Annotated in this window: 54 protein-coding genes (2 of these 54 cut by a window edge); 15 read left to right on the top strand and 39 right to left on the bottom strand. The window is 65.0% G+C overall.

Annotation, left to right across the window (positions count from 1 at the left end; translation table 11 throughout):
- The 14 genes from ACZ1JW_RS11655 to ccmA form a co-directional block, all read right to left on the bottom strand.
- Positions 1-443, bottom strand: partial view of an FtsW/RodA/SpoVE family cell cycle protein gene (locus ACZ1JW_RS11655; protein ID WP_465142771.1) — the start only. It extends 751 nt beyond the left edge of the window; only the first 443 of its 1194 coding nucleotides appear in the window; it begins with the start codon at positions 441-443; the stop codon falls past the left edge of the window.
- A 38-nt stretch (positions 444-481) separates the two neighbouring features.
- Positions 482-1813 carry a UDP-N-acetylmuramoyl-L-alanine--D-glutamate ligase gene (gene murD, locus ACZ1JW_RS11650; RefSeq protein ID WP_465140670.1) on the bottom strand — a complete coding sequence of 444 codons (1332 nt, stop codon included), beginning with the start codon at positions 1811-1813 and terminating at the stop codon, positions 482-484.
- Positions 1810-2874, bottom strand: coding sequence for a phospho-N-acetylmuramoyl-pentapeptide-transferase (gene mraY, locus ACZ1JW_RS11645; RefSeq protein ID WP_465140669.1), 1065 nt, complete (start codon positions 2872-2874; stop codon positions 1810-1812). Before mraY ends, murD begins: the two co-directional genes overlap by 4 nt.
- The gene (locus ACZ1JW_RS11640) at positions 2875-4344 is read right to left on the bottom strand and encodes a UDP-N-acetylmuramoyl-tripeptide--D-alanyl-D-alanine ligase (protein WP_465123391.1); all 1470 of its coding nucleotides are present in this window, start codon (positions 4342-4344) and stop codon (positions 2875-2877) included.
- Positions 4341-5789 (bottom strand): UDP-N-acetylmuramoyl-L-alanyl-D-glutamate--2,6-diaminopimelate ligase, encoded by a 1449-nt coding sequence (locus ACZ1JW_RS11635; RefSeq protein ID WP_465140668.1) that lies wholly within the window; start codon positions 5787-5789, stop codon positions 4341-4343. Before ACZ1JW_RS11635 ends, ACZ1JW_RS11640 begins: the two co-directional genes overlap by 4 nt.
- Positions 5786-7531, bottom strand: coding sequence for a peptidoglycan D,D-transpeptidase FtsI family protein (locus ACZ1JW_RS11630; protein WP_465123393.1), 1746 nt, complete (start codon positions 7529-7531; stop codon positions 5786-5788). Before ACZ1JW_RS11630 ends, ACZ1JW_RS11635 begins: the two co-directional genes overlap by 4 nt.
- Entirely contained in the window at positions 7528-8310 is a 783-nt protein-coding gene (locus ACZ1JW_RS11625; RefSeq protein WP_465123394.1) for a hypothetical protein, read from the bottom strand. The genes ACZ1JW_RS11630 and ACZ1JW_RS11625 overlap by 4 nt, the downstream gene beginning before the upstream one ends.
- Positions 8307-9293 (bottom strand): 16S rRNA (cytosine(1402)-N(4))-methyltransferase RsmH, encoded by a 987-nt coding sequence (gene rsmH / locus ACZ1JW_RS11620; RefSeq protein ID WP_465140667.1) that lies wholly within the window; start codon positions 9291-9293, stop codon positions 8307-8309. Before rsmH ends, ACZ1JW_RS11625 begins: the two co-directional genes overlap by 4 nt.
- A complete protein-coding gene (locus ACZ1JW_RS11615; protein ID WP_465140666.1) occupies positions 9290-9787 on the bottom strand; it encodes a division/cell wall cluster transcriptional repressor MraZ in 498 nt (165 codons plus the stop codon). The genes rsmH and ACZ1JW_RS11615 overlap by 4 nt, the downstream gene beginning before the upstream one ends.
- A 326-nt stretch (positions 9788-10113) precedes the next feature.
- Positions 10114-10833: a Gldg family protein gene (locus ACZ1JW_RS11610; RefSeq protein WP_465140665.1), complete on the bottom strand. Its 720-nt coding sequence runs from the start codon at positions 10831-10833 to the stop codon at positions 10114-10116.
- Positions 10834-10839: 6 nt separating this feature from the next.
- Entirely contained in the window at positions 10840-11214 is a 375-nt protein-coding gene (locus ACZ1JW_RS11605) for a hypothetical protein (RefSeq protein ID WP_465140664.1), read from the bottom strand.
- Between the two features lie 14 nt (positions 11215-11228).
- Entirely contained in the window at positions 11229-12227 is a 999-nt protein-coding gene (locus ACZ1JW_RS11600; protein ID WP_465123399.1) for a cysteine synthase A, read from the bottom strand.
- A gap of 64 nt (positions 12228-12291) precedes the next feature.
- Positions 12292-12954 (bottom strand): heme exporter protein CcmB, encoded by a 663-nt coding sequence (gene ccmB / locus ACZ1JW_RS11595; protein ID WP_144906678.1) that lies wholly within the window; start codon positions 12952-12954, stop codon positions 12292-12294.
- The gene (gene ccmA, locus ACZ1JW_RS11590) at positions 12951-13526 is read right to left on the bottom strand and encodes a heme ABC exporter ATP-binding protein CcmA (protein ID WP_465140663.1); all 576 of its coding nucleotides are present in this window, start codon (positions 13524-13526) and stop codon (positions 12951-12953) included. Before ccmA ends, ccmB begins: the two co-directional genes overlap by 4 nt.
- A 57-nt stretch (positions 13527-13583) precedes the next feature.
- Between ccmA and ACZ1JW_RS11585 the strand changes: the two genes are divergently transcribed.
- Positions 13584-13874 (top strand): 4a-hydroxytetrahydrobiopterin dehydratase, encoded by a 291-nt coding sequence (locus ACZ1JW_RS11585; protein ID WP_465140662.1) that lies wholly within the window; start codon positions 13584-13586, stop codon positions 13872-13874.
- Positions 13875-13969: 95 nt separating this feature from the next.
- Here the strand turns inward: ACZ1JW_RS11585 and ACZ1JW_RS11580 are convergent, their stop codons facing one another.
- Together ACZ1JW_RS11580 and ACZ1JW_RS11575 are read right to left on the bottom strand one after the other, a co-directional pair.
- A complete protein-coding gene (locus ACZ1JW_RS11580; protein WP_465140661.1) occupies positions 13970-14773 on the bottom strand; it encodes an SDR family oxidoreductase in 804 nt (267 codons plus the stop codon).
- Positions 14774-14809: 36 nt separating this feature from the next.
- Positions 14810-15427, bottom strand: a complete 618-nt coding sequence (locus tag ACZ1JW_RS11575) for a DNA-3-methyladenine glycosylase family protein (protein WP_465140660.1) — start codon at positions 15425-15427, stop codon at positions 14810-14812.
- 137 nt (positions 15428-15564) lie between these two features.
- Here ACZ1JW_RS11575 and ACZ1JW_RS11570 point away from each other — a divergent pair, with 137 nt between their 5' ends.
- Complete coding sequence (locus ACZ1JW_RS11570; protein ID WP_465123404.1) at positions 15565-15882, top strand: 2Fe-2S iron-sulfur cluster-binding protein; 318 nt, start codon at positions 15565-15567, stop codon at positions 15880-15882.
- 667 nt (positions 15883-16549) lie between these two features.
- Positions 16550-19537 carry a TonB-dependent receptor domain-containing protein gene (locus ACZ1JW_RS11565; protein ID WP_465142770.1) on the top strand — a complete coding sequence of 996 codons (2988 nt, stop codon included), beginning with the start codon at positions 16550-16552 and terminating at the stop codon, positions 19535-19537.
- A 227-nt stretch (positions 19538-19764) separates the two neighbouring features.
- On the opposite strand, the gene argC is transcribed toward ACZ1JW_RS11565, so the two are convergent.
- From argC to ACZ1JW_RS11550, 3 genes are all read right to left on the bottom strand, one after another.
- Positions 19765-20694: an N-acetyl-gamma-glutamyl-phosphate reductase gene (gene argC, locus ACZ1JW_RS11560; protein ID WP_465123405.1), complete on the bottom strand. Its 930-nt coding sequence runs from the start codon at positions 20692-20694 to the stop codon at positions 19765-19767.
- Entirely contained in the window at positions 20691-21029 is a 339-nt protein-coding gene (locus tag ACZ1JW_RS11555) for an SH3 domain-containing protein (protein WP_465140659.1), read from the bottom strand. The genes argC and ACZ1JW_RS11555 overlap by 4 nt, the downstream gene beginning before the upstream one ends.
- An 86-nt stretch (positions 21030-21115) precedes the next feature.
- A complete protein-coding gene (locus tag ACZ1JW_RS11550; RefSeq protein WP_465140658.1) occupies positions 21116-22498 on the bottom strand; it encodes a leucyl aminopeptidase family protein in 1383 nt (460 codons plus the stop codon).
- A 128-nt stretch (positions 22499-22626) separates the two neighbouring features.
- On the opposite strand from ACZ1JW_RS11550, the gene map reads away from it, so the two are divergent.
- Entirely contained in the window at positions 22627-23457 is an 831-nt protein-coding gene (gene map / locus ACZ1JW_RS11545; RefSeq protein WP_465140657.1) for a type I methionyl aminopeptidase, read from the top strand.
- Positions 23458-23468: 11 nt separating this feature from the next.
- Here the strand turns inward: map and ACZ1JW_RS11540 are convergent, their stop codons facing one another.
- Positions 23469-23663, bottom strand: a complete 195-nt coding sequence (locus ACZ1JW_RS11540; RefSeq protein ID WP_465140656.1) for a hypothetical protein — start codon at positions 23661-23663, stop codon at positions 23469-23471.
- 189 nt (positions 23664-23852) lie between these two features.
- On the opposite strand from ACZ1JW_RS11540, the gene ACZ1JW_RS11535 reads away from it, so the two are divergent.
- The 3 genes from ACZ1JW_RS11535 to ACZ1JW_RS11525 all read left to right on the top strand — a co-directional run bounded on the left by ACZ1JW_RS11535 (position 23853) and on the right by ACZ1JW_RS11525 (position 26461).
- Positions 23853-24191, top strand: coding sequence for a P-II family nitrogen regulator (locus tag ACZ1JW_RS11535; RefSeq protein WP_144906707.1), 339 nt, complete (start codon positions 23853-23855; stop codon positions 24189-24191).
- A 160-nt stretch (positions 24192-24351) separates the two neighbouring features.
- On the top strand, positions 24352-25761 hold the full coding sequence (glnA, locus tag ACZ1JW_RS11530) for a type I glutamate--ammonia ligase (protein WP_465140655.1): 1410 nt from the start codon (positions 24352-24354) through the stop codon (positions 25759-25761).
- A gap of 205 nt (positions 25762-25966) precedes the next feature.
- Entirely contained in the window at positions 25967-26461 is a 495-nt protein-coding gene (locus ACZ1JW_RS11525) for a CHAP domain-containing protein (RefSeq protein WP_465140654.1), read from the top strand.
- Positions 26462-26475: 14 nt separating this feature from the next.
- Here ACZ1JW_RS11525 and ACZ1JW_RS11520 read toward each other — a convergent pair whose 3' ends face one another.
- Positions 26476-28737: a putative bifunctional diguanylate cyclase/phosphodiesterase gene (locus tag ACZ1JW_RS11520; protein WP_465140653.1), complete on the bottom strand. Its 2262-nt coding sequence runs from the start codon at positions 28735-28737 to the stop codon at positions 26476-26478.
- A gap of 154 nt (positions 28738-28891) precedes the next feature.
- On the opposite strand from ACZ1JW_RS11520, the gene ACZ1JW_RS11515 reads away from it, so the two are divergent.
- Together ACZ1JW_RS11515 and ACZ1JW_RS11510 are read left to right on the top strand one after the other, a co-directional pair.
- The gene (locus tag ACZ1JW_RS11515) at positions 28892-29038 is read left to right on the top strand and encodes a lmo0937 family membrane protein (RefSeq protein WP_465123412.1); all 147 of its coding nucleotides are present in this window, start codon (positions 28892-28894) and stop codon (positions 29036-29038) included.
- A gap of 141 nt (positions 29039-29179) precedes the next feature.
- Positions 29180-30604, top strand: coding sequence for an aldehyde dehydrogenase family protein (locus tag ACZ1JW_RS11510; protein ID WP_465140652.1), 1425 nt, complete (start codon positions 29180-29182; stop codon positions 30602-30604).
- 133 nt (positions 30605-30737) lie between these two features.
- Here the strand turns inward: ACZ1JW_RS11510 and ACZ1JW_RS11505 are convergent, their stop codons facing one another.
- The 5 genes from ACZ1JW_RS11505 to ACZ1JW_RS11485 all read right to left on the bottom strand — a co-directional run bounded on the left by ACZ1JW_RS11505 (position 30738) and on the right by ACZ1JW_RS11485 (position 39901).
- Complete coding sequence (locus tag ACZ1JW_RS11505; RefSeq protein WP_465140651.1) at positions 30738-34931, bottom strand: translocation/assembly module TamB domain-containing protein; 4194 nt, start codon at positions 34929-34931, stop codon at positions 30738-30740.
- Complete coding sequence (locus tag ACZ1JW_RS11500) at positions 34931-37219, bottom strand: autotransporter assembly complex protein TamA (protein WP_465140650.1); 2289 nt, start codon at positions 37217-37219, stop codon at positions 34931-34933. Before ACZ1JW_RS11500 ends, ACZ1JW_RS11505 begins: the two co-directional genes overlap by 1 nt.
- Complete coding sequence (locus ACZ1JW_RS11495) at positions 37134-38000, bottom strand: arginyltransferase (protein ID WP_465140649.1); 867 nt, start codon at positions 37998-38000, stop codon at positions 37134-37136. Before ACZ1JW_RS11495 ends, ACZ1JW_RS11500 begins: the two co-directional genes overlap by 86 nt.
- A gap of 226 nt (positions 38001-38226) precedes the next feature.
- On the bottom strand, positions 38227-39477 hold the full coding sequence (locus ACZ1JW_RS11490) for a threonine ammonia-lyase (RefSeq protein ID WP_465140648.1): 1251 nt from the start codon (positions 39475-39477) through the stop codon (positions 38227-38229).
- A gap of 37 nt (positions 39478-39514) precedes the next feature.
- On the bottom strand, positions 39515-39901 hold the full coding sequence (locus ACZ1JW_RS11485; protein ID WP_465123418.1) for a VanZ family protein: 387 nt from the start codon (positions 39899-39901) through the stop codon (positions 39515-39517).
- 123 nt (positions 39902-40024) lie between these two features.
- Between ACZ1JW_RS11485 and ACZ1JW_RS11480 the strand changes: the two genes are divergently transcribed.
- Positions 40025-40945, top strand: coding sequence for an NAD(P)-dependent oxidoreductase (locus ACZ1JW_RS11480; RefSeq protein ID WP_465140647.1), 921 nt, complete (start codon positions 40025-40027; stop codon positions 40943-40945).
- Complete coding sequence (locus tag ACZ1JW_RS11475) at positions 40942-42630, top strand: amidohydrolase (RefSeq protein WP_465140646.1); 1689 nt, start codon at positions 40942-40944, stop codon at positions 42628-42630. The genes ACZ1JW_RS11480 and ACZ1JW_RS11475 overlap by 4 nt, the downstream gene beginning before the upstream one ends.
- A gap of 150 nt (positions 42631-42780) precedes the next feature.
- Here ACZ1JW_RS11475 and tatC read toward each other — a convergent pair whose 3' ends face one another.
- The 9 genes from tatC to ACZ1JW_RS11430 all read right to left on the bottom strand — a co-directional run bounded on the left by tatC (position 42781) and on the right by ACZ1JW_RS11430 (position 50287).
- Positions 42781-43593, bottom strand: coding sequence for a twin-arginine translocase subunit TatC (tatC, locus tag ACZ1JW_RS11470; protein WP_465140645.1), 813 nt, complete (start codon positions 43591-43593; stop codon positions 42781-42783).
- Positions 43590-43988 (bottom strand): Sec-independent protein translocase protein TatB, encoded by a 399-nt coding sequence (gene tatB / locus ACZ1JW_RS11465; RefSeq protein WP_465140644.1) that lies wholly within the window; start codon positions 43986-43988, stop codon positions 43590-43592. The genes tatC and tatB overlap by 4 nt, the downstream gene beginning before the upstream one ends.
- 27 nt (positions 43989-44015) lie before the next feature.
- Positions 44016-44252: a twin-arginine translocase TatA/TatE family subunit gene (locus tag ACZ1JW_RS11460; protein WP_465140643.1), complete on the bottom strand. Its 237-nt coding sequence runs from the start codon at positions 44250-44252 to the stop codon at positions 44016-44018.
- Between the two features lie 66 nt (positions 44253-44318).
- Positions 44319-44930 (bottom strand): SMC-Scp complex subunit ScpB, encoded by a 612-nt coding sequence (gene scpB, locus ACZ1JW_RS11455; protein ID WP_465140642.1) that lies wholly within the window; start codon positions 44928-44930, stop codon positions 44319-44321.
- The gene (locus ACZ1JW_RS11450) at positions 44927-45724 is read right to left on the bottom strand and encodes a segregation and condensation protein A (RefSeq protein ID WP_465123425.1); all 798 of its coding nucleotides are present in this window, start codon (positions 45722-45724) and stop codon (positions 44927-44929) included. The genes scpB and ACZ1JW_RS11450 overlap by 4 nt, the downstream gene beginning before the upstream one ends.
- Positions 45724-46740 carry a beta-N-acetylhexosaminidase gene (gene nagZ / locus ACZ1JW_RS11445; RefSeq protein WP_465140641.1) on the bottom strand — a complete coding sequence of 339 codons (1017 nt, stop codon included), beginning with the start codon at positions 46738-46740 and terminating at the stop codon, positions 45724-45726. Before nagZ ends, ACZ1JW_RS11450 begins: the two co-directional genes overlap by 1 nt.
- 229 nt (positions 46741-46969) lie before the next feature.
- Positions 46970-47722 (bottom strand): SPOR domain-containing protein, encoded by a 753-nt coding sequence (locus ACZ1JW_RS11440; RefSeq protein ID WP_465140640.1) that lies wholly within the window; start codon positions 47720-47722, stop codon positions 46970-46972.
- 22 nt (positions 47723-47744) lie between these two features.
- Entirely contained in the window at positions 47745-49493 is a 1749-nt protein-coding gene (gene argS / locus ACZ1JW_RS11435; RefSeq protein ID WP_465140639.1) for an arginine--tRNA ligase, read from the bottom strand.
- 131 nt (positions 49494-49624) lie between these two features.
- Positions 49625-50287, bottom strand: a complete 663-nt coding sequence (locus ACZ1JW_RS11430) for a hypothetical protein (protein WP_465140638.1) — start codon at positions 50285-50287, stop codon at positions 49625-49627.
- Positions 50288-50411: 124 nt separating this feature from the next.
- Between ACZ1JW_RS11430 and ispH the strand changes: the two genes are divergently transcribed.
- Genes ispH through rnhA form a run of 3 tightly spaced genes read left to right on the top strand, consistent with a single transcriptional unit; the run spans position 50412 to position 52792 of the window.
- On the top strand, positions 50412-51380 hold the full coding sequence (gene ispH, locus ACZ1JW_RS11425) for a 4-hydroxy-3-methylbut-2-enyl diphosphate reductase (protein ID WP_465123430.1): 969 nt from the start codon (positions 50412-50414) through the stop codon (positions 51378-51380).
- A gap of 12 nt (positions 51381-51392) precedes the next feature.
- Positions 51393-52364 (top strand): homoserine kinase, encoded by a 972-nt coding sequence (thrB, locus tag ACZ1JW_RS11420; protein ID WP_465140637.1) that lies wholly within the window; start codon positions 51393-51395, stop codon positions 52362-52364.
- The gene (gene rnhA / locus ACZ1JW_RS11415; RefSeq protein ID WP_465123432.1) at positions 52361-52792 is read left to right on the top strand and encodes a ribonuclease HI; all 432 of its coding nucleotides are present in this window, start codon (positions 52361-52363) and stop codon (positions 52790-52792) included. Before thrB ends, rnhA begins: the two co-directional genes overlap by 4 nt.
- 195 nt (positions 52793-52987) lie before the next feature.
- Here the strand turns inward: rnhA and ACZ1JW_RS11410 are convergent, their stop codons facing one another.
- The 4 genes from ACZ1JW_RS11410 to ACZ1JW_RS11395 form a co-directional block, all read right to left on the bottom strand.
- The gene (locus tag ACZ1JW_RS11410) at positions 52988-53407 is read right to left on the bottom strand and encodes a hypothetical protein (protein ID WP_465140636.1); all 420 of its coding nucleotides are present in this window, start codon (positions 53405-53407) and stop codon (positions 52988-52990) included.
- Positions 53408-53634: 227 nt separating this feature from the next.
- Entirely contained in the window at positions 53635-53817 is a 183-nt protein-coding gene (locus tag ACZ1JW_RS11405) for a YegP family protein (protein WP_465140635.1), read from the bottom strand.
- Positions 53818-53854: 37 nt separating this feature from the next.
- Positions 53855-54910 carry an NAD(P)/FAD-dependent oxidoreductase gene (locus ACZ1JW_RS11400; RefSeq protein ID WP_465142769.1) on the bottom strand — a complete coding sequence of 352 codons (1056 nt, stop codon included), beginning with the start codon at positions 54908-54910 and terminating at the stop codon, positions 53855-53857.
- Between the two features lie 44 nt (positions 54911-54954).
- The gene (locus tag ACZ1JW_RS11395; RefSeq protein WP_465140634.1) at positions 54955-55944 is read right to left on the bottom strand and encodes an alpha/beta hydrolase; all 990 of its coding nucleotides are present in this window, start codon (positions 55942-55944) and stop codon (positions 54955-54957) included.
- Between the two features lie 82 nt (positions 55945-56026).
- Here ACZ1JW_RS11395 and ACZ1JW_RS11390 point away from each other — a divergent pair, with 82 nt between their 5' ends.
- Positions 56027-56139, top strand: the beginning of a protein-coding gene (locus tag ACZ1JW_RS11390; RefSeq protein ID WP_465123437.1) for an A24 family peptidase. It continues 376 nt past the right edge of the window; the window shows 113 of its 489 coding nt (coding positions 1-113); its start codon is at positions 56027-56029; its stop codon lies off the right edge, out of view.

The raw sequence follows: 56139 nt of genomic DNA, 5'->3' as shown, positions 1-56139 counted from the left end.
ATGGCAAAGCCCGGCTTGAGGAATTCGGAAGGTTGCAGGCTGAAACCGATCCACAACCAGCGCTTGGCGCCCTTCACCTCGCTCCCGACCAGCGGCACCAGTACCAGCGCCACGACCATCGCCGCAGCCAGCACGATCGCTCCTCGCCGCGCAGCCTCCTTGGGCAGGACCGATGCGAAGAACATCGCGACCAGCCCCACCGCAACCCAGCGCAGGTGAATCCAGAAGAAGTATAGATCGCCCAGAGACTTGCTGCTGGTGGAAAGGCGATGCGCCGAAGCAGGCGACGCTGCAGCCACTGCAATGCAACCGATGGTCACCAGCGACAGGATCAGCGTCAGCAGCACGCGGTCGATCTCGCGCCACCAGATCAGCAGTTCGCTGCGACGGCTGCGGCGGAAGCGCGCGCCATGGCCGACCACGCGAACGCCGCCATCGGGCATCGTGGTGGTGACCAGACGAGTGGGGGTCGGCGTCGTGCTCATGCGCCGGCATCCGGGGGACACGGGGCATCGGCATCCGCAATCAGCGCCTCAACGATCTGGCGGAAGCTGTCGCCCCTCGCCTCGAAATCGCGGAACTGGTCGAAGCTGGCGCAGGCTGGCGAGAGCATCACCACATCACCGGGTTGCGCTGCCTCCATCGCCTGGCGCACCGCATCGCACATCATCTCGCTGCGGGTGACGGGCATGATCGGATCGAGAATGTCGGCAAACATCGGCCCGGCCTCGCCGATTGTATAGGCGGCGACCACGTGATCGAAATAGGGCGCACACTCGTCGAGATTGTCGCTCTTGGGCAGACCGCCGAGGATCCAGTGGATGCGAGGATACGCCCCCAGCGCAGGCGCGGTCGAGGCCGGATTGGTCGCCTTGCTGTCGTTGACGAACAGCACGCCGCCCGCCTCCGCCACGCGCTCCATCCGGTGCGGCAGGCCGACGAAGCTGGCCAGCGCGGGACGCCACACGTCTTCGCCGATGCCAAGCTGGCGCGCAATCTCCACGGCGATTGCCGCGTTCTGAAGGTTGTGCGGCCCTTGCAGCGAAGGCCATGCGGCCTGTCCTTCAAGCGCATCAGGCTGAACCACATGCACGAAACCCGCGTCATGCGTCGCGGACGACTCACGCGCAATCTTCAGTGTATGTTCGTCACCGCAGCCGAACACGGCGTGATGCTGCGCCGACTGCATCTGGAACAGCCGCGCCTTGGCGGCGGCATACCCGGCAAAGCCGTCGTACCGATCCAGATGGTCTGGACTCAGATTGATCAGCGCCGCCACGTCGCAATCGAGGCTCTGCGTCAGGTCGATCTGGTAGCTCGAAAGCTCCAGCACATAGACGCCGCCTTCCGGCAGTGGCTCTTGCCCAAGCACCGGCAGGCCAATGTTCCCGCCAAGCCGCGCTTCGAGGCCCGCCGCCTTGCAGATATGGTGGACCAGCATCGTCGTGGTCGACTTGCCATTGGTCCCCGTAATGCCAACGACACGATGCTGCGGAAGGTCTGCGCGGGCCTGTGCAAACAGTTCGATGTCGCCAATCACCGGCACGCCGAACCAGGCGGCATGCGCAGCAATTGGATGGCGGTTCAACGGCACGCCGGGGCTGACGACGACGCCTGCAAACCCGGTCAGGTCTAACGCAAGCGGATCTGCGATGGTGCAACGACCTTCGTAAGCCGCACGCGGTTCCTCGCGGCTGTCCCATACGGTAACCTCCGCCCCGCCCGCCAGCAGCGCCTCGACGCTCGCCTGCCCCGAACGGGCGAGGCCGAGCACCGCGAAGCGCTTGCCGGAAAAGGCGGGCGAGACGATCATCGCACCTTCAGCGTGGCAAGGCCGATCAGCGCGAGCACGATCGACACGATCCAGAAGCGGATCACGACGGTCGATTCCTTCCAGCCGAGCTGTTCGAAGTGGTGGTGGATCGGCGCCATGCGGAACACGCGCTTGCCCGTCCGCTTGTAGACCGAAACCTGCACGATCACCGACACAGCTTCCATCACGAACAGACCACCCACGATGGCCAGCACGATCTCGTGATGCGCTGCAACCGCGATCACGCCCAATGCACCGCCAAGGGCAAGGCTGCCGGTATCGCCCATGAACACGGCCGCAGGCGGCGCGTTGAACCACAGGAAGGCGAGCCCCGCCCCCATCATCGCCGCACAGAAGATCGCCAGTTCACCTGCGCCCTTCACGTGCGGAATGCCGAGGTAGCTGGAATAGTCCACGCGGCCCGCCAGATAGGCGATGATCGCAAAAGTCCCCGCTGCAATGATCACCGGCATGATCGCCAGGCCGTCGAGCCCGTCCGTCAGGTTCACCGCATTGCCCGCACCTACGATCACGAAGATCGCGAACAGGTAATAGAACGGCCCCAGCGGAATATAGAGGTTGCTGAACACCGGCACGTAGAGGTGCGTCTCGCCAACAGCCAGCCACGCAGCCACGGCAGCGACCACGAACTCGCCGGCAAGGCGCACCTTGGCTGGCACGCCCTTGTGCGCATACTTGGTGACCTTGTCGTAGTCATCGAGGAAGCCGATCAGGCCGAAGCCCAGCGTGACCACCACGCACGACCAGACCAGACGGCTCGACACGTCCATCCAGAGCAGCAACGACAGCGTCAATGCGGTGACGATCATCAGCCCGCCCATGGTCGGCGTGCCACGCTTGGCGAGGTGCGATTGCGGGCCGTCCTCGCGGATCGGCTGGCCCTTGCCCTGGCGTACGCGCAGCATGTTGATGAAGCGCGGGCCGATGATCAGGCCGATCAGCAGCGCGGTCAGCAGCGTCGCCCCGGCGCGGAACGTCTGGTAGCGGATGAGGTTGCTGAATCCCTCGAAGTGCAGCCACTCGGCCAGCTGGTAGAGCATTCACCGTTCCCTGGTGGTGAGCGAACGCACGATCGCGCCAAGTCCCACCGAATTCGACCCCTTGACGAGGATGGCATCACCCCCGCGCACGCCATCGGCAGCCAGGCATTCCGCCGCTTCCGAAGCCGTCTGCACATGCGTCACATCGACCTGACCGGCAAGCGAGGACGCGCCGTTTTTCCCCAGCACGTCGGCCAGTGGCGCCATTTCGGCTCCAACCAGCACCAGCCTGTCGACCTTGCCCTCGGCAACGGGACCGGCCAGTTCGGCGTGATAGCGCGCCTCGCCCTCGCCCAGTTCCTTCATCGCGCCAAGGATGGCGACGCGGCGCGCGGCAGGGGTTGCGCCAAGCTGGCGCAGCGTCACCGCCATCGAGGCCGGGTTGGCGTTGTAGCTCTCATCGATCAGCAGCGCCTTGCCCGAACCGTCGCCGCCAGTGGCAGCGATTTCGTGGCGAGCACCCCGTCCGGCAAGGCCTTCCAGCTCGGCCAGCGCCAGCCCCGCCGCGCCCAGATCGCCGCCGATGGCTTCTACCGCCGCCATGATCGCCAGCGAGTTGGCCACCCAGTGCTCGCCCGGCTGCGAAATGGTGTAGCACACCTTGCGCCCGCCGAGGTCAGCCGTCACCAGCGTTCCCCCACCGGCCGCCGCCACCGCATCGAGCAGGCGCACGTTCGCTTCGGCATGGCGGCCAAAGCTGACCACCCGTTCCGCGTGCTGCACCGCCTTGGCGCGGAGGCGTTCGTAATGGCGATTGTCGTGCGGGATGATCGCGACGCCGCCGTGCTCGAGGCCTTCGAAGATCTCCGCCTTGGCGTCGGCAATCGCCTCCTCACCCGAGAAGTGGCCGATATGCGCTGGCGCGATGGTGGTCACGATCGCCACATGGGGGCGCACCAATTGCGTCAGCGCCGAAAGCTCGCCAGCGTGGTTCATGCCCATCTCGAACACGCCGAAGCTGGTGCGCGCGGGCATCCGCGCAAGGCTGAGCGGTACGCCGACATGGTTGTTGTAGCTCTTGACCGAACGATGGGCACGGCCCCTGCTGGCGCGGTCCAATGCAGCGTAGAGCGCTTCCTTGACCCCGGTCTTGCCAGCTGAGCCGGTGACTCCGATGATGCCCGCGTCTACCCGATTTCGCGCGGCCTTTCCCAGATCCTCAAGCGCATTTGACGTGTTCGGCACGAGGATGTGCGATCCAAAGCAGCCATGCTCCACCACAGTGCCCGCCGCTCCGCGCCCGAACGCGCCCTCGAGGTAGCGATGGCCATCCGAAGCCTCACCCTTGAGCGCGAAGAACAGATCGCCCTCCACCACCTCGCGGCTGTCGATCTCGACGCCGGACACTGCAAACTGTCCGCTCGCCCTGCCGCCCGTAGCCCGCGCGATTTCCTCGCTTGTCCAAAGCGCAAGACCCGCCGCATCCGACGGGTCCTCGGGCCATGAAATCAGAGCGGGATGGGCGGTCATGTCGTGCACTCCCTTGCGACCTGTACGTCATCGAACGGCAAGACGCGCACGGCATCGCCCCTGCCCACGATCTGTCCCTGTTCGTGCCCCTTCCCCGCAACAAGGACGATATCGTCGCGCCCTGCCTCGGCAATCGCCGCAGCGATCGCGGCGCGGCGATCCCCGATCTCGCGCGCCTTGCCGTCGCAGCCTGCCATGACGGCCGCGCGGATCTCCGCAGGGTCTTCGCCACGAGGATTGTCATCCGTGACAATTACCAGGTCAGAGCCTGCACAAGCCGCGCGGCCCATTTCCGGGCGCTTGCCGCCATCGCGGTCACCGCCTGCGCCGAACACCGTGATCAACCGGCCCTCGGTGTGGGGCCGCAGTGCTGCAATCGCGGCTTCGATGGCATCAGGCGTATGCGCATAGTCGACATAGACCGGCGCCCCTGACCGATTGATCGCAGCGCGCTCCAGACGCCCGCGCACCGGCTGCAATCGGCCAAGAGCATCGAACACCTTGTCGGCATCGGTTCCCGAAGCAATAGCCAGCCCTGCCGAAACCAGCGCATTTGCCGCCTGATACGCCCCGATCAACGGCAGGTTTACCTTGCGCGCCTTGCCTTCGAATTCGATCTCCAGCGTCTGCCCCAATTGCGTGGGCGTACGGGCGAGCAGGCGGACTTCCGTCCCCTGCTCGCCCACACCGAGCAGCCGCAGACCCCGTCGGCGGACGTGCTCTACCGCCCGTTCAGACCATTCGTCGTCCATCCAGACGACGGCCGTGCCGCTCTCTTCCACGACATGGTCGAACAGGCGCATCTTGGCCGCGAAATAGTCCTCCATCGACGCATGGTAATCGAGATGGTCGCGGCTGAGGTTAGTGAAGGCTCCGGCAACGACGCGCAGGCCTTCGTTGCGGTACTGCGAGAGTCCGTGACTCGATGCCTCGTAGGCAACATGGCTCACGCCTTCGCGGGCAAGGCCGGTCATGTTCGAGAGGAATGTGACGATGTCGGGCGTGGTGAGGCCAGTCGAGACACTTTCGTCCGCTGTTGTGACGCCCAGCGTGCCGATCGAAGCCGCAGAGTATCCGGCCATCCGCCAGATCTGCCGCGTCATCTCCACGGTCGAGGTCTTGCCGTTGGTCCCGGTAACGGCAACGACCGTTTCGGGCACCGGCTGGAAGAAGTGCGCGGCGAGTGCGGCAAAAGCGCGGCGCGGCTCCTCGTCGGCGACATGGACTGCGCCTTCGACCTTTGCCTCCGGCCGGGCCACGACCGCGACGGCTCCGGCCTTCACCGCATCGGCAATGAAATCCTCGCCGTTGAAGCGCGTGCCGGGAAACGCGCCGAACACCGTGCCTGGCGCCACCTTGCGATGGTCGATGGCAAAGCCGGTGACGCTGGCATCGCCGTTCTCGACCGCGAAGCCCGCCGCATCAAGGATCGGCCCGAGCTTCATTCACCTTCTCCGTTGCCGACGAGCGGCGAAAGATCCGAAATGTCGATGTCGCGCGTGTCGTCAGGCACCACGCCAAGGAACGGTCCGATTCGCGGCACTACGCGACCTACGATTGGCGCTGCGTTCCAAGCGGCAGTGCGCTGAAACGATGTCGCAGCCGTACCCTTGGGCTCGTCGAGCATGGCGATCACGACATAGCGTGGCTTGTCCATAGGGAACGCGGCAGCGAAAGTCGCAACGAGCGACGTGCGGTTGTAGCCACCCTTGCCGCCCGGCTTTTCCGCCGAACCGGTCTTGCCGCCAACGCGGAAGCCTGCGGCATTGGCGCTCTTGCCGGTACCATCCACCACGATCATCCGCAGCAACTGGCGCATACGCGCGCTGGTCGAGGCCTTGTAGACCCGGCGCCCCTCGGGAACCTGTGTCGGTTCGCGCTTGAACAGGGTGGCGGGCCGCCAGATGCCGCCGTTGACCATTGCGGCATAGGCGGCGGCGAGGTGGAGCGGAGTAACCGCGATGCCGTGGCCATAGCTGACCGTCATCGTCGTGATCCGGGCCCATTCTCCCGTCTTCTCGTGCCCGCGCGGCCAGAGCGGGAAACCGCGCGCTGGCAGTTCGATATAGGGCCGCTCGTTCATGCCGAGCGCGGCCATCGTCTTCTTTAGCCCAGCCCCGCCAAGCTTGTCGGCCACTTGCGCGGTGACGATGTTCGACGAATGGATCAGCGCTTCGGGCACATTCAGAGATGCGCCGAAGCTATGGCTGTCACGGATGCGGAAACCGCCGATTTCGAGCGGGCGATCAGAGGGATAGCGCACCGAAAGATCGGTCACGACGCCAGCGTCGATCGCAGCGGCAATCGACAGCGGCTTGAACGTGGAGCCGAGCTCATAGACCTGGTTAGTGACCTTGTTGAACACCAGGTTGTTCAGCGCCTTGTCCGACCGGTTGGGATTGAACGAGGGCAGAGAGGCAAGCGCGATGACTTCGCCGGTATCTACATCGAGGATCACGCCGGCTGCGCCCTTGGCCTCCGTTTCCAGCATGCCACGGCCCAACTCGTCCTCGAGCGCGCCTTGCGCACGCATATCTATCGACAGGGCAACCGGCTTGCCACGCTTGGCCGGGTCGAGCAGGTCCTTTTCGAGCACCTGTTCCATGCCGACATGGCCATGGCCTTCGCTGTCGACATAGCCGAGCACATGCGCGCCCAGCGAGCCTTGCGGATAATAGCGCTGGTTCTCGCGCGGAAATTCGAGGGCGGGTTCACCCAGCGCGAAGATGCGATTGGCCTCTTCGGGCATGACCCGCTGGCGCAGGTAGCTTGGCTTGTCGGACTTCAGGCGGCGGAGCAGATCGTTGTAGTCAGCGTCAGGAAAGATCGCGAGCAGCGCCTTGGCCACTTCCTCGGGCGACTTGACCAGCGGCGATCCATTCTCGCCGAACGCCTTAGGATTGTACCACAGGGCGTAGGACGGGAAGGCGCGGGCCAGCGGCACGCCATTTCGATCAGTAATCTCCCCGCGCGGAGGCAGCAGCGCTTCGGCCAGCGAGCGCCGTTCGGGCGAGCCTTCGAAGAAGCCTAGCTGAGCAATGCGGGCAAGTGCGGCAAACCCGAAGAACAGGATGAAGCCTGCCACCACCAGTGCGCGCACCTTGGCCTCGACCAGCGAGCGCTGGCGAACGTTGGCCAGCTTGACGCGGCCCGAGGCGATGGCGGCGGAGGCGGTGAGTGCGTTCACCGGGCTGCCTTAGCCTCCTTGCCCTTGGCGGCGCGAGGGGTCGGAGCCGACTTGTCCTTCTTCGGGGCCGACTTATCCGCAGTTGCGACAGTCTTGACCTTGGGCTTGGCCTTGTCGGCCTTGGCAACCGCAGCCTTTTCCTTGGGCGCGTCCTTGGTCTTCTCCGCAACCTTGGCCTCAGCCTTCTTTGCGGGGCGCTCCTTCTCCGAAGCCGTTTCCTTGCGCACGGGGCCCCGCGGACGGGCGTCGATCACTTTGCCCAGCCGGTCCTTCAAGGTCTCGACCGCCTCGGCGTGCGCCACCTTGCGTGCAGGACGGTCAGAGGCGGTGTCATCCTCGTCCGATGGCGAAACCGCCTTGCGATCGTTGCTCGCCAGCACCTTGCCGGTCAGCGGCGAGACCATTGAGGGAAAAGCCGCCGAGGCGATCACGCTGTCGTCCACGCTGGCCACGCGGATCGGCTCTGGCGCGTCGGGCTGCGTCGGCACACTCAACTCGGCCAGCTGGCGCTCACCCTCGAGGTACTGGCTTGCGCTCGGCGCGGCATAGCCGAACTCGACGTCGTTCCAAGCCTTGAGCTGCTGCTGGTTGGAGCGGGTCTCGAACTCGGTCTCGAGATACATCTTCTCCTGCTTGAGCGCGACGATCCGCGCTTCGGCATGGTGAATCTGGCTGCGCAGCGCATTGACGCGGAAGGCCAGCACCATGACCAGCGCCAGGCACAGACCGAGCAGAACGAGCCATCCAACGGAGCGCAGGCGGCTTGCCGTGGTGATCATGCCGCAGCCCTCCCGGCACCATTGCGCGCAGGCGCCGTGGTACGTTCGGCCCAGCGCAGCGTGGCAGAGCGAGCGCGGGGGTTGCGCTCTTCTTCTGCGGGCGTCGGGCGGATCGCGGCCGAAGGCTTGGCGAAGACCGGCTCAACCTTGGAAGCCATCTGCGGCAAATGGCGCGAACCTGCAGGCACGGCCCCAGCCGCCTCGCGCAGGAACTGTTTGACGATGCGGTCCTCAAGGCTGTGGAAGCTCACCACTGCGATGCGGCCACCGGGAGCAAGCACCTTCTCGGCGGCTGCAAGGCCAGCGATCAGCTCGTCCAGTTCGCCATTCACGTGAATGCGTACAGCCTGGAAACTGCGGGTGGCCGGATCCTTCTGCGCCTTGGGACCCTTGATGTCGGGGCGATAGCCGAGCGCCTTGCGCACGACGTTGGCAAATTGTCCGGTGGTGGTCAGCGGGCGGGCGGCAACGATGGCGCGGGCGATCCGGCGCGACTGGCGTTCTTCGCCATAGCGGTAGAGAACGTCCGCTATATCCCCCTCGCCTGCTTCATTCAGGAAATCCGCCGCACTTGGACCGTCCTGTGACATTCGCATGTCTAACGGACCGTCGGATGAGAAGGCAAATCCGCGCCCCGGCTGGTCAAGCTGCATGGAGCTTACCCCGATATCGAAAACGACACCCTGAACGCCTGCGATTCCGGCCTCCGCAAGTCCTTCTGCGAGTTCGGAAAAGCGGCGGGCATGGAGAACCAGCCGTGGATCTTTTCCACAGGTTTCTCCCCAGAGCTTTCCCGCAGCGATCGCATCGGGATCGCGGTCAAACGCATGGACCGTCGCACCCGATTCCAGCAACCGCCGGGTATAGCCGCCAGCGCCGAACGTGGCATCGACAATGATGTCGCCGGGCTTGGGCTCAAGCGCCTCGATCACTTCCTCGAGCAGCACGGGAATGTGCGGGGCCTTTGCGGGAGCGTCGGTCACTTGCGCTTCCCCTTGGCAGCTTCGGCCATCTTGGCACGGCAGTTCGCCTTGGCGGTGTCCCATGCCTCGCCTTGCTCGAACAGCACGCGCGGACTCCAGATCGTGATCTGGCGACCGCCGCCCTGAAAATAGAGACCGTCCTCCACCTGCCCCAGTTCGGAGAGGTATTCAGGCAGGACGAAGCGACCGCTTTCATCGAAGCTGACTCGGGTAAAGCCATAGGCTTGCGCCTCGGCAACATCGCGATCGAAGTCGATCCCGAGGCGGAGCTTCTTCTCTTCCTCGCGGTCGATCTCTGCTGCCAGTTCGTCCAGGCGGGACAGGCCGAACCCGGTCAGGCAAGGCAGGCGTGGGTGCTTGTCGAGGCAGAGGATGCGCTGGTTTGCCGAGGCGGTGTAGATGTCTGAGCGGAAGTCGGCAGGCAGGACGAAGCGGCCTTTTTCGCCACGTGGCGAAAAGCCCTGCCCCACCAGATTTACCGGCCCTCCCGCCACGCCTGGACACCCCGCTCGCGGACGCGCGCTCCTTCGCTCGGCCCTGCGCCATCGCGCAAAGCCGACTCATCCCCCGCGGATGCGAATGGAAACTCGTCCCGATAGACGCATTACTAACGCGGGACCGGGCGGGCGAAAAGGGGAAAATGCGGGAAAATGCGGACTAGTTATGATTCCGTAGCATTTTTTCTGCACCTTACCGCGGCGATCACCATGATTTGCCTCAATTTGTGGCAGCGGAATCGTCCGGAATCCGGCAAATGTCCAGCGCAATGGATGAGCCCGGCCCGGCTCTGGCCCGTGTTTTCCCGCACCGGAACGGTGGTTCAGTCCGAAAATGCGTCGCCGAGTAGATAGGAAAGCGCGGTTTCGCGCGATTGCGGGCTATCGGATGCTTCGAGCACTGCGGCATCCGCGACCAGCACGGCCCGCCCTTTCCCGATCTTGCACCGAGCAATCAGACCATCCGGCGTGATCGCACAGCGGGAGTCTTTCCCGCCATCTTTCGACCGGAAGGCGCCGGCAAGGTTCACAGGAACGTGTTCGCCCGCAATTTCCCGCAAGCCTGCCCGCTGGCGGTCATCGAACTGCAACTCCAGCCCCCACCGCCCGAGGATCGGCGAAACCAGAGCGACATCCTGCGGCCTGCGACGGTCGCCAAGGGCAAAGGCGCTCTCCTGCGTCAGCATCGGATCGGCGAATATCAGCACCTTCCCGCCCTGCCGCACCCACGTGTCGAGGGCGACGTTCTCCTCGGGCATCAGCGGTCGGGGCTGCGCAATTACCAGCGCGTCGAGGCGGGATATCTGCAGCAGCGTATCGAGCGGGACCAGATGCCCATGCTGCTCCAGCATGCCTTTGGCCCAGTGCGCCTGCTGCGGTCCATCGACCAGCTCTTTGAGATCGCCCGCCTCGCTCCAGATGATCGGCAGGCTGGTGAACAGGCCAAGCGACCGCTCGTCCGGCTTGCTACGCCCCGCCAACACCCAGACAGCAGCAGCGGCCACAATGGCACTCGCCAGAAGGACAAGAAGGCGGCGACGCATCGCCGGTCAGTTCTTCGGCGCGTTTACCGCAGGGGAAGGCGAAGCTGATGGCTTTTCCTTGGCACTCACCGGCAGTTGCGGAGCCACACCCATATCAGCCAGAGGGTCCTTGGCCGAAGTCTCGCTCGCCTGCACGGCGGGCGCAGCAGTGTTTACCGCGCTCGCGTCAATGTACTTCGCCCGGTCCATGATCACGTTGGCAAGGCTGACCAGCAGAAGCATCCCGGCCAGCCCGAACAGCCCGACCTGCAACCGGTGCACTGCCTGCGCGCGCAACTCCCGCGTCGTCGGCGGCACATGGGCCAGCGCGCTCGCCGCCGCCATTTCCGCCTCGGTCGGAGGGGGAGCCGGTCGTGCAGCGGGGAAGCCGAACATTGCCATGGCGTCAGTCTAGCCTATTGCTCCAGCCAAGGGAACACCGGCAGTCCCTTGGCCTTGAGCCACTCGGGATTGTAGAGCGAGGACAGGTAGCGGAAGCCCGTATCGCACAGGATCGTCGCCACGCGGCTGCCTTTGCCCAGTTGCTTTGCCAGCGCCACCGCGCCCGCCACGTTGATCCCGCTCGAAAGGCCAAGGCACAGGCCTTCGTCAGCCAGCAGTCGTTCGACCCAGTACAGTCCTTCCTCGTCCGAGATGCGGAACTGCGTGTCGATCGGCGCGCCTTCGAGGTTGGCGGTGATCCGCCCCTGCCCGATGCCTTCTGCAACCGAAGACCCTTCGGCCTTCAACTCGCCATTGGCGTAATAGCTATAGAGCGCCGCGCCGTGCGGGTCGGTGAGCGCGATAGTCACCTTCTCGTCAAACGCCTTCAGACCAAGGCCCACGCCCGCAATCGTCCCGCCCGTACCTGCAGCGCACGTGAAGCCGTCGATGCGGTGCTCCATCTGCTCCCAGATTTCGGGCGCGGTGCTGTCGATGTGGGCGCGGCGGTTGGCGATGTTGTCGAACTGGTTGGCCCAGATCGCACCTTCCGTCTCCTCGGCAATGCGGCGCGAGGTGTGGACGAAGTGCCCCGGGTTCGAGAACGGCGCAGCAGGCACCAGCACAAGCTCGGCCCGCAGCGCCCGCAGCGTGTCCATCTTCTCGCGCGATTGCGTCTCGGGCATCACGATGACCGACTTGTAGCCGCGTGCATTGGCCACCAGCGCAAGGCCGATCCCGGTATTGCCCGCGGTGCCTTCCACGATGGTCCCGCCGGGCTTCAACACCCCGCGCTCCTCGGCATCACGCACGATCCACAGCGCTGCCCGGTCTTTCACCGAAGCGCCGGGATTGGCGAACTCGCACTTGCCGTAGATCTCGGCCCCTGCCGCCTCGCTCGGCCCTTTCAGCAGGACGAGCGGCGTGTTGCCGATGAGCGAAATGGTATCGGGTGCAATCGCTGGAGACATCATGCGCCCCGAGTTAGGGGCACTTCGCGCAAATGCCAACGAATTTGCGCTTGGGGTCCGCCAAGCCCTACTCGCGGCCGGCGCGGATCGCCCCGCCCCCTGCAAACGGCGCAACGGCAATGGCCACCAGACTGCACGCCCCCAGCAGCATCAGTCCGCCCTCGCCACCCGGCTGCAAGGACCCTGCGCCAAAGATCAGGAGCGGCACCGCCAACGGAATTGCCAGCAATCCGCCCAGCGCGGCCCCCGCCCGCAAGCCCGCAGTCAGCGCCGCAATCGTCACGCCAATCGCCGCAAGCCCCGGTGTGCCAAGCAGCAGCCCGACCTCGACCGTCCACAACTGCTGCGCATCGAGCGAGAGCAGCCCCGCCGAAATCGGCGCAGCCAGCATCAGCGGCACGCCAAAGCTCAGCCAGTGGGCGACGATCCGCACCAAAATCAGCGCCTCTTCCGATATCCCGCGCAAGGCCCACTGGTCGAACATGCCCGCTTCCACGTCCGGCTCGACCAGACGGTCCAGCGGCAGGATCGCGGCGAGCAGCGCCGCCACCCAGATCACCCCCGCCCCGGTCCGCGCCAGCAACCGCGCATCCGGCCCCACTGCGAAGGGAAACAGCATCGCCACTGCAAGGAAGAACAACAGCGGCAGCACAGCCCCGCCCCGCCCTTGCGCGCCGCGCGTCAGCAGCACCAGATCGCGCACGAAGATCGGCCAGAGCTTGCGGATCACGGCTGATAGTCCAGAAGCTCGACCACTTTCACCGCATCGAGCGAGAGCGGCTGATGCGAAGCGATGATCACGGCACCGCCTGCACCACAATGCGCCTTGATTGCGGCCTGCGCGATGCACGACCAATGCGTGTCCAGCCCGTTCAGCGGTTCATCCAACAGCCACAGTGGCGCCCCGCTCGCCGCAACGCGTGCCAGCGCTGCGCGCTTGCGCTGGCCGGTGGAAAGATAGCGCACCGGCACGTCAAGCAGGTCAGCCAGCCCGAAGTCGGCCTCCACCTGCGACGCACCGTCAATCCGCTGCCAGAACGCGAGAGCGCGCTCGAGTGGTTCGTGCCCATCAAGAGCCAGCCGCTCATCGGAAAGCGCCAGACCGCCCGTGCGCTCCACCGTCCCGGCAAAGGGCCGCAGCAGCCCTGCCAGGATACGGATCAGGCTCGATTTGCCGATGCCATTAGGCCCGGCCAGATGCACCACTTCGCCCTCGGAAAGGGCAAACGACAGCCCCCGGAACAAAATCCGGTCCCCGCGCCTGCAGGCAATATCCGTGGCGACGAGACCGCACTCTTGCATGGAAACACGCGATAGGGGAAACGGCGGCAACTGCCAAGGATGCCAGAAGGACCAATCATGACCGTAGCCCGCCTGACCGACGCCGAACGCGATTCGCTGCTGGCCGAACTCCCCGAATGGCAATTGCGCAGCGACGGCCTCGCCATCACCCGCACCTTCCGCTTCGCCGATTTCTCGGAAAGCTGGGCCTTCATGAACCGCGTCGCCCTCTACGCCGAAAAGGCCGACCACCACCCCGAATGGTTCAACGTCTACAACCGGGTGGAAGTGACGCTGACCACGCATGACGCCGATGGGCTGTCAGCAAGGGATGCAGCGATGGCGCGGGCGATGGAAACCTATCTCTGATGCGGCAATTTTCGCCTGGGCGACATCTGTGACCCAGCGTCGCCCCGGACCTGATCCGGGGGCCCGCTTTTCTCGGGCGGCACAAACAAAGCTCTCTACTTCCCCAAAGGCCGCTCCGCAGACCGCATCTGCTTGCGCAACGCCCCCGGCATCCAGCGTGAGGCAAACGCCAGCCGCCGAGCGGTCTTGCCGACGAGCGTATGCACCTTGTCGCCATGCACCGCCGCCCACGCCGCCTCGGCCACCTCGCGCACCGGCGTGATCTCCAGCCCCGCGCCGCGCACGCGAGTGCGGATATCCTCGTTGCTGGCTCGGTTGGGGGCGTGGTCGAGCAGCGGCGTCTCTATGAACCCCGGCATCAGGTCGCGCACCTTGATCCCGTCATCCGCCCATTCGCCATCCAACGCTTCGGTAACCGCACGCACCCCGAACTTGGTCGCCGAATAGACCGACGCCCCCGGCGAGCCATATATCCCCGCCGCACTCGCCGTGTTGAGCAGGCACGATCCCGGCCCGCTTGCCTTCAACCATGGATGCGCCGCCTGCGCGCCGAAGATCACGCCCTTGAGATTGATGTCGAGCGTGCGTTCGATTTCCTCGGAAGTCAGGTCAACAATCGCCCCGCCAATCGGAATCCCGGCATTGTTGAACACCACATCGATCCCGCCGCCCGCAGCCTTCGCGCAATCGGCCAGAGCCTGATCCCACGCCGCCCGGTCGCGCACGTCCAGCTTGTGCAGCGCGCTTTGCCCCGGCGGCAGCAGCGTCGCGGTCTCGGCCATGCCGTGCTCGTTGATGTCCGCTATCCCGACGAACCAGCCGCCTTGCGCAAAGCGCTGCGCCACCGCGCGCCCGATGCCCGATGCGCCCCCGGTTATGAAGATCGTCTTGCGCGCCACGCGGCCCCTCCTGCTCACATTATTGTCAGCAGCAGATTACAGCGCCGGATTGTTATAGCAATGCCATGTAAAGATCGCCGCCGCCCCGCGATGGGGCCGCCAGTCCTCGGCCAACTCGCGCGTTTCCTTTTCGCTCGGTCGTTCGGCAAGGCCCAGCAGCTTGCCCAGCCCCACCTGCACCGCCAGATCGCCTGCGGGCCAGATGTCCGGGCGTCCTTCGGCGAACAGCAGGTAGATCTCCGCCGACCAGCGCCCGATGCCCTTGATCCTGACCAGCTCGGCAATCGCCTCCTCGTCGTCTGCTGGCAGCGCCTCGAGATCGAGTTCGCCCGATACCACCAGCTGGCACAACGACCGCGCGTAACCCTGCTTCTGCCGCGAAAGGCCACAAGCCCGCAGCGAATCGAAATCGGCGGCCAGCAAGTCCTGCGGCGGCATGTCCTCGCCCAGCAGCGCCTCCAGCTTGTTCCAGACCGAAGTGGCCGCCGAGACGCTCACCTGCTGCCCGACGATGGTGCGCAGCAGCGTGCGGTAACCGGTCTCACGGATGCGCGGCTCGGGATAGCCGACGCGCTCGATCGCGCCTGCCAGCAGCGGGTTGCTCGCCGCGATGTGGTCCAGCCCTTCGCGAATGGCCTGCGCCGTCAGTCCCACCCTAGTTCTCCGCAACAGAGTTTTGGCCGGATCGGCAGTTGCCAAACCCGATAGGGCGCGATAGCAGCGCCGTCCAAAGGCGAACAGGGGGCGCGGGGACTGCGTTTGTACCCGTCGCCGCATTTGGAGAACGAACGATGCCGAAGATCGTGGTTGTCAATCGTGCGGGTGAAGAGAAGACGGTCGAGGCCGATGCCGGCCTGTCGGTAATGGAAGCGATCCGCGACAACGGATTCGACGAGCTGCTCGCGCTGTGCGGCGGCTGCTGCTCGTGCGCGACCTGCCACATCTACGTCGACCCCGCGTTCGCAGACAAGGTCTCGCCGATGAGCGAAGACGAGAACGACCTGCTCGACAGCTCGGACCACCGCAACGAAACCTCGCGCCTGTCCTGCCAGGTTCAGCTGACCAGCGCGCTTGACGGCCTGCGCGTGACGATCGCGCCGGAAGACTGATTTTCCGCGCCTTTGCGCCGACTGAAAGGGCCCGCCTCCACCCGGAGTGCGGGCCTTTTTCTTGTCCAACGCTCGGCTCCAACGCTCGGCGCGGTGCCTTTCCGCCTGATGCACCGAACGACTCCCGACCACCTGTGTCCATCGCTGGAGGCGCGCGGAACGGAGAACCGCTACGCACCCTTCGCAGGAGATCATGTCGTCCGTGCATTTTTTCCAGGAACCATTTTGTGGCTCGTGCGTGAACCTCTCCCCATGCACCTTCCACCTCTTCAACGACGGCTCTGGACGCGCAAGATTTGAAACCGAAACAGGTTTCCTGCGCAATTAAGTTTACCCCTAACGATAGGTATGTCTAAATATCTTCCAATTTGCGACGAACCGTTTCTGAGAACATTTTATATCTATCTTTCAGTATCTTGTTACATGAACACAACACTAACTAACGTTTAATGTGGGAACTCCGGTTTCCCGTTTGAACGCGGCGATCTGCCTCGCCACACAGGCGCCTCTCTCCCCCCAGCCGCTAGCCGACCGCACTCGCGGAGGCCACGCAGCGAGGTGGAAGGGCCTGCTTCCAGTCCATGGAAACAGACGTTCAGGACAAGAGGACTGCCACGTGAACATCAAGTATCTCTCCGCGCTCCGTACGGGCGCAACACCGCTGGCGATGGGCTTCGCGCTGATCTCCACCGCGGCTTTCGCGCAGGACGCGTCTACAACTGCCGCGCCGCAAAGCGTCGATTGCAGCACGACCCCCGACGATCCCAGCTGCGGCGATGCCCAGACCATCGTCGTCACCGGCTCGATCCTGCGCCGCACCGATACCGAGACCGTCTCGCCGGTCACCACGGTGACGCAGGAGAACCTCGATCAACGCGGCATCTCGACCGTGCAGGAAGGCCTGCAGACGCTGGCCGCCAACAACGGCCCGGCGCTGACCAACTCGTTCACCGCCAATGGCGCCTTCGCAGCCGGTGCCTCGGCCATCTCGCTGCGCGGCCTTTCGACCAACTCGACGCTGGTCCTGTTCGACGGCATGCGTGCCGCCTATTACCCGCTGGCCGATGACGGCTCGCGCAACTTCGTCGACCTCAACACCATCCCCGACGACATCGTCGACCGCGTGCAGGTGCTGCGTGACGGCGCTTCGGCAGCCTATGGCGCCGACGCGATCGCGGGCGTGGTCAACATCATCACCAAGCGCGAATTCAAGGGCGTGCGCGCACGGGGCGAAGCCGGCGTATCCGAGCGGGGCGATGCGCCGCAGTATCGCCTCTCGCTGACCGCCGGCAAGGGCGACATCGAGGAAGACGGCTACAACGCCTATGTCTCGGGCTTCTACTATCGCAGCAAGAAGCTGATGAACCGCGACCGCGGCTATCCGTTCAACACCGACAACCAGACCGGCGTGTGCTCGCCCGATGGCGATTGCGGCAGCGATGATCGCCTCAACTCGCCGACGGCCACCAGCTACACCGGCTTCACCGGCCCGCTGATCGTTCGTCCCTATGACGCCACGAACACCACAGCGCTCGGCCGCTTCCAGCTCCTTAACAACGTTGGCTGCGACAGCGCCTACACGCTCACGCCGGCGCAGCTTGCTGCCAGCGCTGCCGCGCCGTTGCAGACCTGCACCGTCGATCTTACGCGAAAGTACGGCGTGATCCAGCCTGACATCGAGCGCTGGGGCGTCTCGGCCCGCGTCACCGCCGCGCTGAGCGACAGCATCGAAGCCTACGCCGAGTTCAACTTCCTGCAGAGCAAGTCCTCGTACACCGGCCTGCCGGAACAGATCGCGCGCAATTCGAACGCCGGCATCCTGTTCCCCGGCTTCTCGACCTCGAACAACTCGGCCACCCGCGCGCCCGGTTCGTTCGCGCTGACCCTGCCGGTCTACGTCTGCGCCACCGGCGTTGGCGATGCCAGCGGCCTCAACACGGGTTGCAATGCCACCAACGGCACGCTCAACCCGAACAACCCGTTCGCCGCTGCCGGACAGCTGGCGCGCATCCAGGGCCGCCTGTTCGACCGTCCGACCTTCAACGAGACGCGCAACCGCGCCTATCGCGGGGCCATCGGCATCAAGGGTGACCTGACCGACACCATCAACTTCGACTTCGGCGCGACCGCGATGCATGACGACCTGCGCCGCCGTCAGGAAGGCTATGTCTACATCGCCAACCTGCTGACCGCAGTTGCTCGTGGCACCTACAACTTCGTCGACCTGACGCAGAACACGCAGGCCCAGAACGACTTCCTGCGTCCGACGCAGATCCTGAACGCCACCTCTGACCAGGTGCAGTTCCAGGGCACGCTCGGCGCGGACCTGATGGAACTGCCGGGCGGCAAGCTGCAGGTCGCGGTGGGTGCAGGCGCCCGCTACGAAGCGGTCGACGCACCTTCGGGCAACCCCGACACCTTCGGGCCGACGCAGCGCTACTTCACCCTCAATGCCTTCGGCACCAAGGGCAGCCGCTGGGTCTATTCGGGCTTTGCCGAAGTCAACGCGCCGATCCTCGAACAGGTCGAAGTCAACCTCGCCGGTCGTTACGACAAGTATTCGAGCGGCCAGAACGCCTTCAGCCCCAAGGCCGGGATCAAGTTCAAGCCGATCGACCAGCTGCTGATCCGCGGCACATGGTCGAAGGGCTTCCGCATCCCGTCGTTCGGCGAGGCCAACGCCCTGCCGACCACCGGGTTCGTGACCAACACCTCGGCGGCGTTCAACGACGCCTACCTCAGCCAGTACGGCTGCACGGTCGCCACGTTCAGCGATTGCCCGACCTATATCCGTTCCGGTTCCTACGGCCAGACCACGCTTGCCTCGCCGAACCTGAAGCCGGAGCGTTCGCGCAGCTTCACGGCGGGTATCCTGTTCGAACCGATCCGCAACTTCAGCATCTCGGTCGACTACTACAACATCAAGAAGACCGGGGTGATTGCCCAGCCTTCGAACTCGCCCGCGCTGCTGGCCTACTATGCCGGACAGCCGATCCCGGCCGGTTACACGGTGATCCCGGACGCGGTCAGCCCCGACTTCCCGAACGCGACGCCGCGCATCGCCTTCGTCCAGTCGCAGCTGATCAATGCCAACACGCAGCGCGTCTCGGGCCTCGACTTCCAGATCGACGGACGCGTCAACCTGACCGACAACATCCGCTTCACCAGCCATCTCGAAGCCAGCTACATCATCAAGCTGGAATCGGACCTGACGGCGAGCGGTGGCGGGGTCGAGCGCTATGACGGCACGCTCGGCAACTTCAACCTGACGGCAGGTTCGGGCACGCCCAAGTGGCACGGCTACTGGCTGAACGGCGTGCAGTTCGACGACAACCTCGAGATCAACACCACCCTCAACTACTTCGGTGGCTACAATCTCTCGGCCGTCGACCAGGGCACCGGCTACAAGGACTGTGGTCTGAACCCCGGCTACAGCCCCTCGGGCTGCGACGTGCCGCGCTACATCACCTTCGACCTGCAGACGCGCTTCAAGGTCAACGACCGCTTCACGCTGTCGCTCACCGCGCTGAACCTGTTCGACAAGATGCCGCCGGTGGATGTCGTGACTTACGGTGCATACCTCTACAACCCGATCCAGGGCGGACAGGGCATCCTGGGCCGTTACTTCAAGGTTGGCTTCCAGGCCGACTTTTAAGTCCACGTCGCGTAGTCTCTACGAAAACTAGTCTCTACGTCACGTTTCCAGAAACTGAAGGGGCGGCATCTCGCGATGTCGCCCCTCTTTTTTGGTGCATGCGGCCCAAGCGCACGCAAAAATGCCTGCGCCTCCGCGAAGGCGGTGGCCACGGTGTTGTTACTGAACATCAGAGTAAGCCGACTGAGGTCCCCGCCTTCGCGGGGACGCAAATGCTTTGATGTCAGTTAGAGCCGCAGGCCCGCCGTCTCGTCCAGACCGGACATCAGGTTCAGCGACTGCACCGCAGCGCCGCTCGCCCCCTTGCCCAGATTGTCGAGCACGGCAACCAGTCGCGCCTGCTCACCATCGGCGCTGCCCATCACGTGCAGCGTCAACCCGTCCCACGGCTCCATCGATGCGCGCATCAGCATCTCGCCATCGGCAGGAAGATCCTGCGCCACGGTCACGACCGGCGATCCGGCATAGAATTGCGTCAGCGCCGCGCGCAGCAGATCGGCGGGCACGTTGCCCGGCATCACCCCCAGCGCCAGCGGGATCTCCACCACCATGCCGCGATGGGCATTGACCACCGCAGGGCTGAACAGCGGCGCGATGGCAACGCCGGTATAGCGCTGCATTTCCGGCACATGCTTGTGCCCGAAGGTCAGGCCATAACCGCGCCAGGCGATGTCCGTATCGTCCTCGAACCGCCCGATCAGCGCCTTGCCGCCGCCCGAGTAGCCGGACACGGCATTGCAGCTATAGGGCCACGCGGCAGGCAGCAGGCCGTTGTGCACCAGCGGCGCAAGCAAGCCGATGAAGCCGGTGGGATAGCAGCCGGGGTTGGAAACCCGCTTGGCCGCTGCCACCGTCTCGCGCCCGACGATTTCGGGAAAGCCATAAGTCCAGCCATCGGCCACGCGGTGCGCGGTCGAAGCGTCGATCACTTTGGTGCGATCGTTGCGGATCATCGCCACGGCATCACGCGCGGCTTCGTCCGGCAGGCACAGGATCACCACGTCGGCATCGTTGATCGCCTCGGCCCGCGCCGCGTCATCCTTGCGGCGCGCGTCATCAAGCGCGATCAGCGCAAATTCGCTGCGTCCGGCAAGCCGCTCGGCAATCTCCAGCCCGGTCGTCCCAGCGGCACCGTCGATGAAAACCGATGTGGTCACTTCACCGCTTCCAGCTTGCTCATCTCGACATAGCCGACGAGCAGATCAGACTTGGCCTGTCCCCAGGCCCAGCCACCCGCGATGTCGAGCACGTCGAACACTTCGCCTACAGCCAAGGCGCGCAGTTCCACCGCATCGGCCTTGCCAGCCCCGCGCAGGACCGCGTCACCCTTGACTGCGTGCGGCATCGGCACGGCGTAGTGCGGCACGAAGTACTTCCCCGCGAGCCCGATGTGCGCAAGATCACCACGCACCGGCAGGTGCGGCTTGTCCGAGCGGTCCGACGGGCGCGTCAACTGGAGCGGGCCGGTCGGCAGGTCGGTGGAAAGAGGCATGGCTTCGACAGTCAATTCAGGGTGTCCCCGCAGCAGGAAAGCCGGGCGATTAGCGGCGTCGGCGCTGTCAGGCAAGCGGTGGCGCGTCACGAATAGCGGCTCTTGAGCAGACCCCAGGCTGAGCGCAGCCCCAAGGCATCGCCGCCCTTGGGACGGCCCGGCTTGCCCACAGGGCGCCATGCGAAAGTATCGAAGTGTGCCCAATCAATGCCTTCGCCGACAAAGCGGTCAAGAAAGAGCGCGGCCACGCTAGCCCCGGCAAAGCCGTTCGCGGGCGAATTCTGCAAATCGGCCACGTCAGACTTCAGGTATTCACGGTATCCCTCGTGCAACGGAAGCTGCCAGCACGGATCGTCCCGCTCGATCCCCGCGGACAGCAGCCCCTGCGCGGTTTCCGCCCGGCGCGCGAACATCGCGGGCAGATCGGGCCCCAGCGCGACGCGCGCCGCGCCGGTCAAGGTGGCGAAATCGATCACCAGGTCGGGCTTCAACTCGGTGGCGCGGGTCAGCGCATCGCCCAGCACCAGCCTGCCTTCCGCATCGGTGTTGGTGATCTCCACCGAAAGCCCTGCGCGTGACCGCAGGATGTCGCCCGGTCGGAAAGCGTTACCCGAGATGGCATTTTCCACCGCAGGAACAAGCACGTGCAGCCGGATCTTCAGGCCCATGGCCATGATCAGCCCCGCAAGTCCCAGCGCGTGCGCTGCCCCGCCCATGTCCTTCTTCATCAAGGCCATGCCCGAGGACGGCTTGATGTCCAGCCCGCCCGAATCGAAGCACACCCCCTTGCCGACGATGGCTACGCGCGGTTGTTTGGGATCGCCCCACTCGATCTCGATCAGGCGCGGCGCATGGCTGCGCGCAGCAGCACGGCCGACGGCGTGGACCATCGGATAGTCGTGCTCCAGCGCATCGCCCGACACGACATGGACCTCGGCATGATGCCGCTTGGCCAGAGCCCGTGCCTCGGCCTCGAGTTGCAGCGGCCCCATGTCCTCGGCGGGCGTGTTTACCAGATCGCGCACCATCAGCACCGCCGTCGCCTCGGCCAGCGCAGGCTCGATCAGCGCTACGTCCTTGGTCAGCAGCACGCGCGGTTCGGCATCCTTGGCGTCCTTGCGATAGCGGTCGAAGCGGTATTGCCCGGTCACCCAGCCATGCAGCGCCTTGCCCGGCTCACCGCCAGCACGCCGGTAGGTGCCGCCCGGCAGCACATCCGCCAGCTTGGCCATGCACCACGAAGACAGGTCATTGACGTTGGCCACGCCCGCCACGGCGAACCAGCCGTCGCCATCAGGCACGATCGCATGCTCATAGCCCCCGCCCTCGAACTTCTGCGCGGCGAGCGCGGCACGCTGCCCTCCGTTGAGGCTCTTGAGAAAGTCGGGCAGCGTTGTCTTGTCGACCAGATGGAGGGCAATGGCCTGCTGGCCGCGATCGGGCTGGATCAGCGCGTTTCTGTCAGTCATCTTGCACAAGGACATGCCGCATGGCGCGGCGCGTCGCAAGGCGCCGATTTCCCGGGTGAAGCCTGCCCGGATGAAACAGCCAGCGCGGACATCTCGCAATTTGCAGGCAATGTCGCTACATGGCGCGCATGACCGAATATCTGACCGTTGAAGACCACGACGTCCAATTGCGCGACGGCACCATCAAGCTCCATGGCCCCGCAGGCTTTGAAGGCATGCGAAAGGCCGGGCGCCTGGCCGCCGAAATTCTCGATGCCCTTGCCCCGCTGGTGGTGCCCGGCGTGCGCACCGACTATCTCGATGATGTCGTCCGCCAGATGACGCTCGATGGCGGCGCGGTTCCGGCAACGCTCGGCTATCGTGGCTACACCCATTCGTGCTGCATCTCGATAAACCACGTGGTCTGCCACGGCATCCCCTCGGAGAAGACCCTCAAGGACGGCGACATTGTCAACATCGACGTGACCCCGCTGCTCGACGGCTGGCACGGCGATTCCAGCCGCATGTATCTGGTCGGTGACGTGCCGCTGAAGGCCAAGCGTCTGGTCGACGTGACCTACGAATGCCTGATGATCGGAATCGAACAGGCAAAGCCCGGCGCGCGTCTGGGAGACATCGGCGCTGCGATTCAGGCCCACGCCGAAAAGCAGCGCTACGGCGTCGTGCGCGAATTCTGCGGCCACGGCCTCGGCCGCCTGTTCCACGACGCTCCTGAAGTGGTCCACGCCGCCCGCGCCGGAACCGGCCCTGAACTCAAGCCCGGCATGTTCTTCACGATCGAACCGATGATCAATCTCGGCAAGCCCGGCGTGAAGATCCTCGAGGACGGCTGGACCGCAGTAACGCGCGACCGTTCGCTCTCGGCACAGTTCGAACATTCCATCGGTATCACCGAGGACGGCTGCGAGATATTCACCGCCAGCCCCAAGGGATTGCACAAGCCGCCCTACGCAGACTGATCTTCAGTTCCTTACAGTCCGTCATTGCGAGCGTAGCGAAGCAATCCAGTGCGGCAGCGCAATGTGCTCTGGATTGCTTCGTCGCTTTGCTCCTCGCAATGACGATCGGGACGATTGATCTGCCCAAAAAACAGGCAGTCCTTGCGCAAAAATTGTGCATGATTTGAACAAACCTGCGCAATCTTGCGCATGTTGCCCTTACGCATTCGATTCAAATCTTGCCGAGCCCCTGATTTTACGGCTTTCGCGTTGCAGCGTGATCGCCTAGTGCTTTCCCTCAGCGCGTGGCACGATTCTTGTAAACTCGTAGTCACGCACGGGAACTCATTGCCGGAACGCCGCCGTGGCAGATTGTCATGGTCGGGTTCGGCCCGCGTTGCAGGGGTCTGAACGACGTGAAAAAGGTCGAAGCGATCATCAAGCCCTTCAAGCTCGATGAAGTAAAGGAAGCGCTGCACGAGATCGGCGTGTCGGGCATCACGGTGACCGAAGCCAAGGGTTTCGGGCGTCAGAAGGGCCATACCGAACTCTATCGCGGCGCCGAATATGTCGTGGATTTCCTGCCCAAGGTGAAGCTTGAAGTCGTGGTCGGCGATGCCCTCGTTGATCGTGTCGTCGAAGCGATTGCTTCGGCTGCGCAGACCGGCCGCATCGGCGATGGCAAGATCTTCGTGATCCCCGTCGAAAGCGCTCTGCGCATCCGCACCGGAGAGCGCAACGACGATGCTATCTGATCGGGCGATCTGATCGACAGCAAGATACCAGATTGAGGCTTGCCCGGACCTGAGTGTCCGGCAGGCAGCATAACGGGGGTGGCCTGTGGACGGGCAGCCTCCAGACAACCACCCCAGATACCCCCAGGCCTCTCCGCCGGGGCATTAAGAAGGACCAGCGATGGCAACTGCAAAGGACATCCTTGCCCGTATCAAGGACGAGGAAATCGAATGGGTCGATCTGCGCTTCACTGACCCGAAGGGCAAGTGGCAGCACCTGACCATGGTCTCGACCGTTCTCGGCGAAGACGAACTGGAAGACGGCCTGATGTTCGACGGTTCGTCGATCGAAGGCTGGAAGGCCATCAACGAGTCGGACATGATCCTCAAGCCCGACCTCGACGCCGTCTACATCGATCCGTTCTCGGCCTCGCCGATGCTGGTCATCTGCTGCGACATCGTCGAACCGTCGACTGGCGAGCTCTATTCGCGCGACCCGCGTTCGACCGCCAAGCGCGCCGAAGCCTTCGTCAAGGCCGGTGGCTTCGGTGATACCGTCTATGTCGGCCCGGAAGCTGAATTCTTCCTCTTCGACGACGTCAAGTTCTACGACGGCTATGACGGCAACGGCTTCAAGATCGACGATATCGAACTGCCGACCAACTCGGCCAAGGACTACGAAGGCGGCAACCTTGCGCACCGTCCGCGCGCCAAGGGTGGCTACTTCCCGGTCGCTCCGGTTGACAGCTGCGTCGACATCCGCGGCGAGATGGTCCGCACGATGATCGAAATGGGCCTGCCCTGCGACAAGCACCACCACGAAGTGGCTTCGGCCCAGCACGAACTCGGCCTGACCTTCGGCACGCTGGTTCAGACCGCTGACCGCATGCAGGTTTACAAGTACGTCGTGCAGCAGGTCGCACAGGCCTATGGCAAAACCGCCACGTTCATGCCGAAGCCGATCAAGACCGACAACGGCTCGGGCATGCACACCCACATCTCGATCTGGGAAGCTGGCAAGCCGCTCTTCGCCGGCAACGGCTATGCCGGCCTGTCGGAAATGTGCCTGTACTTCATCGGCGGCGTGATCAAGCACGCCAAGGCGCTGAACGCCTTCACCAACCCGACCACCAACAGCTACAAGCGCCTGGTGCCGGGCTATGAAGCCCCTGTGCTGCTCGCCTACTCGGCCCGCAACCGTTCGGCCTCGTGCCGCATCCCCTATGGCGCTGGCGCCAAGGCGAAGCGCGTCGAGTTCCGCTTCCCCGATGCGATGGCCAACCCCTACCTCTGCTATGCAGCGCTGCTGATGGCTGGCCTCGACGGGATCAAGAACAAGATCCACCCGGGCGAAGCCATGGACAAGAACCTCTACGATCTGCCGCCGGCAGAACTCGCTCAGGTTCCGACCGTGTGCGGCAGCCTTCGCGAAGCGCTCGACAGCCTCGAAGCCGATCACGAATTCCTGCTCCAGGGTGGCGTGTTCACCAAGGACCAGATCGAAGCCTACATCGAACTGAAGTGGCCGGAAGTGATGCGCTGGGAAACCACGCCGTCGGCCGTCGAGTTCGACATGTACTACTCGCTCTGATCCATCCGATCAGCGAAGACACGAAAGGGCGTCCGGGAAACCGGGCGCCCTTTTGGTTTGCGCCACCGCCTGCAGCGGGAAACGCACCGATTTGTGATTTTATCCACAGCGCACCAAAAAAATTCGACGAAGCGAGGTGAACTGTGATTGCCGCAGGATGAACGGAGGCGTGCAGGACTCCTCGAATCCCCCGAAATCCTTAGTGATGCTGCACATGCTAAAGAACGCGGTCGCAGCCTTCCTCGCCCTCTTCGCCTTTGCCGCCCTGCCCTCGGCAGCGCATGCCCGGCTGCAGTGCGTGACTTATGCCCGCCAGATTTCCGACGTCCAGATCAGCGGCAATGCGCGCGACTGGTGGAGCAATGCCGAAGGCAGCTACGACCGCGGCCAGCAGCCCAAGGCAGGCGCCGTCCTCGCTTTTGCCGGCACCCGCGCAATGCCCTATGGCCACGTCGCCGTTGTCCGCAAGGTTGTCGATGCCCGCCATATCCTGATCGACCATGCCAACTGGTCGGGTCCGGGCCTGGTCGAAAAGGGCGTCATGGCGATCGACGTTTCGGCCGCCGGTGACTGGAGCGAAGTCCGCGTGTGGTTTGCGCCGACCCGTTCGGTCGGCCTGCGCGCCAGCCCTGCCAAGGGCTTCATCTATCCCCGCACCATGACTGCTGACTCCGGCGCGGCCAAGCCCGCCAAGGGCTGACCAGAGACCGCTACTCAGGCCAGGCGGCGCTGCTTGCGCTCCTGCGGAACGATCAAGGCCTTCGCCTCCTCGCCAGGCATTGCCTCCCAGAACAGATGGCCCTGGATCATCTGGCACCCTGCCGCCTGAACCAGCGCCCGCTGCATCGGCGTTTCCACGCCCTCGGCCACGACCTTCATCCGCAAGGTGTGGCCCAGCGAGACGATCGCACGCAGGATCGAGTGCGCATCGAGATCCGCTTCGATGTTCTGCACGAATGAACGGTCGATCTTGATCCGGTCGAACTGGAACGAGCGCAGGTAGCTGAGCGACGAATAGCCGATCCCGAAGTCGTCGAGCGCGATGCGGAAGCCGCGATACTTCAGGCCCTTCAGCACATCGACCACATGGTCCGACCGGTCGAGCATGACCCCTTCGGTCACTTCAAGAATGAACCGGCGCGGGTCTGCCCCCGTCTCGCGCACAAGTGCATCGATGGTTTGCAGAAAATCGCTCGCCATGATCTGCAGCGGCGAGAGGTTGACCGAAATCTCGCAGTCGGACCAGTCGTGGCACTCGGTAAACACGCGGCGCAGCACCCAGTTACCAAGTGCCAGCATGAGCCCCGCCTGCTCGGCAACCGGCACGAACAGCCCTGGCCGGATCGAACCCCGCTCGGGATGGTGCCAGCGCAGCAGCGCTTCAAAGCCTAGCACGGCGCCGTCCGCCGCGTTGACAACCGGCTGATAGGCCAGCGTCAGCTCGTCGCGAACGATGGCGCGGCGCAGTTCCATCTCCATCTCCAGCCGCAGCTTGACCGAGGCGTCCATGTCGCGCGTGAAACGGCGATAGCGAGCGCGCCCGCGCTGCTTGGCGCGGTACAGCGCGATGTCGGCGCGGCGCAGCAGTTCGCCGGGGTCCTCGCTCTGCTCCGGTCCCCAGCTGATACCGCAAGAGAAGCTCACTTCGAGATTGTTGCCCGAGATCACGAACGGCTCGCGCGCGATGGCCATGAGCTGGCGCCCCAGCATATCTGCCGCCACCCGCCCGCCGGTCGAGCGGCGCAGCAACACGAATTCGTCGCCGCCGAAGCGCGATAGGAAATCCCCCGGCGGCAGCGAACGGCGCATACGCAGCGCCACTTGCCGGACCAGTTCATCGCCCACATGGTGGCCGAGAGTGTCGTTGACCACCTTGAAGCGGTCGATGTCGACATAGGCCACGAAAACATCGCCAAGGTCAGGCTGATCGACACAGGCCGCCAGTTCCTGCCGCAGACGCTGCATGAAGTGGGCACGGTTGGGCAGGCCCGACATTGCGTCGTGCAACGCGTTGTGCTGCGCCTGCGCTTCGCTCGCCACCAGTTCGCTGGTCGTGCGCCGCATGCGCCGCACGATGATCGCCCCGCCTGCCACCACGCCAACGAAGAACAGGATGTAGATTGCCAGCAATGGTGCAGTCTGGCGCAGGATCGCAGGCCCGGGCGGCTTGGAAATCCACGAGAACCATCCGATCCGCCGCCCCTGCGCGTCAGTCACCGCGAGGGCATTGCGCGCCGGATCGCTATCGGGCTCGGTCGAGAACTTCACCCCGTCCAGCAGCAGCGAGGATTGCAGGTCGTTGATCACCCGCTCATCCACATAGCGCACCAGCACGATATAATCAGGCTCGCCGTGCATGAGCGAAGGCGTGACGTCAGGCACGACCGAGGCCACCGCGACCATCGCCGGGTGGCCATCGAACGAGGTCATCGCCGAAAGCCCTCGCGACATCGGCAGGCCTTTGCTGTCGAATGGCCAGAGAACGCCGCCTTGCGGGCGCCATTCGGCCACATCCCGACCATCGTTGTCGCGTACCGACCGGCGGATCAGCCCTTTCACCGTCGCCCCGAGCTGCCCGTATCGGCAGTCCTGCGTCGTGCGCGGCCCCTGCCAGCACCGCACTGCAGTACCATCGAAACGGACGTGGTAGATCCGGTCGATGCGATGGCTGCCCCAGAAGTATCCCGCGAGGAAATTGCGGGCCCATTGCTCGGCATCGGGAGCATTGAGCTTCACCACAGCGTCATCCCAGACGACCTGCAATCTGTCGGCTTCGAGGATCTGGCGCTCGGTACGCTCGATGAAGCGCTCGACCAGCCGCTGCTCCTCGGTCCGGGCAAAGCGGTCCGCAATGCTGGTCGAATTGCTGAACGCTGCCACCAGCGCCGCCGTCAGCGCCACAAGCGCTAGGAAAGTGCCCACGACGATCCACACAGCTCCCGCCGCGCCGGAATCGTGCCGGATTCCGGCGCGCATGAAGGTGGGTCCCGTCCCCATGCTCCAAGACCTAGCAAGCGGTTCCGAATAAATGGTTATCGCTGAATAGGTTCTACGCCACAGGAACCGCGTGGCCCTCCATGGATTGATGGGCCAACGGGCGCGGGCGGGAGGAACGCATCGGAGACCCTCAATGCTTCTGACCATCGCGCTGATCCTGTTCGTCCTGTGGGCGCTGGGCGTCTTTGCCTTCAAGGTGACTGCCGGCCTTATCCACATCGTTCTCATCATCGCGATCCTGATAGGGCTGGTGCATCTGTTCCGCGGCCGACGGATCTGATCCACAGCGTCAGGTTGCGCTCCCGGTGACATGATCGGACACGGCCGGCAGGTTGCAGAATGCAACGCGGCTGCTTACCTTCCGTAGGGCAGGAGCCGGGCAGCTAAGTGTCCGGCCCACTCATTTTCGGGAGACACGGCAATGCGCGAGAGGCTTCAGCACTACATCGATGGCAAGTGGGTCGACAGCGAGGGCGGCAAGCGCCACGAAGTGATCAACCCGGCTACGGAAGAGCCCATCTGCGCAATCACGCTCGGCACGCAAGCCGATGTCGACAAGGCCGTGGCAGCTGCCCAGCGCGCCTTCAAGACCTTCAGCAAGACCACGCGCGAGGAGCGCCTTGCGCTGATGGATCGCATCGTCGCCGAGTTCAAGAAGCGCGCCCCTGATCTCGCCGTTGCGATGGCAGAGGAAATGGGTGCCCCGGTCAGCTTCGGCGGAACCGCCCAGGTCGGCGCCGGCATCGGCGGCTTCCTCGGCACCATGGCCGCGCTCAAGAACTTCAACTTCATGGAAGACAACGGCGCCTACAAGGTGGCTTACGAGCCGATCGGCGTGGTCGGCATGATCACCCCGTGGAACTGGCCACTCAACCAGATCGCCCTCAAGGTCGCCCCGGCGCTCGCCGCAGGCAACACCATGATCCTGAAGCCCTCGGAAGAGTGCCCGACCAACGCGGTGATCTTCGCCGAAATCCTCGATGCCGCAGGCGTTCCACCGGGCGTGTTCAACCTTGTCCAGGGCGATGGTCCCGGCGTCGGCACTGCGATCAGCTCGCACCCTGGCATCGACATGGTCAGCTTCACCGGCTCGACCCGTGCAGGCATCCTCGTCGCCAAGGCCGCAGCCGACACGGTAAAGCGCGTCCATCAGGAACTGGGTGGCAAGTCGCCGAACCTTGTCCTGCCCGATGCCGATTTCGCCAAGTACCTGCCCTCGACCGCCTCGGGCCCGCTGGTCAACACTGGCCAGTCGTGCATCTCGCCCACCCGCATCCTCGTGCCGCGCGAGCGTGAAGCAGAGGCCGCCGCATTCGTCTCGGCGATGTACTCGGCCACACCGGTCGGCGATCCGCTGCAGGAAGGCAACCACCTCGGCCCGGTCGTCAACAAGGCGCAGTTCGACAAGATCCGCGGTCTGATCCAGTCCGCCATCGACGAAGGCGCCAAGCTCGAGACCGGCGGCCCCGACCTGCCCGCCAACGTCAACCGCGGCTACTACATCAAGCCCACGGTGTTCTCGGGCGTCACGCCGGACATGCGCATCGCACAAGAGGAAATCTTCGGACCCGTAGCCACGATCATGTCATACGACAGCCTCGACCAGGCCATCGAGATCGCCAACGACACGGCCTACGGCCTCTCGGCCTGCATCACCGGCGATCCGGCCAAGGCGGCAGAAGTCGCCCCGGCCCTGCGCGCGGGCATGGTCGCGATCAACAACTGGGGCCCCACTCCCGGCGCACCGTTCGGTGGCTACAAGCAATCAGGCAATGGCCGTGAAGGCGGGCTCTATGGTCTTAAGGACTTCATGGAAATGAAGGCCATCAGCGGTCTCCCCGCCTGATCGACCTGACAACCGGAGTAGCAAGGGGTCGCTCGAAAGAGCGGCCCCTTTTTTCTGGCCTGTATGCTGTCGCAGACACGGCCACATGGCTCGGAAGAGAGATACTACGCTTCTGCGCCCAGCCTGAACGTCCTTAATAGTCCTTGCTGACCTTGAGGTTGAGGCTTTCATCGCCAATCGTCGACATCGTGCCGAGCAGCGCCAGCCAGCGCGTGATCCGGAACTCCACCGATGTCGCATTATAGCCAGCGCCATCGGTCACCAGTTCGACAAAGAACCGCCGCCCGATGTACTTGCCCACCGCGATGCTCGTGCCCGAACCCACCGTAGGATCGGCGCCGACGATGCGCAGCCGGTCAAGCCCGATCGCCGCACGCAGCTTGTTGATCGGATCGAGCCCGCCACCGCCGCGCAAGGATGCCAGCGCGGCGGCAAGCTGCACAGCTTCCGGCGCGGAAATCTGGGTGATCGAACTGCCGAACAGGATGCGGCTGAGCAGCTCTTCTTCGGGCAGCGCGGGTGTCGACGAGAACGCAATGTTCGGTTTCGTGCCGGTGCCTGTGATCGTGATCTTGGCGCTGATGTTGTTGGCATCGCCCTCAGCCACGATGTCCAGCTGCGGATCGACCGGCACTTCGCCGGCAAAACGGATGCGCCCGCGCGTCAGTTCAAACCGTTTGCCCGCAAACTCATAGCCGCCGCGCACAAGGTCTGCCGTACCGAAGATCTGCGGCGCTGCCGTCGATCCGCGCAGGCGAATGTCCGCGCCCCATTCGCTGTCGAGCCCCAGCCCGCGCACGTCGATCCGGTTCGCGCCCGCCGCGTCGATCAGGAAACGCCAAGGCACCGCTGCAACCTTGGGCGGCGCGGCATCGGCAGGGGCGTTCACTTCGCGCGTGGCGATGACCGGCAGGTCCTGCACCGCATTGGCCCGGCCCAGTGCCCAGCGCGCCCGCTCGATCCGCACACGACCGGCGATGGTCCCGCCGACCCCTGTGCTGACGATCCGCAAAGGCCCGGTCACTGTCGCGGCCATGTCGTCGCGGTTCACCAGCTGCGCGTTCTGCGCCGAAAGCCTGAGGTCGATGGAGGGACCGTGCTCGGAAAGCTCGGCCAGCCCGATCGTTCCGCTGCCGCTTACCCGCCCGCCATTGGCCGTCGTGCCGCTGAAGCGCGCAAGCTGCAGCGTCGAATCGGTGAAAGTGCCCGCCAGCTGCACCTGCCCGACGTCGGTACCGGTCAGCGTGCTCTGAACCCGCAACCCCTTCGACGCGACTGCGCCCTGCAGCACCGGTGCGGAAATCGTGCCCGAAACGTCGGCGCGCACGCCAACCGGCCCGGTCAGGTCGAACACCTCCACGCCGGTCAATCGCCACAGCGCATCGGCAGGCCCGGAATAGCGCAACTGCCCGGCAAGCCGTCCTCCCTCCAGCCGGTCCATGAACCCGCCACCACGCGGCAAGCCGCTGACGAGGGCCTGGAAGCGCCCGCGAATGTCGTTGCCCTCGCGGATCACCGTGCGCATCTGCAGCGCTTCGGGATCGAGCCGCGCCACCAGCGCAACGTCCACCGGGCGCGAAGTCAGCACGAGGCCGGAGCGCGACAGCCCCTTCACCATCAGCGCAGCATTGCCGGAAGGCGCACCCTTGCCGTCGTTGTTGTATTCCACGATGCCCGAGGCAATGCCGCCAAGGCCAAGATCGGCCACGACGATATCAACCACCGACAGCGGCATCCGCGACAGCAGCAGCCGCAGCTGCGTCGGCCCGCCCAGGACGTGGCCCTCGGCTATCAGGATGCCGCGACCAAAGCCGATCTGCGTCGGAGACAGCTGCCACCCCTCATTCTCACGCGTCAGCACCGCACGGCGAGGCATCGAGACCTGCCGCCCCGCATAATCGCCCGAAACATAAGCCACGATCTGGTCTGGCGAAAACGCTGCCGTTCCCTGCAGCGCAAAGCGCGTGCCCCTGCGGCCCGAGACGGCCGCCGTGACCGAGCCGCTACCGTCCTGCAGATAGGCGGCCGCCGAGAGCTTGCCGATAAACACCTTGCCCATGCCGATGCCCTCGGCCAGCAGCGTGCCTTCGATAGTCGAATGCCCGTCCTTGATCAGGCCGGTCGCGTCCACCTTGGCATTGCCGATGGATAGCGGCCGCGTTCCGCCGAACCGGGCATTGCGCGCCGTCACATTGGCATCGAAGCCCTGCCCGCCTTCACGCGGGGCGAGCGCAACCGTACCGTTCAGCCCACCGCCCGCCAGCGCGATCTGCCCGGCCACGCCATCTTTGCCCAATGTAACGCCACCGGTCACGTCGGTCTGCCACACGCGGAACTGCTGGATGTCGATCCGCGTCGCCCCGCCGGGCGGCATGAACAGCCCGAGCGTTCCGTTGAACGGCCCCAGCGTCGATTGCCCGCCCGTCTCGATACGGAAGCCCTCCGCGATCGGCGACAGCGCCACGCGCACGTCCTTCAGCCCTGCCGCCGGAAGCGGACTGGCGAAGACCAGCACGGCATTCGGCCCCTCGGCCGTCATCGCAGCTTCCACCGTGAACGGACCGTAATCGGTGTGCCGCCCGCTGCCCGTCAGCGATGCCGCCCCACCGGGCAGGACCTTGCCGTCGAGCGCCATCTGCAGCTTGGCCGAATTGATCGTCGCCTTGCGGAAGGTCACCGGCACCCGCTCGCCCAGCGCCAGCCCTCCGGCAAAACGCACGCCGCCGCCAGTCAGGGTCTGCAGCGTTGCGTTGTCGATCCGTGTCATCCGCCCGGCAAGGTTCGCCTGCAGCGTCCACGGCACGCCCTTGCCGATCTTGAACAGGATCTTGGCGGTGCCATCCACCGCGCCAAGGTTCTGCACGGCAAAGCCGCGCGCCACCACCGGCCCCGCCAGCGCATAGCCGCCGCGCGCCATGTCGCCCCGCAGCGCCAGTCTTGCACCGAGGCCCTTCATCGCCAGCGAGAGATTGTCAGACGTCAGCCTGCTGCCCTCGAACACCAGATCGCCGCCGATGCGCGCGCCGGGAAAGCGCGGATCGATCATCGCGTTGCCCGTCACCACCCGCTGCGCGGTCACCGCCAGCGGCAGAACAAAGCGTTTGCCGTCCCACGTCGCCGTGCCGGTGGAGTGCAGCCCCTGCGCATCCAGCGTGCCCAGCTTCAGCCGTTGCACGCGCACTTCGTGTTCAATCGAAAGGTCGGAGAACGCGCCATCCAGCGTCGCATCAATCGCCACGCCCGACAGCTCCGGTGCCGAAATCAGCGCCTGAGGCTTGAGCACCAGAGCCCGGACCTTCAGCTCTTCCGCCTCGTTCTGCGCCAGATCGAGCTTGCCCTTGGCCGAAACCTTGAACGCATCGCCCGCCGTGCGCAGCGCGCCGTCGAAAGCATTGCCCGCAAACGTGCCGTCATAAAGCACCGAAAGCGCCGACCCCACCGCCTGCGCCGCCGTGCCCTTCACCAGCCCGCCCGGCCAGGCCTGTCCGGCGAGGCGGTAATTGCCCGACTGGTTGCCCAACTGAAACGCCGCCAGCCGCTTGCCGCCCATCGTGGCATAAGCCAGCCCGTCCCAGCGCGACCAACCGCCCTTGCCGAACACGTCGGCACGGATGTCGCCATCGGCACCCACCATCTTGGCGATCATGCCATCCTTGGGCGAATTGTAGGCCAGCCGCAGGTCGAACTTGTCACGGTCAGGCTCGCTGTCGAGCCGGAACAGCACCCGGTCACCGGCGATCCTGCCTGCCACGTCGACAATCGCGTGCCCGCCGCGAATGTCGGCCTTGGCCAGCACGTCCACCCGCCGCTTCTGCCCGGCCATCGCCTCGGACACGGTCAGGTTGTCGATCACCAGCTTGTCGATGCGAATGTCGAAGTCCGGCAGGATCGGCGCGTTCTTGTCCTCGCTCGGCCGCAGACGCGGTGCGCGGCGCAGGACGCCGCGGTGCAGCGCCAGCAGCCGCACGTCGAGCCCGGTCTTGAGCCACGCCAGCGGCCGCCAATCCAGCTCCGCCTCGGGCACGGTCAGGAACACACCTTCCGGATCGCTCACCCGGATGTCACGCAGCTTGGCCGCGCCATAGATCGACCCGTCGATCCGCCCGATCTCGATCCTGAGGCCAGATCCCGGCGTGATTGCCGCAATCCGGTCCGCCACGAGCCTGTGCCCAAGCGAGGAATCGAGCACCACCAGCGCCGCCAGCAAAAGCGCCAGCCCCGCCACCGTCAGGATTGCCAACCGCTGCGCAAACCCGCGCACGAACCGCGCGCGGCGCGAGCGCACAGGCCTTGTCGGCTCGGCAGCGGGGGCGACTTCGTCCGCCATCAGAACGCTTGCCCCAGCGCCACATAGACCCCGATCCGGCTGTCCCCCTTCGAGGGATTGAGCGGCGTGCCAAGGTCGATGCGGATCGGCCCGAAGTTCGTCTGGTAGCGCAGGCCGATGCCCGCCCCGAACTTGATGTCTCGCAGGCGCGGCGTCGTCGTCGTATCGACGGCACCGGCATCAACGAACGGCACAAGGCTCACTGCCCCGCCCATCAGCCCGGTCTTGACGCGCGCCTCGAGCGAGAACTCGCTCAGCGCCCGGCCGCCACTCGGCTCGCCCGCCGTGTCGCGAGGGCCGATCAGCTGGAAGCCATAGCCGCGCACCGATCCGCCGCCACCGGCATAGAACCGGCGCGATGGCGCGATATTGGTGATGTCGGTGCCGACAATCGTGCCGAACCGCACGCGCCCGGCCACGACCAGCTTCTCGCCCATCGGCTGGTAGTAGCTGGCATCGAACTGCGCCTTGCCATAGCTCGACCGCACGCCGTTGAGCACCGACACCTCGGGAGAAACGCGCAGGCCCACGCGGAAGCCGCGCGTCGGATCGAGCAGGTTGTCGCTGCCGTCATAGGCCGCGCGCATCGGCAGCGCGCCAATGAAGTAGGTCTTGCGCCGCTCGTTGGCGAGGATAGCGGCCGCATCGCGTTCGCCCGTCGCCAGCACCTCGACGCCGGCCGAGAAAACCCATGGCTTCTGAAACAGCAGCGTCGTCTGCCGCTCAAGCCCCGCCGTGAACGAGATCGTCCGCGCCTCGAACGCACTGCTCTTCTGGTTTCGCCCATAGAGATCGGCATTGAGCACGATGTCACGCGTCAGGAAGTTGTTGCGGCGGAAGGTCACCCCCGCCAGCTGCTCTTGCGTACCGGCCACCGCGCGCACGCGCACCATGCCTTCGGGCGGGAAGAAATTGCGGTGCTCCCAACTTGCTTCCACGCGGAAACCTTCGCCGCTCGAATAACCGACCAGCCCCGCAATCGTGCGCAAGGGCGCAGGCGTCAGCTTCACGTCGACATCGACCGTCCCCGGCTGCCCCGCCGCCGGACTCGTGACCTCACGCGCCTCGACCGTGACCGAGGACACCAGCCCTGTCGCCAGGATCGCCTGACGCAGATCATCCACTTCCGACCGCTTGAACCGCTCACCCGGATCGAACCGCGCAATCCGCTGCAGGTGCCGCGAACTCAGGAACTTCTCGCGCGAGGAATTGATCTTGCCGAAGGCATAGACCCCGCCCGGCGTCACCGGTACGGTAAGGTCGCCTTCGCGCCGCTCATGGTCGATCAGCAGATCAGGATCGCCCAGCTTGGCAAAGGCATAGCCAGTCTCGCCCAGCGCCGTCTGCAGCGAAAGCCGCTCGGCCACGATCCGGTCCGAATTGATCGCATCGCCGGTGTTGAGCTTGAATGCGCCGCGCAAGACCTCGTAATCCGCGCCCGTCGCCGCAAGATCGCCCAGCGCAATCTTGCCGACATGATACTGCGGCCCCGGCTGCACGTCATAGCGCACGACGACCTTCTCGACGTCAACCGGACCCGCCGCCTCGCCCTCGGCGCGCTCACCCAATCCGCCAAGCGTCTGGTAAACCTGCGCGTCGTAATATCCATAAACCCGCAGCACCTGCTGCAAGGTCTCGCGGTCGGTCCGCGCGCGGCGGACGATCTGGGCGAGGTTGTCCTCGTCGTCATCGAACGACTTGAGGCTGGAAAGTCCGGCAAAGCGGCTGACGATCTGGTCTTCCTCGGCAATCGCCTCCTTGCCGCTCGGAAACGCCACTTCGACCTGCTTGCCCACCCGCGAAACGTCGGCATCGGCGAGCCGGACGCTGGCAGGAGCATCGGCATCCTGCTGCCCGGGCAAAGCCTCAACCGCAGCATCGGTGCTCTGCTCTGCCACGTCGATGTCGGGATCGGGCGAGAGCGGCTCGATCGCGGGAAGCTCGCTGCCATCGGGCCAGGCTATCGTCATGCCGGGAATGTCAGGCATGGCTGTGTCGGCTTCGATCTCCTCGATCACCGTCGAAGGCGGCGCGCCGGTCCGCGCGGCATCAGTATCCTGCGCCCAGGTGTCGGGGTCCTGCACCGCCGCATCCGGGATCAGCGCCTCCAGCTCCTGATCGGCCTGCATCGACTGTGCAAAGGCATGGCCGCCCGGCAACGCCAGGGCCATCAGCGCGGCCAGAACGCGAACCAGCGGCCGCTCAGCTGCGGGCGTAGCGCTCCTGCGCGCCGTGAACGCCATCCTTGAGACCGCCTTCGATGGCAGGACGTCCGTCGTCTCCGCCATGGGCACGCCGCGCGGAAACAGCCCGCTCGATGGCGACAGCCTGTGCAGCAGGTTCGAACCGTTCCCAGCCATCGCGGCCCAGTTTCTCCATCGGCCGGAAGCGCACCTTGTACTGCATGCGCTCCGATCCTTCGACCCAGTAGCCGAGATAGACATAAGGCAGCCCGACGCGGGCCGCATGCTGGATATGGTCGAGGATGATGAAAGTGCCAAGCCCGGACCGCGTCTCGTGTTGTGGATCGTAGAAACTGTAGATCATCGAGAGACCATCGCCCTGCTCGTCGGTCAGACAGGCCCCAACCAGTCTGCCCTGCGAGCCGTCCACGGTCGGCTCCCTGTATTCGATCACGTAACTCTTGACCGGGGTGTGTTCCACCATGTCCGCGAAATCCATCTCGTCCATGGCTGCCATCCCCCCGCCCGGGTGACGCACGGCAAGATAACGCTGCAACAGCTCGAACTGTTCCGGCGTGGACCACGGTTTGCAGACACTTGCCACGAGATCGCTGTTGCGCTTCCAGATGCGCTTCTGCGTCGATGAAGGCTGGAACTCCTGCGTGACGACCCGAACCGATATGCACGCCGAGCAATCGATGCAGCTCGGCCGGTAGGCAACGGTCTGGCTGCGACGGAATCCGATCCGGCTCAGCGCATCGTTCAGTTCGTCGGCATTGGCACCCTTCAGCTCGGTGAAAACCTTCCTCTCGTTCCGACCCGGCAGGTACGGGCACGGCGCGGGGCTGGTGACGAAGAAGCGCGGAAAGCGGACGGGCGCGGTCACGGCGTTGATGATGCTCCTCAGGCCGGACTATCCGGTCTGTCAGCAACAAACATGCATCACTGCGGCGAATCCTAAAAGCCTGTTAACTACGTTCCGGTGCACAAATTGGCACCAGATCGTGCCCGAAACGGCGATTTGCCCGCGCCATTCGTCCGCGTCCGGTTCCGGGACACAGTCTGCTCCGAACCTTAACACCCGTTCGGATCGAATCGGATCAGCCCAGAGTTCAGCCGAGTTCGACCTGTTCGAGGTCGTATCCCTTGGCCCGCAACCCTGCGACGAGACGGTCGATCTGCTCGCGGTCACGCGCCTCGCACTCGATCTCCGCCGTAAGCCCCTTGGCCGGGAGCGAGGTAAAGATGCGCTGGTGCCAGACCTCGAGGATATTGACCTGGTGGCGATTGAACTCCTCGACCACCTTGAACAGCGCGCCGGGCCGATCCTGCAGCGTGATGCGCAAGCGCCCAAGGCGTCCTGAGCGGGCAAGATCGCGCAGCAGCACGTTGGCAAGCAGCCGCGTGTCGATGTTGCCGCCGCACAGCACGATGCCAACCTTGCGTCCGGCAAAGCGCTTCTTGTGCGTCATCACCGCGGCAAGCCCTGCCGCGCCCGCACCTTCGACTACGGTCTTCTCGATCTGCAGCAACAACGCCACCGCGCTCTCAAGCGCCGCCTCACTCACCAGCACCACGTCATCGACGATCTGCGCCAGCACCTTCGAGGTGAACTCGCCCGGCTCCTTCACCGCGATGCCTTCGGCCAGCGTATCGCCACCGCAAGGCAGTTCGAGATGCTTGAGCTTTGCATACATCGAAGGGAACAGCTGCGCCTGCACGCCGATCAATCCGATGCCCGGCTTGATCCCGCGCGCCGCTGTGCCCATCCCCGAAAGCAGCCCGCCGCCGCCGATAGGCACGACGAGCGTCTCGATCTCAGGCGCATCTTCGAGCATTTCCAGCGCAACCGTGCCCTGCCCTGCCGCCACGCGCGGATCGTCGAACGGGTGGACGAAGGTCAGCCCCAGTTCGCCCTCAAGCTTGCGCGCATGGGCATAGGCTTCGTCAAAGGTCTCGCCTTCGAGCACCACCTTGCCGCCGACCGACTCGGTCTGCATCACCTTCACCGTCGGCGTGGTCTTCGGCATGACGATGGTTACCGGCATGCCTAGTCGCGTGCCGTGATAGCTCAGCCCTTGCGCATGGTTGCCGGCCGATGCCGCGATCACGCCCCGCGCACGCTGTTCATCGGTCAGTTGCAGCAAGGCATTGAGCGCGCCGCGCTCCTTGTAGGCGGCGGTAAACTGCAGGTTCTCGAACTTCAGCCAGATATCCGCGCCGGTAATCCGGCTCAGCGTCTTGCTGTAAAGCGTGGGCGTGCGCACCACCTGGCCCGAAATTCGCTCTGCCGCCGCACGAACATCGGCGAGGGTGAGCAGGGACGTTCCCTGGGTTTCGGGCTTGAGCGCTACGTTTTCCATGGCCGCGCCCTAACGGAAAGCGGCCCCCAAGAAAACCTCAAGCTTTTACGGAATCGGCCTCACCCGCCACCAGCCAGCGGAAACCGAGCACGGGGACCATGGCTGCCATGATCGCCGCGCTGTCAGCCACCCAGTCGCGCCAGTCCGAATCGCGATGGAGAAACGGGATCAGCTGCACCACCTCGATGCCCGCGCCGATCAGCGACAGACACAGTGCAGCGCGCAGCAGCGCAGCGCGTGGCCAGCCAATCCCGGCGAGCACGGTCAGCGTAAAGAACGCCAGCATATGCGCGAACTTGTCGCCCAGATCGTCGATCGGCAGTGTCGGCGGCTTGGGCAGCACGGCCATGACCAGCGCAAAGGCCAGCGCTGGCCAGAAGGCTGTGCGCGCAACTTTTGAAACCAGATCGGAAAAGCGTTCCATGGTCGGCGCTTATGGTATCGCACAAGCAGGCTGGCAAGCACCGGAAGGGTTACGCCACAATAGCGCCCACACAGGCGCGCAGGACCACTGGCACTGACGCGAAAACGGGATATGAATGCCTGCATGAGCGAACAGACATCAGCAGCAGCCGAACCGGCAAACGTTTCCTTCCTGGGTCTTGGCGTGATGGGGGGCGCGATGGCGCGCCACCTCGGCAAGGCCGGACACCACCTCACGATCTACAACCGCACGACGGCCCGTGCCGAGGCTTGGGTAACCGCCAACCCCGGCCTTGCCACCCGCATCGCCACCAGCCCTGCCGAAGCGGCAGAGGGCGCGGACGTGGTGATTACCTGCGTCGGCAACGACGATGACCTTGCCGATGTCGTGCTCAGCCCCAACGGCGCCTTCTCCACGCTCAGGCGCGGCGCACTCTATATCGATCACACCACCGTCTCGGCGCGCATCGCCCGCCAGATCGCGGTCGAGGGACGCGACAAGGAACTGCTTTGCGTCGATGCCCCCGTCACCGGCGGCCAGTCGGGCGCGGAAGCGGGCACGCTGGCGATCATGTGCGGCGGCAGCGCCAAGGCTGTCGATGCCGCGCGCCCCATCCTCGCGGCCTATGCCAAGCGCGTGGTCCACGTCGGCAAGTCCGGCGCGGGGCAAACTGCCAAGATGGCCAACCAGATGTGCATCGCAGGCGCGCTGGCGGGTCTGTCCGAAGCCATCCGCTTTGCCCAGATCGCCCATCTCGATATGGACAAGGTGTTCGAAGCCATCTCGGGCGGCGCCGCCCAGTCGTGGCAGATGGACAACCGCTTCCACACCATGGCCAAGGACGAATTCGACTTCGGCTTCGCGGTGGACTGGATGCGCAAGGACTTGGGCCTTGCCATGGACGAAGCGCGCAATCTCGGCGCCAGCGTCCCCGTCACCGCTCTCGTCGACCAGTTCTACGTCGACGTGCAGGCCATGGGCTATGGCCGCGAAGACACCTCGGCCCTGATCCGCCGCCTGCCGCGCCGGACAAAGAAGGCATGAAGCGCGCCGCTTTTGCCGCGCTGCTCCTCGCCACCACCTCTGCTGCCCATGCCGATACCCTGATCGATAACGTCCGTGGGCAGACCATCGGCGTGAACGGTCAGGTCGAAGCCTTCACCGGCCTGCTGTTCGACAATGCTGGCACGATCAAGCGGGTGATCCACACAGGGGACAGGAAGCCAAAGCCGCGCAAGGAATACCAGTACCACCTCGACGGGCAGGGCCGCGTCATGCTGCCGGGCATGATCGACGCCCACGTCCATGTCATGGACATCGGCTTTGCCGCGCTGAGCCTCGACCTGTCGGACACCACCTCGCTTGCCGATGCGCTGGGCCGCATCGCGAAGTTCAGCGCCGAACACCCTGACCGGCCATGGATCATCGGGCGCGGCTGGAATCAGGAACTGTGGAAGCTCGGCCGCTTCCCCACCGCCGCCGAACTCGATGCCGTCACCGGCGCGCGCCCCGTCTGGCTCCAGCGCGTCGACGGCCATGCCGGATGGGCCAACAGCGCCGCGCTCAAGGCCGCAGGCGTCACCGCCGCTACCAAGGACCCCGCAGGCGGCAGCATAGACCGCGCGCCCGACGGCTCCCCGCAAGGCGTCCTCGTCGATGCCGCGATGGAACTGGTCGACTCGAAAGTCCCCGCCCCCCGCGCAGAAGACCGCGACCTCGCCCTCGCCAATGCCCAGCAGATCCTGTTCAAGCGCGGCGTCACCGCCGTGGCGGACATGGGCACCGGCATCGAGGACTGGCAGGCCTACCGCCGCGCGGGCGACGCCAACAGGCTCTACGTCCGCATCATGGCCTATGCCCGCGGCATCGATCAGATGACCCTGATCGGCGGCCCCGGCCCCTCGCCCTGGCTCTATCAGGACCGCCTGCGCCTCAACGGCGTGAAGCTCTACCTCGACGGCGCGCTCGGCTCGCGCGGCGCATGGCTCAAGGCGCCCTATGCCGATGCGCCTGCCACGCGCGGCCTGCCCCAGCTGAACCAGACCCAGCTCGGCAACCTGATGAGCCGCGCGGCGATGGACAACTTCCAGGTCGCCATCCACGCCATCGGCGATCAGGCGAACGCCACCGTCGTCGGCGCGATCACCGACCTGTCGGAAACCTACAAGGGTGACCGCCGCTGGCGCATCGAACATGCCCAGATCGTCGATCCCACGGACATCGCCCGCTTCGCCAAGAGCGGTGCCATCGCCTCGATGCAGCCCGTCCACCAGACATCCGACCGCCTGATGGCCGAAGCCCGCCTCGGGCCGGATCGCCTTGCGGGCGCCTATGCGTGGAAGTCGCTCAAGACCGCAGGCGTGCGCCTCGCCTTCGGCTCCGACGCCCCGGTCGAACTCGCCGACCCATGGGCAGGCCTGTCTGCAGCGGTCAGCCGTCAGGGGCCGGACGACCAGCCCCCCGGCGGCTGGCAAACGCAGGAACGCGTCAGTCCCGCCGAAGCGCTGGCCGCCTATACCGCCGATGCCGCCTACGCAGGCTTTGCCGAAGGCCGCTTCGGCCGCCTCGCGCCGGGCCTGCGTGCCGATTTCGTACTGGTCGATACCGATCCGCTCACCGCAAATCCTGCACAGATCCGCGCGACCAAAGTGCTGGAAACGTGGATTGGCGGGGGCAAGGTCTGGTCAGCCGAAAATGGAGCGGAAACCGGAACGACCTCAACGCGTTAGGGTGCCGACGCGGAAGGCTAAGGGGGGCGTTCTTTCCGATGCTGCCCGATGGCTGCGTCGCGGAACCCGCCCTCTCACCCAAGGTTTCGCCGGTCCTTCGGGGCCCTGTTAGCCAAGTACCGAAACGGGGGCTGCGGCCCCCGTTTCACCTTACGGCAGCAGCGGCGGTCGCTCGCCCTCTACCAGCATTTCCGCCTCTTCCTCGGCCCGGCGCTTGGCGTCGGCGCGTTCGGTAAAGCGCATCAGGATCAGCGTACCCTCGAACAGGAACAGCAGCGGAATCGCCAGCATCAGCTGCGAGACCACGTCAGGCGGCGTCGCCACAGTCGCCACGGCAAAGATCACCACGATGGCATAGCGCCGCGCCTTGACCAGCTGGTCGCGGCTGACGATCCCCGCACGGTTCAGCAGCATCAGCAGCACCGGCAGCAGGAAGCTGATCCCGAACGCCAGGATGAACTGCATCACAAGGCTGAGGTAATCCCCCGTCCCCGGCAAAGCCTCCAGCTGCAACCCGCCCTTGTTGCCCTCGAACCCGAGGAACCACTTGAACGCGGTCGGCATCACGATGAAGTAGGCAAGGCTTGCCCCTGCCGTGAACAGCACCGGAGTGGCGAACAGGAACGGCAGGAAAGCCTTCTTCTCGCGCGCATAGAGTCCCGGCGCGATGAAGGCCCAGAGCTGGTTGGCGATCACCGGAAAGCTCACGAAAAACGCCGCGAACATCGAAACCTTCAGCTCCACGAAGAACGCTTCATAGAGTTTGGTGTAGATCAGCTTGCCCTGCCCCGGCGGAAAGGCGTGAACCAGCGGCCGCGCGAGCAGCGCAAAGATGTCATCGGCAAAGTAGAAGCTGATCGCGAACGCAACCACCAGCGCATAGACGCAGCGCAGCAGCCGCGTGCGCAGTTCCAACAGGTGGTCGAGCAGCGGAGCCTGCGTCTCGTCGATGTCCGACATCATGGCAGCGGCGCTTCCGGTTTCGTGACTTTCTCTTCCGGCGGCATCGGACCGATCATGACCGGATCAGCCGGCGCATCCGAAGGAAGCGGGTTGGGGAACGGATCGTTCTGGTCTTCCGCTGCAGCCACGGTCTGCCCTTGCGCGGCAGCGGCATCCTGCGCGGCGGTCTCGCGCATGATCCGCTCGTTCTGCTCCTTCCACTTGCGCTCCATCTCCTCCATCTCCGCCTCGCGGATCATGGTCTCGATGCCAGCCTTGAAGTGGTTGGAAACGCGCCGCATTTTCGCCACCCACCGCCCTGCGGTGCGCAGCGCCATGGGCAAGTCCTTCGGGCCGATCACCACGATCGCCACGATGACCAGCACCAGAAGTTCGGACGCGCCGATGTCAAACACGGCCTTGCCGCCTTGTTCTAACGAGGCTTACTGAGTCTGGTCGGTCGAAGTCGGCTGCGGAGCAGGCTGAACCGGCGGCGGGGCCTGCTGCTGGATCTGCGCAGGCGGCACGATCGGCTTGTTGTCCTCGTCGGTCATGCCCTGTTTGAAGCTTTTGATGCCCTTGCCGAAATCGCCCATCATTTCGGAAATGCGACCACGGCCAAACAGGATCAGCACGACCAGCGCGAGCACGATCAGGTGCGGAAGGGAAAGACCACCCATTATACCAACTCCTTTGCGAGCCCTAAGATAGGGACCGCGCGCCCCACATGCCAGTTCTTCTAAACGTCAGTCGTCCATCTCTTCGCCAGACGGACTTTCTGCCCCCGTGTCCCCATCGTCGCCCCCCGTCAAGACGGCAAACGCCTCTTCGACCGGATCGAGCAGGCCCGCAGCGCGTAATTCCTCGATTCCGGGCAGATCACGGCGCGAAGCCAAGCCAAAATGCGTGAGAAACTCAGGCGTTGTTGCATAGATCGTCGGGCGTCCCGGCACCTCGCGCCGCCCGGCAATGCGAATCCAGCCCGCCTCCATCAGCACGTCGAGCGTGCCCTTGGCCGTCTGCACCCCGCGAATCGCCTCGATCTCGGCCCGGCTGACCGGCTCGTGATAGGCGATGATCGCCAGCGCCTCGGTTGCCGCCCGCGATAAACGGCGCGGTTCTTCCTTCTCGCGCCGTAGCAGGTGCGCAAGATCGGCAGCAGTCTGGAAATGCCAGCGCCCGCCACGCTCCACCAGATTGATCCCGCGCTCGGCGTACAACCCGGCCAGCCTCTCCAGCACCGGACCAACACTTGCGCCCTCAAGATGCGCCGATATCTCAAGCTCGGTCATCGGCTGCTCGGACGCAAACAGCGTCGCCTCCACCGCCCGTTCCAGGTCGTCAGGCCGCTCGCTCATACCCGCGCGGCCCTGAGCATCAGCGGCCCGAAAGCCACGTCCTGCGCGATTTCCGCCTTGCCCTGCTTGGCCAGTTCCAGCGCCGCCAGAAAGCTCGACGCCAGTGCCGACTTGCGCAGGAGCGGATCGCCATCAAGCGGCAGAAACGCGCGCAGATCGGTCCAGTCCATCGCCACGCCCAGCATCTTGGAAACCCGCGCCAGCGCCGCATCCAGCGTCATCACCGCGCGTTCGCGCACCATGTGCACCACCGGCCGGTTGCGGTGCTTGATCGCGCCATAGGCCTGGATCAGCGAGAAAACGTCGCACTTCCACAGCGCCTTGCGATCCACCCGCAGGCCCTCGGGATTCCCGCGCACAAACACATCGCGTCCCACCCGGTCACGCCCCATCAGCCGCCCGCCCGCCTCGCGCATCGCGCCCAGCCGCTGCAGCCGCAACTGCAGCTTCAGCGCAAGCTCTTCGGGGCTTGGCTGCACTTCTGGATCGCGCGGCAACAGCAGCAGCGACTTGAGGTAGGCCAGCCAAGCCGCCATCACCAGATAGTCCGCCGCCAGCTCCAGCTTCAGCGCCTTGGCCCGCTCGATATAGTCAAGATACTGCCCGACCAGTTCGAGGATCGAGATGGTCCGCAGGTCCACCTTCTGCCGCCGCGCCAGTTCCAGCAGCAGGTCGAGCGGCCCTTCCCAGCCATCCAGCTCAAGGTAGAGCGCAGCATCGCCGGTCTGCGCCGTGGCAATGCCTTCCCAGGCCTCGTCGCCGTCAAACAGGACAGGTTCGACGGTATCGGCCATCAGGCAAGTTCCAGCAACTGGTCACGCGTGGCCATCAGCGCGGCCTGCGCGGAAAGATCGGCAGGCCCGTCAAACGCCGCCGTCCCCGCCAGCGCCCGCTCCAGCCGTTCGGCGGTCTTCGCGCTCATGGCGGTCAGCCCTTCGGCAATGCCCACCATGTCGTCCATCTTGGCCCAGCAATTGAGCGCAATGTCGCACCCCGCCGCCTGTGCCCGCACCGCGCGCTCGGGCACCGTCCCGCCCAAGGCCTGCATGTCGAGATCGTCGGTCAGCAGCAGCCCGTCAAAGCCGATGGCCTTGCGGATCACCTCGCCGATCACGAAGGCCGATAACGTCGCCGGATTTTCGGCGTCCCACGCGGTGAACCGCAGATGACCGGTCATCGCAATCGGCGCATCCTTCAGCGCGCGGAACGGCGCAAGGTCCAGTTCAAGCTCCTCGGCGCTGGCGGTGACGACCGGCGTCTCCTTGTGGCTGTCCACCATCGACCGCCCGTGCCCCGGCATGTGCTTGACCACGCCCGCCACGCCCGCCCGCGCCAGCCCGTCCAGCGTCGCCCGCCCCAGCGCCGCCACGCGCATCGGCTCGGACCCCAGCGCCCGGTCCCCGATCACGTCATGCGCACCCGGTTGCCGTACGTCGAGCAACGGCAGGCAATTGACGCTGATCCCGGCCTCGGCCAGATCGAGCCCCAGCGCATGGCCATTGGCCCGCGCCGCCTCGATCGCGCTGGCGGGGGCAACATCATAAAGTCGGTCGAACCGCTCGCCCGGGGGATAGGCCGCCCAGACCGGCGGCTTCATCCGCGCAACGCGCCCGCCTTCCTGATCGATGCAGATGAACGTCCGGTCCCGCCCGTGCAGCGCGCGCAACTCATCGGTCAGCGCCCGCACCTGGGCCCGGCTCTCCACGTTGCGCCCGAACAGGATATATCCCGCCGGGTCCGCATCACGGAAGAACGCGCGCTCATCATCGGTCAGGGTCAGGCCCGAAAGCCCGAAAATCGCAGGCAACATGGGTGATGGGTTCGCCAAATGGCGCGGGTTTGGCAAGGGCGCGGGCGGTGAAGGTCGGGGAAAACGGGCCCCTCCGTCATTCGCTGGCGCGAATGCCACCTCCCCGTTTGTGCTCCGCAAAAACGGGGAGGATCTGAGTCTCGACCGATCCTCCCCTTTTTCACGAAGTGCAAAAGGGGAGGTGGCAGCCCGAAGGGCTGACGGAGGGGTTCAACCTCCAAGGTTCAAATCAGCGCTTAACCTGGCACTTCAGCCCACCAGCCTGCAACCTCTCGCAAAGCGCACTGGCCGAGGACAGGTCACCCGCCACCGCCTGCAGGCGATAGACCGTGCCGATGTCAGCCTTGCCCTCGACCACGCGGTGCGACAGGCCCTTGAGCGCTTCGTGGTTGGCAACCAGCTTCTGCCAGCCAGCCTCTGCCGCAGCGTTGGACGAGAAAGCGCCAACCTGCACACCAACACCGCCAGCAGCAGGCGCTGGCTTGGGCGTTGCCGCAGCAGCCGAAGCGCTCGCACTGGGCTTGGCCGCAGGCGAAGGCGCAACCGCAGGCGTCGGCGAGGCCGAATCTGCAAGGTTGGCCACCGGCTTTTCGCCATCGCTGACCTTGAAGCTCGAATCGCCGGTGCCGGCAAACGTCTTGCCGCCGGGGTCCTTGGGCGTGACCTTGTAAGGCTCCTTGCTCGCCTCGATCAGGCTGCCATCGGCATTGGCGGGGCCAGAGGTGCGGTTGCTGGCGTACCAGATGCCGCCGATCAGCGCGGCGAGCACGATCAAGCCCATCACCGCAAAGCCGATCAGCCGCCCGTTGCCGCTGTCCTCTTCCTCACCATCGATGTCGTCGGCGCTTTCGAGCCACGGCAGACGCTCTTCATCGCCCAGCGCAAGGCGTTCACCAGTTGTCGGCTCGCCAAGTTCGGTAGAGACGTCAAACGGTTTGCCCGGCTGCTGGCCCCAGCGGTCTTCGTCATTGTCCCCGTTCATTGCCTGCCCCGCTCGCGTAACGTCAAAGTTCCTGCGCTGCCTCAACGCCTAGCAGCGCGAGACCGTTGCGGATTACCTGCCCGATTTGTTGGGCGAGGAAAAGGCGGGCTGCGGTCATTGCGGAGTCTTGTGCCACAATGAAGCGCTTCTCGGGCCGGTCGTTCCCCAGATTGTAGTAGGAGTGGAACGCCGAGGCGAGGTCATGCAGGAAGAACGCGATGCGGTGCGGCTCGCGCGCCACGGCAGCGGCTTCCACGGTGCGCGGGAACTGCGCCGCCAGCTTTACCAGCGCCAGCTCTTCCTCGCCCAGCAGCGAAAGGTTTTCCCCTGACGGAGCAAAGCCTTCGTCGGCACCCTTGCGAATGTTCCTGCGGATGCGCGCGTGGGCGTACTGCACGTAGAACACCGGGTTGTCCTTGCTGGCTTCCACCACCTTGGCAAAGTCGAAGTCCATCTGCGCATCGGGCTTGCGGGTCAGCATGGTGAAACGCACGACGTCCTTGCCGACTTCGTCCACCATGTCCGAAAGCGTCACGAAGTTGCCGGAACGCTTGGACATTTTGACTGGTTCGCCGTCGCGCAGCAGCTGCACCATCTGCACCAGCTTGACCTCGAACGGCTTGGGCGCGCCGCCATCCGCGCTGGTCAGCGCAGCCACCGCCGCCTTGATCCGCTTGACGGTGCCGGCATGGTCCGCGCCCCAGATGTCCACCAGCGCGTCGGCGGTCTGAGCCTTCTGGAAGTGGTAGGCGAGGTCAGCGCCGAAATAGGTCCACGCCCCGTTGGACTTCTTGATCGGACGGTCCTGATCGTCGCCGAACTTGGTGGAACGGAACAGCGGCAGTTCCACCGGCTCCCAGTCCTCAAGCGTCTTGCCCTTGGGCGCTTCGAGCTGGCCGTCATAGACAAGGTCATGATCGCGCAGCCACTTCTCGGCGGCATCGACCTTGCCCGAAGCCTGAAGCTCCGCTTCGGACGAGAAAAGATCGTGGTGGATGCCGAGCGTGGCAAGATCGGCGCGGATCATGTCCATCATCGCCGCGACCGCGCGGGTGCGGAACAGGATCAGCCAGTCGGCCTCAGGCGCGCCGACGTACTTGTCACCGAACTCCGCCGCCAGCGCCTTGCCCACCGGCACAAGATAGTCGCCGGGATACAAACCTTCTGAAATCTCAATGCTTTCGCCCAGCGCCTCGCGGTAGCGCATGTGCACCGAACGCGCGAGGACGTCGACCTGCGCACCGGCATCGTTGACGTAGTATTCCTTGATGACCTTGTGCCCGGTGTAGGCGAGCAGATCGGCCAGCGCATCGCCGACAACCGCGCCGCGGCAGTGGCCCATGTGCATCGGCCCGGTCGGATTTGCCGAGACATATTCGACGTTTACGACTTTGCCACCGCCCATTGCAGAACGGCCGTAGTCCGCCCCCGCCGAAGCGATCAGCGCCAGCTCCCCGCGCCAGGCATCGTCGGTCAGCCGCAGGTTGATGAAACCCGGCCCCGCGATTTCCGCCGAGATTACACGAGGTTCCTTCTCCAGCTCGGCCACCAGCAGCGCCGCCAGCGCGCGCGGATTGGTGCCCGCAGGCTTGGCCAGCACCATCGCCGCGTTGGTCGAGAGATCGCCATGCGAAGCATCGCGCGGCGGCTCGCAGGTCACCGCCGATCGGTTCAGACCGGCAGGCAGCGAGCCTGCGGTTTCGAGCGCGGTGAGCGCGGTGTCGATTACCGATGCGAAGTCGGCGTGGAGGTTGATCCGGGCGTCTGTCATGGGCGGGCGGTTAGCCCAATCGCGGGCAAAGCGAAAGGGCATGCGTTTGCCTGCCCTTCACCCCCGCGAGTTGCCGCCGTGCCCCGGAGAGTTGGGGGGGAGTTGCCCCTCTGCCCCCAAGAGTTGGAGAATTACTTGCGGACGTTGAATTGCAGCTGGTCGTTGGTCAGCTGGAAGCCCACGAGGAGTTCGAAGTTGGCCTTGGCAAGTGCTGCCTTCACGTCGGGCTGCGACAGCGGATCGGTGGCCGCGTCCTCATCACCCGCACGACGCTTGCGCGAGATGCGCTTGACGATGTCCTGCGGCAGCGAAGCTTCGGCCTTGTCCACGAAAGCGGCGGCCTGACCCTTGGCGGTCGCGCGATCCTGCCCGTCGGCGAAATCGATCACGACCTTGCCGATGCGCTTGGCCACGACGACGTTGCCGCCGCGCACCACGGTGGAGAAGTAGGGCAGCTCAACCCGGCGCGCGCCCCGCTTGTCGGCCCGGCGGGCGAGCACGTCGAACGTGGCGACCGAGTGCAGCTTGTCGCCATCGGCGCACTGAGCGCGCAAATTGGTGATCACCGCCTCGACGTCGATCGCGGCCGAATCGGTGCGGTCGGGCGAGGAGAACAGGGTCACGTCGCCGGTGTAGTCAGGAATGCCGACCCGCGGACACGGATCACGCAGCGCGGTGACGCCCACTGCATCGTCGACCACCAGTTCGCCCTTCTTGCCGCCGCAACCGACCAGCGCGAGAGCCCCGACGAGCGGCAGGCCCATGATTGCGATACGGCGGGCGTTTACATTCATGGACACTCAATCCTCGATACTTGCAGCGTGACGCCAGCCATAGTCTGACATTTTGGCCACCTCTACCCACCGCAACCGCTTTCGGCAATGGCGGCGGGCCGCGCTTGCTGCTAAGTGGCGCAGGATGAACGCCAGCTTGCCAGATGTCGCTGCCCAAACGGCTCCCTTACGCCTGCTTATAGCCGCGCCGCGCGGGTTCTGCGCCGGAGTGGACCGCGCGATCGAGATCGTCGATCGCGCGCTGCAGCGCTTTGGCGCACCGGTCTATGTCCGGCACGAGATCGTGCACAACCGCTTCGTCGTCGATGGCCTCAAGGCCAAGGGCGCGATCTTCGTGGAAGAGCTGGACCAGGTGCCCGACGGCGCGCCAGTGGTCTTCTCCGCCCACGGCGTGCCCAAGGTGGTGCCGCAGGATGCCACCGCGCGCGGGCTCGACTGGCTCGATGCCACCTGCCCGCTGGTCTCCAAGGTTCACCGCCAGGCCGAACGGCAGGTCGAGGCCGGGCGGCACATCCTGTTCGTCGGCCACAAGGGTCACCCCGAAGTGATCGGCACGATGGGCCAGGTGCCCGAAGGCACGATCACGCTGGTCGAGACGGTCGAGGACGTGGCGAAGCTGCCATTCGGCACGGACAAGCCGCTGGCATTCCTGACGCAGACCACGCTTTCGGTGGACGACACGGCCGAGATCGTCGCGGCCCTGCGCGCCAAGTTCCCGCAGATCACCGGTCCCAAGGCCGAGGACATCTGCTACGCAACCTCCAACCGGCAGGAAGCAGTCAAGGCGATTGCCGCCGAGTGCGACCTGCTGCTGGTGATCGGCGCGCCGAACAGCTCCAACTCGCTGCGACTGGTTGAAGTCGCCGAGCGCATGGGCACGCGCTCGCGCCTGATCCAGCGCGCGAACGAGATCGACCCCGAATGGCTCGACGGCGTGAACACGCTGGGCCTCACCGCCGGGGCCTCTGCGCCCGAAGTGCTGGTGCGCGAGGTCGTGGCAAAGATCGGCGAGTTGCGGCCCGTTACGGAAGAAACGGTGACCACCGCCGAGGAAAAGATGGTCTTCAAGCTGCCGCGCCAGCTGCTCGACTAAGGCGCGGAAATCATGGCGGTCTATACCCAGATCGGCGCGGAAGAGATGGCCGCGCTTGTCAATGAATTCGACGTGGGCGAGCTGGTCTCGGCCAAGGGCATCGCCGAGGGCGTGTCCAATTCCAACTGGCTGCTGGAAACCACTGGCAAGGATGGTGCAAGCGCACGCTTCATCCTGACGATGTACGAGTTCCGCATCGAGCTGGACGACCTGCCCTACTTCCTCTCGCTGCTCGATCACCTCGCCGCCAAAGGCTGCCCGGTGCCACGCACGATCCATGACCGCGATGGTGCGCTGTTCCGCCGCCGTGGCGAAAAGGCGCTGGCGCTGATCGAGTTCCTCCCGGGCGTTTCGGTGAGCGAGCCGACCGTTGGACAGGCCCGCGCGGTGGGCGCGGCGCTGGCGCAGATGCACGCGGCTTCTGCGGATTTTGCAGGCACGCGCGAAAACGGCATGGGGTTGGCCGAATGGCAGCGGCTGTTCGACGAGTGCGGGCCTAAGGGCCTCGCCTCAATCGATCCGGAGCTGGCGGGGCTTGTGGCAGAACACATGCCCAGGATCGCCGCTGGATGGCCACAGGACCTGCCCCGCGCGGTGATCCACGCCGATCTGTTCCCCGACAACGTGCTGATGCTGGGCGACAAGGTCAGCGGGTTGATCGACTTCTACTTCGCCTGCAACGACCTGATGGCCTACGACGTGGCGGTGACCCACGCGGCGTGGTGCTTCGATGCCACGGGGCGCAATTTCAGCGCGGACCTTTCGAAGGCGCTGCTCGAAGGCTACGAATCCGTTCGGCCCCTGCTGCCGCAAGAGCGCGCCGCCCTGCCCCTGCTGGCACAAGGCGCGGCGATGCGCTTCACCTCAAGCCGCGCCTATGACTGGCTGAACACGCCCGCCGACGCGCTGGTGGTGCGCAAGGACCCGATGGCCTTTGCCCGTCGCCTGCAGTTCTACGCCGCCAATCCTCAGGTCTTCGCGTGAAGCACGTCGAAATCTTCACCGACGGCGCGTGCAAGGGCAATCCCGGCAAGGGCGGCTGGGGCGCGCTGCTGCGCATGGGCGAGCACGAGAAGGAAATGGCCGGCTCCGAAAAGGAGACGACCAACAACCGCATGGAACTGATGGCCGCGATCAAGGCGTTGGAGGCGCTCAAGCAGCCCTGCCGCGTGACGCTCCACACCGACAGCAAGTACGTGCTCGACGGCATCACCAAGTGGATCTTCGGCTGGCAGAAAAAGGGCTGGAAGACCGCCGACAACAAGCCGGTCAAGAACGAAGACCTGTGGCGCGCGCTGGTCGACGCTGTCCGCCCGCACAAGATCGAATGGGTCTGGGTCAAGGGCCACGACGGCCACCCGGAAAACGAACGCGTGGACAAGCTGGCCAGCGACGCGGCGGTGGCGGCCTGAGGGGGTTGGCTGGGCTCCCTCGTCTAATTTCCACGTCGTCCCGGACCTGATCCGGGACCCCACTGTCTTCTGACACTACAGGTGCGGCGCGAAACCCCAAGAAAAGCGGGGCCCCGGATCAGGTCCGGGGCGACGGTGGGTTTTGGGGTTTGGCATTTGGTAAGCGAGTGGCTGGTTTGGGGTGGGGAGTGGACGCTAACCTGTGCCCATCTTAGTGATTTGGCACGATGTTCGAATCTCATTCATATAGCTTAGAAGGATACGCAATCGCTCTTGCGTAGCCTCCTCGTGCATTCCTTGACGATCACTATAATCTGCATGGACCAGTACCAAACCGCGATCGTCGAACTCGATTGTATTCGTTCTTTCTGTGCTTTCACTAAGCCTCGTATGTGCGGCCGTGGCTTCCTTGATCATTTGCAAAACCAACAAGTTGGCATCGTCCAGACTGCCAGAGGCCGCTTTGGCCTGCGCGCGGCTCGCTACATCTTCGATGCGGCTGACTAATTGCGCGGCGCCGACTGTTCCGCAGACTGCCGGTGGAGGAGATTGGCATCCCGGGAGGAGCACTGCCAACAAGAGAGAAATGAAAAGGGCGAACCTGTCATCGGCCATTCTTCAACCCTGTCATTTATAGGTTTTGTCCGCAATGGCGTCGTGTCCGGAGCGGCAGCTTCTGGGCATTTCCCCCGGTGATCTGCCCTGATCCCGCCCAGCGTCTGCCGGTGCCGAACTCAAAAGGACACGGGATGTGCACAGACACAATCCCTTCGTCCCTGACACTGGATTCCCGCCTACGCGGGAATGACGAGGTTGGGTGGAGCTACTTTTGAGACTTGGTCTTATTCGACCGTCGTATCGACCACGTCCGCATCCGGGCCATTCTTCTTGATCGACTCAATCGCGTTCTTCGCGCTGGCCTTGCTCGAATAGCCTTCGGTCCAGAAGATGGTTTCGCTGTTGTGGCAGAAGTAGGCAACGAACTCTCCGGCCTTGTTCTTGCGGATCTCGAAACGGTGCGCCATCGCGACTCTCCCAGTCGTTAAACCGGGTTGAGCAGTATCACGGAAAACGCGCAGGCGAATAGGCGCTGGGGTCGATTTCGGCGGTGAGGCCATCGCGGGGCAGGCCGAGCAGAAGTTGCGCGCCCAGCCTTGCGGCGGCGGGCGCGGTCTGGATGCCGAATCCGCCTTGCCCGGCGAACCAGAACAGGCCTTCCACCGCAGGGTCGAAGCCATAGACCGGCAAGCGGTCGGGCGAGAAGGAGCGCAGGCCTGCCCATCGGCGTTCGAGCGCGGAGATCTTCCAGTCCACCACCTGTTCGAAGCGGTCGATGGCGATGGCGACATCGAGTTCCTCGGGCGCGGCGTCGCCTGCGACATCGGGAATCTCGTCATGCGGGGAAAGCCAGAGGCGGCCGCCTTGCGGCTTGAAGTAGAAGTCCTCGTTGATGCCCAGCGTCAACGGCAGGTCGTCAGCTGGCGCAGGATCGGTGCGCAGCTGGACGATGGTGCGGCGTAAAGGTGCGATGCCGAGCGGGCGGGCGCCAGCGAGGGTGGCGAGGCCATCGGCCCAGGCTCCGGCGGCGTTGGCGACGATGGGCGCGCGGGCTTCTCCGCCGGCCCATGACAGCCGCCACATGCCGCCTTCGCGCTCCAGGTGCTCGACGCGGGCGCGGACGCGCAGAACGGTGCCGGTGCGCCTGGAGGCGGCGAGGTAGTGCTGGTGAAGGCCCGCCACGTCGATATCGGCGCAGCCCGGCTCCCACGCGCCGATCACCCATTCGGGCTTGAGGCCCTGCACCCGCGATTCCAGTGCAGCGCGGTCCTGCAGGTGGATCGTCGCGCCCAGTGCGGTGAACTTCTCGACGAAGGCCTCGACCTTGTCGCGGTCCTTCGCCTGCCCGAGATTGAGCGCACCGCGAGGGGACAGGTAGCCGCCCTCGCGCAAGTAACGCCCAGATGCCATGGTCAGCGGGAAGACGCCGGGGCCGCCGTAGGTCTCTTCCCAGAACGCGGCGGAGCGGCCGGTGGTGTGGTAGCCGGGGGTGTCCTCGGCCTCGACCAGCAGCACGCGCGCGTGGGGGGCGCACTCGGCGGCAAGGCTTGCGCCTGCCATCCCTGCGCCGATGATTGCAACGTCGAAGTCCTGGGTGCCCTGATTCACGCCCTCGCCTCTGCCGGTGGCGGAGCCAGCCGGTCAAGGAAATCATCGATGGTGGCAAGCACCTTGTCGCGCACCGGATCGGCCTCGCGCAGCAGTTCGTGACGCGCTTCGCGGCCCCAGCTGACGAGCTGTGCGCGCGGCAGGCGGCGGGCGGTGCGCTCGATCGCCTTCCACGAGACCAGGCCGTCATGGCGCGCGGCGAGCAGGAGCACAGGCACATCGACCGACTCGAGCAGGCCCGGTGCTTCGAGCGCGATCATCGAGGCATAGCCGCGCTCCACCCAGCGCCAGCTTCCGGGTCCCATGCCGAGGTAGGGGCGCTTGACCTTCCACTGCGTCTCGTCGTCATAGCGGTCATGATCGTGGGTGAGCAGGGTGCTGCGTGCGGCGGCGGTTGCGCCGGGCTTCTCGCTGATCTTCCAGGCAGGGCGTGCAGGATCGCCGACTCGGCACATCGCTTGCGCCACCTTGAGCAGCAACCGATTCGGACCCGGTGTGAGAAACCCGAGCATCGGAGCGCTCAGCACCACGGCGACAGGGTTAATGCGCTTTTCCGCAACAGCACGTAACACGAGGTGTCCGCCCATTGAGTGCCCGACGATAACGTGGGGTGCAGGCGTGCTTGCGACCCACTCGGCCCAGAACGCGGATAGGTCATCGAGCCACAGGGAGAAGTCCTCGACATGGCCGATATCGGGCTGGGCAGAGAGCCTGCCGGACCCTGCCTGCCCACGCCAGTCGAGCGCGGTTACGCGCCAACCTTCGCAGTGCCAGTAATCCAGCGATTCCAGATACTTCTCGTAGAAATCGCCCCGTCCCGGAAGGAACAGGATGGAGCCGCGCGGAGGCTCTATGCCAGCGGGATCGGCGAGCCCTGCCCAGTCGATCCGGCGGATGGGGTGAGCGTCACTTGCGGCCCATGTGCTTTCGACTGCATCGTCCGGAATCGCCCTGCGATCGATCCGCCTGATCGTTCCGAAATCCATGCCTGCGACGCCTCCACCGGCGCATTTGCGCGCCAAGGTTTGGTTACCGTTTGGTAAGTGATTGTCCCGTATGCCCCGAAACATGCAGGGGAACATCATCGTTTACGGACTGGTCGGGGCATTGGCAATCGCGCTGCTGGTTGCTGCCTTCACCGATATCCGCCGCCGCCAGATCGACAACTGGCTGAACGCCGC

Source organism: Novosphingobium sp. BL-A-28-Hi1-0D (assembly GCF_055521755.1).
The sequence above is the reverse complement of the archived record's forward strand: the minus strand, read 5'-3'. Positions and strand labels throughout refer to the sequence as shown.

Coding starts and splice junctions, on each gene's coding strand:
- murD (WP_465140670.1), bottom strand. CDS start 1,813: ATGATCGTCTCGCCCGCCTTTTCCGGCAAGCGCTTCGCGGTGCTCGGC.
- mraY (WP_465140669.1), bottom strand. CDS start 2,874: ATGCTCTACCAGCTGGCCGAGTGGCTGCACTTCGAGGGATTCAGCAAC.
- ACZ1JW_RS11640 (WP_465123391.1), bottom strand. CDS start 4,344: ATGACCGCCCATCCCGCTCTGATTTCATGGCCCGAGGACCCGTCGGAT.
- ACZ1JW_RS11635 (WP_465140668.1), bottom strand. CDS start 5,789: ATGAAGCTCGGGCCGATCCTTGATGCGGCGGGCTTCGCGGTCGAGAAC.
- ACZ1JW_RS11625 (WP_465123394.1), bottom strand. CDS start 8,310: ATGATCACCACGGCAAGCCGCCTGCGCTCCGTTGGATGGCTCGTTCTG.
- ACZ1JW_RS11610 (WP_465140665.1), bottom strand. CDS start 10,833: ATGCGTCGCCGCCTTCTTGTCCTTCTGGCGAGTGCCATTGTGGCCGCT.
- ACZ1JW_RS11605 (WP_465140664.1), bottom strand. CDS start 11,214: ATGGCAATGTTCGGCTTCCCCGCTGCACGACCGGCTCCCCCTCCGACC.
- ACZ1JW_RS11600 (WP_465123399.1), bottom strand. CDS start 12,227: ATGATGTCTCCAGCGATTGCACCCGATACCATTTCGCTCATCGGCAAC.
- ccmA (WP_465140663.1), bottom strand. CDS start 13,526: ATGCAAGAGTGCGGTCTCGTCGCCACGGATATTGCCTGCAGGCGCGGG.
- ACZ1JW_RS11585 (WP_465140662.1), top strand. CDS start 13,584: ATGACCGTAGCCCGCCTGACCGACGCCGAACGCGATTCGCTGCTGGCC.
- ACZ1JW_RS11570 (WP_465123404.1), top strand. CDS start 15,565: ATGCCGAAGATCGTGGTTGTCAATCGTGCGGGTGAAGAGAAGACGGTC.
- ACZ1JW_RS11565 (WP_465142770.1), top strand. CDS start 16,550: ATGGGCTTCGCGCTGATCTCCACCGCGGCTTTCGCGCAGGACGCGTCT.
- ACZ1JW_RS11555 (WP_465140659.1), bottom strand. CDS start 21,029: ATGCCTCTTTCCACCGACCTGCCGACCGGCCCGCTCCAGTTGACGCGC.
- ACZ1JW_RS11550 (WP_465140658.1), bottom strand. CDS start 22,498: ATGACTGACAGAAACGCGCTGATCCAGCCCGATCGCGGCCAGCAGGCC.
- map (WP_465140657.1), top strand. CDS start 22,627: ATGACCGAATATCTGACCGTTGAAGACCACGACGTCCAATTGCGCGAC.
- ACZ1JW_RS11540 (WP_465140656.1), bottom strand. CDS start 23,663: ATGCGTAAGGGCAACATGCGCAAGATTGCGCAGGTTTGTTCAAATCAT.
- glnA (WP_465140655.1), top strand. CDS start 24,352: ATGGCAACTGCAAAGGACATCCTTGCCCGTATCAAGGACGAGGAAATC.
- ACZ1JW_RS11525 (WP_465140654.1), top strand. CDS start 25,967: ATGCTGCACATGCTAAAGAACGCGGTCGCAGCCTTCCTCGCCCTCTTC.
- ACZ1JW_RS11520 (WP_465140653.1), bottom strand. CDS start 28,737: ATGCGCGCCGGAATCCGGCACGATTCCGGCGCGGCGGGAGCTGTGTGG.
- ACZ1JW_RS11515 (WP_465123412.1), top strand. CDS start 28,892: ATGCTTCTGACCATCGCGCTGATCCTGTTCGTCCTGTGGGCGCTGGGC.
- ACZ1JW_RS11510 (WP_465140652.1), top strand. CDS start 29,180: ATGCGCGAGAGGCTTCAGCACTACATCGATGGCAAGTGGGTCGACAGC.
- ACZ1JW_RS11505 (WP_465140651.1), bottom strand. CDS start 34,931: ATGGCGGACGAAGTCGCCCCCGCTGCCGAGCCGACAAGGCCTGTGCGC.
- ACZ1JW_RS11500 (WP_465140650.1), bottom strand. CDS start 37,219: ATGGCGGAGACGACGGACGTCCTGCCATCGAAGGCGGTCTCAAGGATG.
- ACZ1JW_RS11490 (WP_465140648.1), bottom strand. CDS start 39,477: ATGGAAAACGTAGCGCTCAAGCCCGAAACCCAGGGAACGTCCCTGCTC.
- ACZ1JW_RS11485 (WP_465123418.1), bottom strand. CDS start 39,901: ATGGAACGCTTTTCCGATCTGGTTTCAAAAGTTGCGCGCACAGCCTTC.
- ACZ1JW_RS11480 (WP_465140647.1), top strand. CDS start 40,025: ATGAGCGAACAGACATCAGCAGCAGCCGAACCGGCAAACGTTTCCTTC.
- ACZ1JW_RS11475 (WP_465140646.1), top strand. CDS start 40,942: ATGAAGCGCGCCGCTTTTGCCGCGCTGCTCCTCGCCACCACCTCTGCT.
- tatC (WP_465140645.1), bottom strand. CDS start 43,593: ATGATGTCGGACATCGACGAGACGCAGGCTCCGCTGCTCGACCACCTG.
- ACZ1JW_RS11460 (WP_465140643.1), bottom strand. CDS start 44,252: ATGGGTGGTCTTTCCCTTCCGCACCTGATCGTGCTCGCGCTGGTCGTG.
- scpB (WP_465140642.1), bottom strand. CDS start 44,930: ATGAGCGAGCGGCCTGACGACCTGGAACGGGCGGTGGAGGCGACGCTG.
- ACZ1JW_RS11450 (WP_465123425.1), bottom strand. CDS start 45,724: ATGGCCGATACCGTCGAACCTGTCCTGTTTGACGGCGACGAGGCCTGG.
- nagZ (WP_465140641.1), bottom strand. CDS start 46,740: ATGTTGCCTGCGATTTTCGGGCTTTCGGGCCTGACCCTGACCGATGAT.
- ACZ1JW_RS11440 (WP_465140640.1), bottom strand. CDS start 47,722: ATGAACGGGGACAATGACGAAGACCGCTGGGGCCAGCAGCCGGGCAAA.
- argS (WP_465140639.1), bottom strand. CDS start 49,493: ATGACAGACGCCCGGATCAACCTCCACGCCGACTTCGCATCGGTAATC.
- ACZ1JW_RS11430 (WP_465140638.1), bottom strand. CDS start 50,287: ATGAATGTAAACGCCCGCCGTATCGCAATCATGGGCCTGCCGCTCGTC.
- ispH (WP_465123430.1), top strand. CDS start 50,412: ATGAACGCCAGCTTGCCAGATGTCGCTGCCCAAACGGCTCCCTTACGC.
- thrB (WP_465140637.1), top strand. CDS start 51,393: ATGGCGGTCTATACCCAGATCGGCGCGGAAGAGATGGCCGCGCTTGTC.
- ACZ1JW_RS11410 (WP_465140636.1), bottom strand. CDS start 53,407: ATGGCCGATGACAGGTTCGCCCTTTTCATTTCTCTCTTGTTGGCAGTG.
- ACZ1JW_RS11405 (WP_465140635.1), bottom strand. CDS start 53,817: ATGGCGCACCGTTTCGAGATCCGCAAGAACAAGGCCGGAGAGTTCGTT.
- ACZ1JW_RS11400 (WP_465142769.1), bottom strand. CDS start 54,910: ATGGCAGGCGCAAGCCTTGCCGCCGAGTGCGCCCCCCACGCGCGCGTG.
- ACZ1JW_RS11395 (WP_465140634.1), bottom strand. CDS start 55,944: ATGGATTTCGGAACGATCAGGCGGATCGATCGCAGGGCGATTCCGGAC.